At 66.5% G+C, this 56,900-nt stretch carries 57 protein-coding genes (2 of these 57 running past the window's edge); 24 read left to right on the top strand and 33 right to left on the bottom strand.

Features of this window, described 5'->3' with window-relative positions:
* The 3 genes from V5F26_RS11010 to V5F26_RS11020 all read right to left on the bottom strand — a co-directional run.
* Positions 1-229, bottom strand: the 5' end (the start) of a protein-coding gene (locus V5F26_RS11010) for an ABC transporter substrate-binding protein (RefSeq protein ID WP_394945930.1). Its footprint begins 1,127 nt before the window's first position; only the first 229 of its 1,356 coding nucleotides appear in the window; it begins with the start codon at positions 227-229; its stop codon lies beyond the left edge, outside the window.
* 228 nt (positions 230-457) lie between these two features.
* Positions 458-1,825 (bottom strand): sigma-54-dependent transcriptional regulator, encoded by a 1,368-nt coding sequence (locus V5F26_RS11015; RefSeq protein ID WP_394945932.1) that lies wholly within the window; start codon positions 1,823-1,825, stop codon positions 458-460.
* 16 nt (positions 1,826-1,841) lie between these two features.
* On the bottom strand, positions 1,842-3,617 hold the full coding sequence (locus tag V5F26_RS11020) for a sensor histidine kinase (protein WP_394945933.1): 1,776 nt from the start codon (positions 3,615-3,617) through the stop codon (positions 1,842-1,844).
* Between the two features lie 286 nt (positions 3,618-3,903).
* Here V5F26_RS11020 and V5F26_RS11025 point away from each other — a divergent pair, with 286 nt between their 5' ends.
* The 3 genes from V5F26_RS11025 (at position 3,904) to V5F26_RS11035 (ending at position 7,487) form a co-directional block, all read left to right on the top strand.
* Positions 3,904-4,602, top strand: coding sequence for an SIMPL domain-containing protein (locus tag V5F26_RS11025; RefSeq protein ID WP_394945934.1), 699 nt, complete (start codon positions 3,904-3,906; stop codon positions 4,600-4,602).
* A gap of 130 nt (positions 4,603-4,732) precedes the next feature.
* Positions 4,733-6,463, top strand: coding sequence for an NUDIX domain-containing protein (locus V5F26_RS11030; protein ID WP_394945935.1), 1,731 nt, complete (start codon positions 4,733-4,735; stop codon positions 6,461-6,463).
* Positions 6,464-6,812: 349 nt separating this feature from the next.
* The gene (locus V5F26_RS11035; RefSeq protein WP_394945936.1) at positions 6,813-7,487 is read left to right on the top strand and encodes a FecR domain-containing protein; all 675 of its coding nucleotides are present in this window, start codon (positions 6,813-6,815) and stop codon (positions 7,485-7,487) included.
* 3 nt (positions 7,488-7,490) lie between these two features.
* Here V5F26_RS11035 and glsA read toward each other — a convergent pair whose 3' ends face one another.
* From glsA to motA, 30 genes are all read right to left on the bottom strand, one after another.
* Positions 7,491-9,302, bottom strand: coding sequence for a glutaminase A (glsA, locus tag V5F26_RS11040; RefSeq protein WP_394945937.1), 1,812 nt, complete (start codon positions 9,300-9,302; stop codon positions 7,491-7,493).
* 193 nt (positions 9,303-9,495) lie between these two features.
* A complete protein-coding gene (locus V5F26_RS11045; protein ID WP_234051943.1) occupies positions 9,496-10,080 on the bottom strand; it encodes a response regulator transcription factor in 585 nt (194 codons plus the stop codon).
* Positions 10,070-11,398 (bottom strand): ATP-binding protein, encoded by a 1,329-nt coding sequence (locus tag V5F26_RS11050; RefSeq protein ID WP_394945938.1) that lies wholly within the window; start codon positions 11,396-11,398, stop codon positions 10,070-10,072. Before V5F26_RS11050 ends, V5F26_RS11045 begins: the two co-directional genes overlap by 11 nt.
* 238 nt (positions 11,399-11,636) lie before the next feature.
* Complete coding sequence (gene cydX / locus V5F26_RS11055; protein ID WP_234051941.1) at positions 11,637-11,759, bottom strand: cytochrome bd-I oxidase subunit CydX; 123 nt, start codon at positions 11,757-11,759, stop codon at positions 11,637-11,639.
* 15 nt (positions 11,760-11,774) lie between these two features.
* On the bottom strand, positions 11,775-12,932 hold the full coding sequence (cydB, locus tag V5F26_RS11060) for a cytochrome d ubiquinol oxidase subunit II (protein ID WP_394057599.1): 1,158 nt from the start codon (positions 12,930-12,932) through the stop codon (positions 11,775-11,777).
* A 4-nt stretch (positions 12,933-12,936) separates the two neighbouring features.
* The gene (locus V5F26_RS11065; protein ID WP_394057601.1) at positions 12,937-14,514 is read right to left on the bottom strand and encodes a cytochrome ubiquinol oxidase subunit I; all 1,578 of its coding nucleotides are present in this window, start codon (positions 14,512-14,514) and stop codon (positions 12,937-12,939) included.
* Between the two features lie 859 nt (positions 14,515-15,373).
* Positions 15,374-16,258 carry a lytic transglycosylase domain-containing protein gene (locus tag V5F26_RS11070; RefSeq protein WP_394945939.1) on the bottom strand — a complete coding sequence of 295 codons (885 nt, stop codon included), beginning with the start codon at positions 16,256-16,258 and terminating at the stop codon, positions 15,374-15,376.
* Positions 16,212-17,771: a flagellar hook-length control protein FliK gene (locus V5F26_RS11075; protein ID WP_394945941.1), complete on the bottom strand. Its 1,560-nt coding sequence runs from the start codon at positions 17,769-17,771 to the stop codon at positions 16,212-16,214. Before V5F26_RS11075 ends, V5F26_RS11070 begins: the two co-directional genes overlap by 47 nt.
* Positions 17,772-18,001: 230 nt before the next feature.
* Positions 18,002-20,035, bottom strand: coding sequence for a MotC family chemotaxis protein (locus V5F26_RS11080; protein ID WP_509210501.1), 2,034 nt, complete (start codon positions 20,033-20,035; stop codon positions 18,002-18,004).
* The gene (locus V5F26_RS11085; RefSeq protein WP_234053948.1) at positions 20,032-21,186 is read right to left on the bottom strand and encodes a flagellar motor protein MotB; all 1,155 of its coding nucleotides are present in this window, start codon (positions 21,184-21,186) and stop codon (positions 20,032-20,034) included. Before V5F26_RS11085 ends, V5F26_RS11080 begins: the two co-directional genes overlap by 4 nt.
* A complete protein-coding gene (locus V5F26_RS11090) occupies positions 21,179-21,901 on the bottom strand; it encodes a hypothetical protein (protein WP_394945942.1) in 723 nt (240 codons plus the stop codon). Before V5F26_RS11090 ends, V5F26_RS11085 begins: the two co-directional genes overlap by 8 nt.
* A gap of 2 nt (positions 21,902-21,903) precedes the next feature.
* Entirely contained in the window at positions 21,904-23,601 is a 1,698-nt protein-coding gene (fliF, locus tag V5F26_RS11095) for a flagellar basal-body MS-ring/collar protein FliF (protein ID WP_234053950.1), read from the bottom strand.
* A gap of 289 nt (positions 23,602-23,890) precedes the next feature.
* A complete protein-coding gene (locus tag V5F26_RS11100) occupies positions 23,891-24,952 on the bottom strand; it encodes a flagellin N-terminal helical domain-containing protein (RefSeq protein WP_234053952.1) in 1,062 nt (353 codons plus the stop codon).
* 262 nt (positions 24,953-25,214) lie between these two features.
* Positions 25,215-26,048: a flagellar type III secretion system pore protein FliP gene (fliP, locus tag V5F26_RS11105; RefSeq protein ID WP_394057650.1), complete on the bottom strand. Its 834-nt coding sequence runs from the start codon at positions 26,046-26,048 to the stop codon at positions 25,215-25,217.
* A gap of 14 nt (positions 26,049-26,062) precedes the next feature.
* Positions 26,063-26,557 (bottom strand): flagellar basal body-associated FliL family protein, encoded by a 495-nt coding sequence (locus tag V5F26_RS11110; protein WP_394057612.1) that lies wholly within the window; start codon positions 26,555-26,557, stop codon positions 26,063-26,065.
* Between the two features lie 12 nt (positions 26,558-26,569).
* Positions 26,570-27,289, bottom strand: a complete 720-nt coding sequence (locus tag V5F26_RS11115) for a flagellar basal body L-ring protein FlgH (protein ID WP_234053956.1) — start codon at positions 27,287-27,289, stop codon at positions 26,570-26,572.
* On the bottom strand, positions 27,286-27,858 hold the full coding sequence (locus tag V5F26_RS11120) for a MotE family protein (protein WP_394945943.1): 573 nt from the start codon (positions 27,856-27,858) through the stop codon (positions 27,286-27,288). The genes V5F26_RS11115 and V5F26_RS11120 overlap by 4 nt, the downstream gene beginning before the upstream one ends.
* Before the next feature lie 229 nt (positions 27,859-28,087).
* The gene (gene flgI, locus V5F26_RS11125; protein ID WP_394057616.1) at positions 28,088-29,200 is read right to left on the bottom strand and encodes a flagellar basal body P-ring protein FlgI; all 1,113 of its coding nucleotides are present in this window, start codon (positions 29,198-29,200) and stop codon (positions 28,088-28,090) included.
* Positions 29,197-29,781, bottom strand: coding sequence for a flagellar basal body P-ring formation chaperone FlgA (gene flgA / locus V5F26_RS11130; RefSeq protein WP_394945945.1), 585 nt, complete (start codon positions 29,779-29,781; stop codon positions 29,197-29,199). Before flgA ends, flgI begins: the two co-directional genes overlap by 4 nt.
* A complete protein-coding gene (gene flgG / locus V5F26_RS11135) occupies positions 29,781-30,569 on the bottom strand; it encodes a flagellar basal-body rod protein FlgG (protein ID WP_234053962.1) in 789 nt (262 codons plus the stop codon). The genes flgA and flgG overlap by 1 nt, the downstream gene beginning before the upstream one ends.
* Before the next feature lie 18 nt (positions 30,570-30,587).
* Entirely contained in the window at positions 30,588-30,926 is a 339-nt protein-coding gene (fliE, locus tag V5F26_RS11140; RefSeq protein ID WP_234053965.1) for a flagellar hook-basal body complex protein FliE, read from the bottom strand.
* Positions 30,923-31,342, bottom strand: a complete 420-nt coding sequence (flgC, locus tag V5F26_RS11145) for a flagellar basal body rod protein FlgC (RefSeq protein ID WP_394057652.1) — start codon at positions 31,340-31,342, stop codon at positions 30,923-30,925. The genes fliE and flgC overlap by 4 nt, the downstream gene beginning before the upstream one ends.
* Before the next feature lie 5 nt (positions 31,343-31,347).
* Positions 31,348-31,725: a flagellar basal body rod protein FlgB gene (gene flgB, locus V5F26_RS11150; protein WP_234053967.1), complete on the bottom strand. Its 378-nt coding sequence runs from the start codon at positions 31,723-31,725 to the stop codon at positions 31,348-31,350.
* A 138-nt stretch (positions 31,726-31,863) separates the two neighbouring features.
* Positions 31,864-32,286: a BspJ family T4SS effector nucleomodulin gene (locus V5F26_RS11155; RefSeq protein ID WP_394057621.1), complete on the bottom strand. Its 423-nt coding sequence runs from the start codon at positions 32,284-32,286 to the stop codon at positions 31,864-31,866.
* 19 nt (positions 32,287-32,305) lie between these two features.
* Entirely contained in the window at positions 32,306-33,382 is a 1,077-nt protein-coding gene (flhB, locus tag V5F26_RS11160; RefSeq protein ID WP_234053969.1) for a flagellar biosynthesis protein FlhB, read from the bottom strand.
* Positions 33,383-33,688: 306 nt separating this feature from the next.
* On the bottom strand, positions 33,689-34,711 hold the full coding sequence (locus tag V5F26_RS11165) for a flagellar motor switch protein FliG (RefSeq protein WP_234053970.1): 1,023 nt from the start codon (positions 34,709-34,711) through the stop codon (positions 33,689-33,691).
* 13 nt (positions 34,712-34,724) lie between these two features.
* On the bottom strand, positions 34,725-35,078 hold the full coding sequence (fliN, locus tag V5F26_RS11170; RefSeq protein ID WP_234053971.1) for a flagellar motor switch protein FliN: 354 nt from the start codon (positions 35,076-35,078) through the stop codon (positions 34,725-34,727).
* Between the two features lie 31 nt (positions 35,079-35,109).
* Positions 35,110-35,406 (bottom strand): hypothetical protein, encoded by a 297-nt coding sequence (locus V5F26_RS11175; RefSeq protein ID WP_394945946.1) that lies wholly within the window; start codon positions 35,404-35,406, stop codon positions 35,110-35,112.
* Positions 35,387-36,313, bottom strand: coding sequence for a flagellar motor switch protein FliM (locus tag V5F26_RS11180; protein ID WP_234053973.1), 927 nt, complete (start codon positions 36,311-36,313; stop codon positions 35,387-35,389). Before V5F26_RS11180 ends, V5F26_RS11175 begins: the two co-directional genes overlap by 20 nt.
* A 3-nt stretch (positions 36,314-36,316) precedes the next feature.
* Positions 36,317-37,207, bottom strand: coding sequence for a flagellar motor stator protein MotA (gene motA / locus V5F26_RS11185; protein ID WP_394057625.1), 891 nt, complete (start codon positions 37,205-37,207; stop codon positions 36,317-36,319).
* Positions 37,208-37,432: 225 nt separating this feature from the next.
* Here motA and flgF point away from each other — a divergent pair, with 225 nt between their 5' ends.
* The 21 genes from flgF to V5F26_RS11290 form a co-directional block, all read left to right on the top strand.
* Positions 37,433-38,158 carry a flagellar basal-body rod protein FlgF gene (gene flgF / locus V5F26_RS11190; RefSeq protein ID WP_234053978.1) on the top strand — a complete coding sequence of 242 codons (726 nt, stop codon included), beginning with the start codon at positions 37,433-37,435 and terminating at the stop codon, positions 38,156-38,158.
* A 62-nt stretch (positions 38,159-38,220) separates the two neighbouring features.
* Positions 38,221-39,543, top strand: a complete 1,323-nt coding sequence (fliI, locus tag V5F26_RS11195; protein ID WP_394945948.1) for a flagellar protein export ATPase FliI — start codon at positions 38,221-38,223, stop codon at positions 39,541-39,543.
* Positions 39,544-39,631: 88 nt separating this feature from the next.
* Complete coding sequence (locus tag V5F26_RS11200) at positions 39,632-40,843, top strand: flagellar hook protein FlgE (RefSeq protein WP_234053980.1); 1,212 nt, start codon at positions 39,632-39,634, stop codon at positions 40,841-40,843.
* Between the two features lie 25 nt (positions 40,844-40,868).
* Positions 40,869-42,338, top strand: coding sequence for a flagellar hook-associated protein FlgK (gene flgK / locus V5F26_RS11205; RefSeq protein WP_394057630.1), 1,470 nt, complete (start codon positions 40,869-40,871; stop codon positions 42,336-42,338).
* Between the two features lie 5 nt (positions 42,339-42,343).
* Positions 42,344-43,381 carry a flagellar hook-associated family protein gene (locus V5F26_RS11210; RefSeq protein WP_234053982.1) on the top strand — a complete coding sequence of 346 codons (1,038 nt, stop codon included), beginning with the start codon at positions 42,344-42,346 and terminating at the stop codon, positions 43,379-43,381.
* 20 nt (positions 43,382-43,401) lie between these two features.
* On the top strand, positions 43,402-43,749 hold the full coding sequence (flaF, locus tag V5F26_RS11215; protein ID WP_394057632.1) for a flagellar biosynthesis regulator FlaF: 348 nt from the start codon (positions 43,402-43,404) through the stop codon (positions 43,747-43,749).
* Positions 43,746-44,165: a flagellar biosynthesis repressor FlbT gene (gene flbT, locus V5F26_RS11220; protein ID WP_234053984.1), complete on the top strand. Its 420-nt coding sequence runs from the start codon at positions 43,746-43,748 to the stop codon at positions 44,163-44,165. Before flaF ends, flbT begins: the two co-directional genes overlap by 4 nt.
* 55 nt (positions 44,166-44,220) lie before the next feature.
* Positions 44,221-44,637: a flagellar hook assembly protein FlgD gene (gene flgD / locus V5F26_RS11225; protein WP_234053985.1), complete on the top strand. Its 417-nt coding sequence runs from the start codon at positions 44,221-44,223 to the stop codon at positions 44,635-44,637.
* Positions 44,634-44,900, top strand: a complete 267-nt coding sequence (fliQ, locus tag V5F26_RS11230) for a flagellar biosynthesis protein FliQ (RefSeq protein WP_234053986.1) — start codon at positions 44,634-44,636, stop codon at positions 44,898-44,900. The genes flgD and fliQ overlap by 4 nt, the downstream gene beginning before the upstream one ends.
* A gap of 190 nt (positions 44,901-45,090) precedes the next feature.
* Positions 45,091-47,175, top strand: coding sequence for a flagellar biosynthesis protein FlhA (gene flhA / locus V5F26_RS11235; RefSeq protein WP_234053987.1), 2,085 nt, complete (start codon positions 45,091-45,093; stop codon positions 47,173-47,175).
* The gene (locus V5F26_RS11240; RefSeq protein ID WP_234053988.1) at positions 47,172-47,927 is read left to right on the top strand and encodes a flagellar biosynthetic protein FliR; all 756 of its coding nucleotides are present in this window, start codon (positions 47,172-47,174) and stop codon (positions 47,925-47,927) included. The genes flhA and V5F26_RS11240 overlap by 4 nt, the downstream gene beginning before the upstream one ends.
* 7 nt (positions 47,928-47,934) lie before the next feature.
* The gene (locus V5F26_RS11245) at positions 47,935-48,336 is read left to right on the top strand and encodes a hypothetical protein (protein WP_234053989.1); all 402 of its coding nucleotides are present in this window, start codon (positions 47,935-47,937) and stop codon (positions 48,334-48,336) included.
* A 49-nt stretch (positions 48,337-48,385) separates the two neighbouring features.
* Positions 48,386-48,955, top strand: coding sequence for a rod-binding protein (locus V5F26_RS11250; protein ID WP_394057636.1), 570 nt, complete (start codon positions 48,386-48,388; stop codon positions 48,953-48,955).
* Positions 48,956-48,975: 20 nt separating this feature from the next.
* Complete coding sequence (locus V5F26_RS11255) at positions 48,976-49,335, top strand: hypothetical protein (RefSeq protein WP_509210502.1); 360 nt, start codon at positions 48,976-48,978, stop codon at positions 49,333-49,335.
* Entirely contained in the window at positions 49,332-49,817 is a 486-nt protein-coding gene (locus tag V5F26_RS11260; RefSeq protein ID WP_394057640.1) for a hypothetical protein, read from the top strand. Before V5F26_RS11255 ends, V5F26_RS11260 begins: the two co-directional genes overlap by 4 nt.
* Positions 49,818-49,851: 34 nt before the next feature.
* On the top strand, positions 49,852-51,528 hold the full coding sequence (locus tag V5F26_RS11265; RefSeq protein ID WP_394057642.1) for a methyl-accepting chemotaxis protein: 1,677 nt from the start codon (positions 49,852-49,854) through the stop codon (positions 51,526-51,528).
* A gap of 98 nt (positions 51,529-51,626) precedes the next feature.
* On the top strand, positions 51,627-54,524 hold the full coding sequence (locus tag V5F26_RS11270; protein ID WP_394057644.1) for a hybrid sensor histidine kinase/response regulator: 2,898 nt from the start codon (positions 51,627-51,629) through the stop codon (positions 54,522-54,524).
* A complete protein-coding gene (locus tag V5F26_RS11275) occupies positions 54,521-55,012 on the top strand; it encodes a chemotaxis protein CheW (RefSeq protein WP_234053995.1) in 492 nt (163 codons plus the stop codon). The genes V5F26_RS11270 and V5F26_RS11275 overlap by 4 nt, the downstream gene beginning before the upstream one ends.
* A 181-nt stretch (positions 55,013-55,193) precedes the next feature.
* Positions 55,194-55,574 (top strand): response regulator, encoded by a 381-nt coding sequence (locus tag V5F26_RS11280; protein WP_234053996.1) that lies wholly within the window; start codon positions 55,194-55,196, stop codon positions 55,572-55,574.
* A 53-nt stretch (positions 55,575-55,627) separates the two neighbouring features.
* On the top strand, positions 55,628-56,776 hold the full coding sequence (locus V5F26_RS11285; protein WP_394057646.1) for a protein-glutamate methylesterase/protein-glutamine glutaminase: 1,149 nt from the start codon (positions 55,628-55,630) through the stop codon (positions 56,774-56,776).
* Positions 56,776-56,900, top strand: the 5' end (the start) of a protein-coding gene (locus tag V5F26_RS11290; RefSeq protein WP_394057654.1) for a CheR family methyltransferase. The gene runs 727 nt beyond the window's last position; only the first 125 of its 852 coding nucleotides appear in the window; its start codon is at positions 56,776-56,778; the stop codon falls past the right edge of the window. Before V5F26_RS11285 ends, V5F26_RS11290 begins: the two co-directional genes overlap by 1 nt.

Raw genomic sequence — 56,900 nt, forward strand, 5'->3', positions numbered from 1 at the left:
GGCGGATGCCCTGCACGCTGTCTTCGCCATAAATGGCCGCGCGGCCGGTCATGGGATAGATGCAGCCCACCACCGCGTCCGCTTCCTCGGGAGAGGCGCCGAGCTCGATGCGCTCCGCGTGGGCGGCAAGGCTGGCGCCCATCAGCAGGCAGCCGGCGAGCGCGAGGCGCCTCAGCGCGCTTCGCATCCCTCGGTACACCGGATGATGACCCAGCTTCCGCGTCTCCACGGCTCCATCCTCCCTTTCGAGCGCTCGCTCGTTTCATTTTTGTTAGGGAGGGAACAGCAAAGGCCGTGCCAGAAGGAGGCGGGCGCGTAGCGGCTTGCAGAGCCTTGCGATTTTCGCAGGGGCGATGATCGGCGCGCGCAGGGCTGAGCGGAAAGCGCTCCCCTGAGCGGCGCTCGTGAGCGCTTTCCGCTCAGGGCCGCTCAAGATGAGCGGGCGGAGCGGGCCCGCTCAGAGGCCTAGGCGCTGGAGCCGGCGCTTCAAGGCGTGGCGGGAGATGCCCAGGGTCTCCGCCGCCCGCCCCTTATGGCCGCTGGAGCGGCTGAGCGCTTCCAGCAGCAGCTGGCGTTCGGCGTGGTCCATCTGGTCGTCGATGGTCACGGTGGGGAGGGCTTCCGGCTCGCTCTGGGGCGCCGCCGGATGGGGCAGGGCGCCGCGCAGCTCCTGGGGCAGCACGCCGGGGGTGATGGTCTCGCCGGGATAGAGAATGGTGAGCCGCTCGATCAGGTTTTTCAGCTCGCGCACATTGCCGGGCCAGGGGTGGGCCTGGAGCAGGGCGGCCGCCTCGGGCGCGAAGGAAATGCGCGCGCATCCCTCCTGGTGGGCATAGCGGGCGGCGAAATGGTCGGCCAGCACCAGCGCATCGCCCACCCGCTCGCGTAGGGCGGGCACCGCCACGTTGATGACGTTGAGCCGGTAATAGAGATCCTCGCGGAACTGGCCCTCGCGGACCAGCGCCGCAAGATCGCGATTGGTGGCGGCCACCACGCGCACATTGCCGGTGTGGACGCTGCCCGCGCCCACTGGGCGATAGGTGCCATCCTCGAGGAAATGCAGCAGCTTGGCCTGCAGGGCCAACGGCACCTCGCCGATTTCGTCGAGGAAGAGCGTGCCGCCCTCCGCCACCGCCACAAGGCCGGTGCGCTTCTGGTGGGCGCCCGTATAGGCGCCCTTCTCGGCGCCGAACAGCTCGGCTTCGATGAGCTGCTCCGGCAGGGCGGCGCAGTTCACCTCCACGAAGGGCTGGTCGGCGCGGCGGCTGCCGGAATGGATGGCGCGGGCCACCAGCGCCTTGCCGGTTCCCGACTCGCCATGGATGAGGATGCGCGAGGTGCCGCTGCCCGCCACCCGCTCCACGGCCTCCCGCAGCGCCACCATGGCCGGGCTGGCGCCGATGAGGCTCGCGGTGGAGAGCTGGCGGCTGCGGTGGTACTCGATCTCCTCATGCATGCGCCGCCGGTCGAGGGCCTGGCGGATGCAGTGGATCAGCTCGTCGAGCTCGAACGGCTTGGTGAGATAGTCCACCGCCCCGGCCTTCACCGCCTGCACCGCGGCGCGGGTGTCGCCGTGGGCGGAAATCATGATGACGGGCAGATCGGGGGAGAGGGCCTTCAGCCGGGCCAGGGTCTCCATGCCGTCCACCTCGGGCATGCGCAGGTCCACCAGGGCAAGGTGGATCTCGCTGGCGCGCAGCGCGTCGAGGGCGGCGGCGCAGCTGTTCACGCCCGTGGGCTTCAGCCCTTCCTTCTTCAGCGCATAGACCAGGGAGCGCACGAAGGGCGCTTCGTCGTCCACCACCAGAATGGATGCGGCCTGCATGGCTTGGCGTTCCTCCTCAGGCCCCTTCGCGGGTCGGGTCCGCCGCCGGAAAACTCAGCGAAATCAGCGTTCCAACCCCGAGGGTGCTCTCGATATTCATTGTGCCTTCATTGGCTTGCACCATCTGTTCGCTGATGGTGAGGCCGAGCCCCGATCCCGTCGGCTTCGTGGTGAAGAAGGGGTCGGTGACGCGGGCGATGTCCGCCCTGGCGATGCCGTGACCGTCATCGGCGATCTCGATGACGGTGCGCTCCCCCTCCCGGCGCGAGCGGAAGGTGACGGTGCCACCGCGGGCGCAGGCCTGGATGGCGTTCAGGCCCAGATTCACGAGGATCTGTTGCATGTGATCCTCGTCCGCCAGCAGGCCGACGCTGGAATCCCCGGTGGAGGCCAGGTGCACGCCCTGCTCGGCGGCCACCGGCTTCAGCAGAGTGGCGGTGCGGCGCAGCAGCTCGCGCACCGCCTGCGGGCCGCGGGCGGCGGGGTGGGGACGGCCATAGGTGAGCAGGTCGTTCACCACCCGGTTGAGGCGGTCCACCTCCGCTTCCAGGTCGATGAGCAGCTCGCGGCGGTCCTCGTCCGGCTCGTCGCGGCTCAGGCTCTGCACGGTGGTCTTCATGGTGGCGAGGGGGTTTCTCACCTCGTGGGCGACCCCGGTGGCGAACTGGCCCAGCACCGCCATCTTCTCCGTGTGCACGGTGCGGTCGATCATCTCCTTCACCCGCTCCGCCATGGTGTTGAAGGCGGAGGAAAGGGCGTTGATCTCATCGGCCTGGCGGGTCATGGGCAGGCGATAGGTGAGGTTGCCGCTCGCCACCGCGTTCGCGCCCTCCACCAGCAGGTCCACGCGCCGGCGCATGCGCAGCCCCAGATGAACGAACAGCGCCACCACCCCGATCATCACCAGCGCGCCGCCCACATAGAGCCAGCTCCGCGCCGAGCGCAGCGACGAGATCAGGTCGGGCGAGCGGCGGTCGCGCATCAGTCGCCAGCCCGGCAGCACCTCCGGCCCCGGCGCCAGCTCGCGCGCGTCGGTGATGGGGCGGCCGGTGGCGTCGAGGATGGCGCCGGAGGGGGTGGACAGGAGCAGCCGCACAATGGCGCTGGTGTTGGATTTGTCGAGCTGCTCCGTCATCGAGGCGAGGCGTACGTGAAGGGCGACGCTGCCGCCGGTGCCGTTGGCGCTCTCACGCATGGGCCGGCGCAGCAGGATCCACCCCGCGCGGCCCGGCTCCGGCAGCGTGGGGCCGATGATCTCCACCCCGTCCTTCACCACCAGCGGCAGCCCGGCGATGGACCAGCCCTTGGTGGTCCAATAAGGCGGGCCGGAGGCCGCCTGGCCGGCAATGGCATATCTGAGCTTGTCGTGGGCGTCGAAGAACAGGATGCCGTAAAGGTCCGGAACGTCGGCTTCCAGCCGCAGCAGCGCGGCAATGTCGGCGGTGGCGGCGCCGTCAGGATCGGCCAGGAAGGCATTGAGGCCCGGATAGTTGGAAATCTTCGCCAGCTGGTACTGCATGGTTTCCAGGAAGGCGGCCATGCGATTGGCGGTGGCGGCCTCCTGCGCCGACTGGCGCTCGCCCACCAGTGTGGTTTCCAGTTCCTTGGTGAAGCGGTCATAGAGCGCGCCCACGCTGACCAGGGCCACCGCGAAGATGGTCACCGTCACCACCACATAGCGGCCCACCACGCTGGACAGGCGCGGATATTGGCCGCGAAACAGGCGGCGCAGGCGTCGGGAGCCGCCAAAAGCGGGGCCGGCTGGCATGGGGTGCGGATCTTCGATGGACAAGATGGCGAGCACCTAACCACAGGTTCCGCCAAATCCAAAAGCGATGAAAGGTGCGCGGGTGTCGAGATGGTGGTGCAACCCTGTGTGGCCACCTTTGCGAGCCTCCGGGCCCGGGGCCACGCGGGGCTGCGGGAGTGTCGGTTCGGGCTCAAGGCGGAGATGGTTATTTTCAGCCTGGGCATGCGAGGGTCGTGGGCAACGGCGCGGCTGCCCCATTGGCGCCGTGTTCGCGGGGTGGTGTCGCAGCGTCCGCAACCGGTGCGGACGGCTGCCTTCGAGGTTCAGGATGCTTTCGCCCCTCCGTGTCGCCGCTGCTCTCGCCTTTGTCAGCCTTGCTGCTCCGGCGGCCCTCGCGGCCTCCATCACCGTCACGGGACAGGCGAAGGTTTCAGCCGAGCCCGATTCGGCGATCTTTTCCACCGGCGTGGTGACATCGGGCAAGACCGCGGCGGATGCCGTCAGCGCCAACTCCAAGGCCGTGACCGCCTTGATCGAGGCCATCAAGGCCGCCGGCGTAGAGGCGCGCGACATCGCCACCTCCAATTTCTCGCTGCAGCCGCAATATGCCAGTTCGAACTCGGCCAAGGAGGCGCCGCGGGTCGTGGGCTTCGAGGTGCGCAACAGCGTGCGCATCACCGTGCGCGATCTGGCGACGCTGGGGCCGCTGCTGGACAAGATGGTGGAGGCTGGCGCCAACCAGGCTTCGGGCCTCGCCTTCACTTTGTCCAACCGGGCCAAGGTGGAGCAGGACGCGCGCGTGGCGGCCGTGAAGGATGCCATGGAGCAGGCCAAGGTGGTGGCGGATGCCGCCGGGCTGCGGCTGGTGCGCATCGTCTCCATCCAGCCGGAGGCCGACGGCTCGGGCCCCATCATGCCCACGCCCATGCTGATGAAGGCGGAAGCGCGCATGGCGGTGCCGGTGGAGGCTGGCGAGGTTGAGGTGCGCGGCCGCGCCACCATCGTCTACGACGCCGAGCCCCAATGATGCCCAGCGGCCGACTTCCCCTGAAGCGCGGCTGTGATAGATCAGGGACTCTGACTGATCTTTGATCATGCTCGCGGGGTGCGCCACGGCGCTGCACCCCGCGGCTTTCGGGACCCGAGGCGGATCGCTGATGTCTGTGGTTGGCAATGGACACCCGGGGCGGCGGGTGCAATATGCCGCTCTGCCCTACCGCGTGCGCACGGATGGGGAAGTGCAGATCCGCCTCATCACCTCGCGTGAGACGCGGCGCTGGGTTATTCCCAAGGGGTGGCCCATCAAGGGCCTGTCGCCGGCCAAGACGGCGGCGCGAGAGGCCTATGAGGAAGCCGGGCTGATGGGCTCCATCGCCCGCGAGGCCATCGGCATCTATACCTATGAGAAGAATCTCGGCCTGCGCTCGGTCGTGTGCGATGTCATGGTGTTTCCGCTCAAGGTGAAGCGGCATCTGCACAAATGGCCCGAGCGCTCGCAGCGCTACGGCTTCTGGTTCTCCATCGATACAGCCGCCGCCGCCGTGCAGGAGGAGGATCTGAAATGGCTGATCCTCGCCTTTGGCGACCAGATGGCCGCGCGGCGGGCGGCCAAGCTGAAGGCTGCGGCATCCGCCGATGGCGCAGGCAAGCAGAAGGCTGTCAAGGGCGAGGGCAAGGCCAAGACGAAGCACGTCGGTGAAGCCGCGCTGCTGGCCCCCGCGCTGCCCGTGGTGGCCCCGGACGCAAACGCTCTCAGTGAGGAGCCGCCCAAGCGCGGCGCAAAGGGCCAGACCAAGACGCGGGCGAAGTCTCGCGCGAAGGAAGCCTCCAAGCGCTCGGACGAGCTGGAGCCGGCTCTTGCGCCGCAGGCCGAGGCGCCCGCCAAGGCTTTAGCCACGCCCAAAACTCAGCCCGCCAGCGCGGCCAAGCCCAAGAGCGCGGCCAAGGCCAAGGGTGAGGCCAAGGCCAAGGGTGAGGCCAAGCCCAAGGGTGAGGCCAAGGCCAAGGGTGAGGCCAAGCCCAAGAGTGAGGCCAAGCCCAAGAGTGAGGCCAAGCCCAAGAGCGCGGCCAAGGCCAAGAGTGCGGGTAAGGCGGAGGCCAAGCCCCAAGCTTCGGCAAAGAGTGCGGGGGGCGCCAAGACCAAGGACGCGGTGGCTGAGGACCGTGTCGTGCCGCCGCAAGCCCCTGTGGCCGAGACGGCGGCCAAGCGCGCGAGCGCCCCGGCGGGCGGTGCCAAGGGCGTCGCCACGACGCCGCTGGCCCGGGCGAAGCCAGCTCTCAAGCCCCAGGCTTCATCCCGGCCGAAGTCCCCGGCGAAGGTTCAGGCCAAGCCCAAGGCTCTGCCCCCAATCGCATCCAAAGCTGCGGTGACGGCCAAGGCCCCGGCGGCGTCGCCGATCGCGGTCAAGCCGGAAGCCAAGCCCGTCGCCAAGCTCAGGCCCGTTGCCAAAAGCAAGCCCATCGCCAAGCCGAAACCTGCGCCCAGGGCTGAGATCAAGGCAAGTCCTGTGATCAAGGCAGCTCCCGCGAGCCGGGCGAAGCCGGCGGACGCGGGGGGTGCGGTTCCGTCCAGGGCGAGCAGGCTAGCCAAATCCGGGCCATCGCTGGGGGCGACCGGCGGTCTGGCTCAAGACCCGATGGCGCCGACGCCCAAGGCGGGAAAGCCCGCATCCTCGTCCAACAGGATGTCGCCCGACGGCACGGGGGCGCAGGAGGCCCTTGCGACCAGCAAGGTCGCGAAGCGCAAGGGTGGCACCGGTGACGCGAAGAAGGCCGCCTCGACGAAAGCGGCAGTGCTGGCGGCCGGGGCCAAGGCTGAGGGCCTCGAAGGCGGAGCCCCACCCGCAAGCGCCAAGCCTTCGAGAAAGGCTGGCAAGAAATCGAAATAGGTGGCGGCCGCGCTGTCTGGTGGCGTGCGGCCGCGAGCATGTTCCCATGTCGCGGTCTTGAGGAAATGCTACCGTCGATTGAGTTGACGGGTTTTACATGCGGGTGGGAGCGGCTTTGCTCGACACCGGCCGGGCCCTCCCGCCTCAGGCGCCCACTGGTGCCGAGAGCCGGCGGGAGCGGGCCAGATCTCGATGATGTCACTGGCTCCGTAGGGGGATTTCATGCTGTGTGCGGTGTTTGGCAAGCGGGCGCGAAGAGGGTAAGAGGCGCGCAGGGCGATCACAGCCGTCGGCCGCCCCGTCGCGAGGGAACGCCGTCCGGGATGAATGATGACGAGGGACGTTATCGGTGACCGTGAAGACAGATCTCGATAACGGGTGGAGCAGGCGCGGGCTGATACGCTGTGCCGTGCTGCTGGCGGGCACCGCCGCCGCTTTCGCCGTGCCACGGCCCGCCTGCGCCAAGGACCCCATCGCTGTTCTGGCCGCGACTGGCCGCCCCGGCATCGGCACGCTGGAAGCCATCGCCGGCGGCGTGAAGGTCGAGCGCGACGGCGTACCCCTGCCGGTGGCGCAGGGAGATGCGCTGATCGTCGGCGATACGGTGTTGACCGAAGGCACGGGCCGCGCGCTGCTGCAGCTCGGCAATGCCACCCAGCTTCGCCTGGGGGGCGACACGCAATTGCGCATCGATCATTTCACCCCCGGCGGCGAGGCGGCCCTGACCCTGCGCGACGGCGCCATGCTCTACACCCGCTCCGCACGCGGCCAGCAGCCTCCGCTGAGCGTCACCGCCCCGTTTGGAGAGGTGGCGGGCCGGGCCGGGCGCCTGTTCGTGGGCCGGGTGGAAGGGCAATATGGCGTGGCGCTGATGCGCGGCAGCGTGAAGGTGGAGGCCGGCGGCGACACGCTGAACCTGGAGCCGGGCGACGCTGTCGACATTCCGCGCAATGGCGTGATGCCCGCCGTGCGCCAGCCCTGGAGCGAGGCGCGCATCCGCCTGGCCCTGTCGCTGGTGGAATAGCCGTCAGCCGGTGAGCATCTCGATGCGGGCGGTGGCGCGACGGATGCGCCCGGCGAGCAGCAAAGCAAGGTTGCGGACGATCCGTTCCCCCGCTCGCGGGTGCGTCTCCTGGAAGGCGCGGAAGTCGTCCATGGAAAGTTCCATGCACACCACTTCCCCGTCGCTGCGCACGCTGACCGTGCGCGGCTGCTCGATAAGCGCGAGTTCGCCGAAGGCCATGCCGGGGATGAGGGTGTCGATGCGCGTGCCCCGGCTGTCGCGAGCGCTCACCACGCCCCGCAGCAGGAAGTAGACCCGCGTCGGCGGCTCATCGAGCGGCATGATCTCGGTGCCCGCGGCATAGACGGACCGGCGGCACAGGCGGGTGAGCTCCGCCAGTTCCTGCGGCGCAAGGCCGATGAGCAGGGCCTGGCGCGCCAGATCGAAGTCCGCGGCGCGCTCATGGAAGCCGCCGTGGCGATAGATGATCTGGTCTTCCGCCCATTCCACCGCCGCCTCATAGGTGGGGAAGATGCGCACCTGGGCGCCTTCGTTCTTCAACGCCCACACCCGCGGTTCCACCGGCGCGCCGGGGCTGACGCCAGCCACCACCGTGGTGGTCGTGGCGGGAAGCTGGGTTTTCAGCATGCCCAGCAGAAGCGCCATGGCCGCATCGGTGATGGTGGTGACGCGATGCAGGTTGAGAATGAGGAATTCCGGCACCATCCCCGGATCGGCGAGGCGCCGGCTCACATAATCCATGCTGGCGAAGGAGAGCTTGCCGGCCAGCTCCAGCACGCGAATGGCGCCGGGGCAGGCGGCCAGGATCTCATCCTCCCGCTGCTGGCGCCCGGGCTTGGCCGGCACGGTGTGGAAATCATAGTCCGCGAGCACGCAGGCGCGCACATCGTCCCGCCGCGAGAGCATGTGCAGGTCGAAGGCCTCGGCGATCATCTCGCAGGTGCGGATGCCGCGCACGCTGTTGCCGTGCTGATCGAGGCGGGGCGAGAAGGTGCCGAGCCCGAGCTGCGCCGGCAGGGCCGCCAGGATGCCGCCGCCCACCCCGCTCTTGGCCGGCACGCCCACCCGGTAGATCCACTCGCCGGCATAGTCGTACATGCCCGAGGAGCTCATCACGGCGAGGGTGCGGGCGATGGCATAGGAGGAGGCCACCGCCTCCCCCGTTACCGGATTGACCCCGTGATTGGCGAAGGTCGCGCCCATGATGGCGAGGTCGCGCGCCGTGACCAGCAGCGAGCACTGGCGGAAGTAAACGTCGAGCACATCATCGACCGTGCCGCGGATGCCGCCATAGTTGCGCAGCAGATAGGCGATGGCGCGGTTGCGGTCGCCGGTGGCGCGCTCGGACAGGAAAACCGCCTGGTCCATCTCCAGCGTGCGCCCGGCGAAGCGGCCGAGGGTGGCGGCGATCAGGCCGAAGGCATCCTCGCCCATGGCGTCGGCGATCAGGCCGCTGCAGGCGATGGCGCCGGCATTCACCATGGCATTGAAGGGGCGGTTGTCGGTGGTGAGGCGGATGGAGTTGAAGGCGTCGCCCGAGGGCTCGACGCCGATGGCTGCCTCCACCTGATCGGCCCCCAGGGTGTCCAGAGCGAGAGCGTACACCATCGCCTTCGAGATCGACTGGATGGTGAAGGGCACCATGGTGTCGCCGGTCTCGTAGACATGCCCGTCAATGGTGGCGAGGGCGATGCCGAACTGGTCCGGATCCGCCTTGGCCAGCTCGGGGATGTAGCTGGGCACCGCGCCGTCCTTTAGGGCGGCGAGGCTGTCATGGGTGTCGATCAGAAATCGAAGCAGGGGGGTCTGGAGCACGGCAATCCGAAGGGCGGCACGGGTGGACACGGTCCGCTGCCAGCGGGCCACTGGAAGCATCAGCTGAATTCAACCGGAATGCCTGCCGCTCCGCACCATGAAAATGCTTCAGATCGACAATTTATACCGTCGCTTGCCCCCGTGGCCGACGCGCGACGGATTTTTGGGAGGGGATGCCTGCTCTTCGCCCGCGTCACGTCACCTGTCGTTTGGCGAGCTTTCGGGCCAGGGTCCGGCGGTGCATGCCCAGGCGGCGGGCCGTCTCTGAGACGTTGAATCCGGTTTCCGCCAGCGTTTCGTGGATGCGCTCCCATTCCAGGGTCTTCAGGGAGCTCTGGCGGGCGCTGAGCGGCACATCCGGGTCGCCCTCCACGCGGCCGAAGGCGGCCTCGATGTCATCGGCATTGGAGGGCTTGGCCAGATAGTGGCAGGCGCCGAGCTTGATGGCCTCCACGGCGGTGGCGATGCTGGCGAAGCCGGTGAGCACGACGATCCGCATGCGCGCATCCAGCTCGTGCAGCCGGCGCACGCAGTCGAGTCCCGAGGCGCCGGAGGTGCCGGACAGCTTCAGGTCTACCACCGCAAAGCCGGGGTGGAAGGTCTCCAGCAGCGGGTCGAGATCCTCGGGGCGCAGGCAGACGCGCACCTTGTAGCCGCGCCGCTCCAGGGAGCGCTGGAGGGCGCGGGCGAAGGCGCCGTCATCCTCCACCACCAGAAGGTTCTTCACCGGCGCGGTGGTGGCGGGAGTTTCAGGGGCGTTTTCGGCCTCAGGCGGCATCGGTCACCTCCGGTGCCGGTCCGCGCGGCGGCGTTTGGGCAGCGATGACGGCGAGCGCGCGCACCGGCAGCTTCAGCTCCACCCGCGCGCCCCCCTCCGTCTGGTTGCTGGCATGGATGGCGCCGCCCAGCTTGCGCAGCACATTCACCGCCAGGAACAGGCCGAGCCCGCGACCGGGCCCCGCCTTGCTGGACTGATAGGGCGTGCCGAAGCGGGCGAGCGCTGCCTCGGAAAAGCCCGGCCCGTCATCGGTGACACGCACCACCAGATCGTCCCCTTCGAGCAGAGCTTCGATGCCCACCTTCGCGCGCGAGGCTTCCAGCGCATTGTCGAACACATTGAAGAGGGCTTGCTCGATGACGCTGTCGCTGGCGATCTCCACCTGGGAGACGAGGGTGTTGCGATAGTCGAGCGCGGGCGGGCGGCGGCTGTCGGTCCAACGGTCCACCATGTCGTCGACGAATGTGGAAAGGGTGCAGCGGCGGGCATCCTCGCCCCGCGTCTCGCCGGCGGCGATGAGGATGTGAGAGACGATGGTCTTGCAGCGCGCCAGGGCCGCCTGCATCTCGTCCAGCTCTTCGGTCAGCTCCGCGTCGTCGCGGAATTTGGGCATGTGGCGCCAGTCATTGAGGATCACAGCCAGGGTGGAGAGCGGCGTGCCCAGCTCATGGGCCGCGCCGGAGGCGAGCAGGCCCATGCGCACCACGTGCTCTTCCTCCGCCGCGCGCTGGCGCAGCTCCGCCAGGCGCGCATCGCGCCGGCGCAGGTTCTGGTTGATGCGGGTGACGAACAGCACCACCAGCGCCGAGGCCAGCAGGAAGCACAGGAACATGCCCTGGGTGTGGAGGTCCGTGACCAGCTCGCCGGAATGGAAGCCGGGCATGGGCAGCGGCCGATAGAACCACATGAGCGCGACAAAGCACGCGCTCGCCACCCCCACGATGACCCAGGTGGCCCGCGGCGAAAGCAGGACCGCGCCCAGGATCACCTGGAGCAGGTACAGCGAAATGAAGGGGTTGGTGGCCCCGCCGCTGAGATAGAGCTGGATGGTGAGGGCCGCCACGTCCGCCAGCAGCTCCGCGCACAGCTCGACATCGCTCACCTGCCGCGGGCAGGTGCAGCGGCGGATGGAGATGAGGTTCAGCCCCATCAGCAGCAGAATGACGAGGCCCATCTCCATGACCGGCAGCGCGATGCCCAGCCACAGCTGCACAACGGCGATGGCGAGCACCTGGCCCGCCACCGCCACCCAGCGCAGGGTGATCAGCAGCCGCAGGTTCCGGCAACTGGCATCGGCATCGGTGGCGGGATCGCTCATCGCCGGCCACCTCGCGGACTGGAAGGGCGGGCAGGGGGCGCGGCACGGCCCGGCCAAAGACGGGATAAAGGCAAGCCTGACATCATGTCCAATGATCGTGACGGAAGGGCATGGTCGGGGTCAAGGCGCGCGATGGCCCGATAACCCGGCGCCCCCAACGGGCAACGGCGCCGGTGGAAGCCGGCGCCGTCTGGTGTTGCATGTGCCGCGGGCCGCGGGGGGCCCAGCCGGCGCGGGGTCAGGCCTTGCGGCGCTCGGCCTCGGCGCGGGCGCGGTCATCCATCAGCTCATACCACATGGCGTTGAGCACGGCGAAGGCGGCGGCCAGAGGCAGGCCGAGCAACCAGGCGAAATACCACATAGCGTCTCTCCTTCCTCAGTAAGCGTGGCCGGAGCCGTCGGCGATGGACCCCTGGTCCACCTTCCCCCACAGCACCTTGTAGACGAAGCTCGTATAGGCCACGACGATGGGCACGAATACCAGGGCCACGATCAGCATGATGAACAGCGTCATGTGGCTGGAGGACGAGTCCCACACGGTCAGGCTCGAGCGCGGGTCCACGGTGGAGGGCAGGATGATGGGGAACATGGAGAGCCCCACCGTCGAGATGATGCCGAAGATGGACAGCGAGCTCATGAGCAGCGCGCCGATCTCCGAGCGGGCCCGGAACAGCACGAAGGCCAGCGCCGCCCCGGCGAGGCCGAGCACGGGGCCCGCGATCATCCAGGGATGGGCCGCATAATTGGCGAACCAGACATGCGGCGCCACTTCCACCGTCTTGGCCAGCGGGTTGGAGGGCCCATCGACCACGAACGCGCTGGTGATGCGGTAACCGTTGATGCCGGCATAGAGCCAGACGCCGCCCAGCACGAACAGCACGATGGTGACGAGCGCCGCCATGGAGCCCACGGCGCGGGAGCGCTCGGCCACCGGCCCCTCGGTCTTCAGCACCAGCCAGGCGGCGCCGTGCATCACCAGCATGGCCACGGAGACGAGGCCGGCCAGGATGCCATAGGGGTTCAGAAGTTCGAACAGCGTGGTGCCATCATAGAAGATGCGCAGCTCGTCGTTGAAGTGGAAGGGCACGCCCTGGAGCACATTGCCCACGGCCACGCCCATCACCAGAGCCGGCACGAAGCCGCCGATGAACAGCGCCCAGTCCCAGGCCGACCGCCAAGCGGCGCTCTCCCGCTTCGAGCGATACTTGAAGCCCACGGGCCGCAAGATCAGCGCGAACAGGATCGCGAACATGGCGAGGTAGAAGCCGGAGAAGGACACGGCATAAAGCGCCGGCCAGGCGGCGAAGATGGCGCCGCCGCCGAGGATCAGCCACACCTGGTTGCCTTCCCAGACCGGGCCGACCGCGTTGATGACCACCCGGCGCTCAATGTCCGTCCTGGCCACGAAGGGTAGCAGCATGCCGGTGCCGAGGTCGAACCCGTCCATCAGCGCGAAGCCGATGAGCAGCACGCCGAGCAGCAGCCACCAGATGACGCGGAGCGTGTCGTAATCGATGAGTGTGTGAAGGATCATGACCTTACTCCGCACCAGCGAAGGCGTGGGGAATGAGCTCGGCTTCCGGCCCTTCGTCCGGCTCCGGGCCCTTGCGGATGGCGCGGACCATCAGCGTCATCTCGATGATGAACAGCACCGAATAGATGGTCACGAAGCCCACCAGGGTCGCGAGCACCGTGGTGGCGCCGAGGCTGGAGACGCCGGCCACGGTGGGCAGCACGCCTTCGATGTTCCAGGGCTGGCGTCCCACTTCCGCCACCACCCAGCCGAGCTCGGCCGCCAGCCACGGCAGCGGGATCACCAGCACCGCGAGCCGCAGCAGCAGCGGGTAGCGGTCCAGCTTCCGGCGGGCGGAGAGCACGAAGAAGGTGGCGAGGAACAGGATGAAGAAGAAGCCCAGCCCCACCATGAGGCGGAACGACCAGAACAGGGTCGGCACGCTCGGCACCGTATCCCAGGCGGCCTGCTTGATCTGCTCAGGCGTCGCCTGGCGCGGATCGTTCACATAGCGCTTCAGCAGCAGGGCATAGCCCAGATCGTGGCCGTTCTCCTCGAAGGTCTGCTGGGCAGCCGGGGGAATGGCGGCGCTGTTGCCGGCGGCGCGGATCTGCTGCAGGGCGTCGAACGCCTTGATGCCGTTGTGGATGCGCCCTTCCGCCTTGCCCACCAGCTCCTCGATGCCGGGGATCTGGGTGTCGAGCGAGCGGGTGGCGATGAGGCCCAGCGCCCACGGGATCCGCACGGCGAAGTGGGTCTCGCGTTCGCTCTGGCTCGGCAGGCCGATCAGGGTGAAGGCGGCGGGGGCGGGCTCGGTCTCCCACATGCCCTCGATGGCGGCGAGCTTCATCTTCTGGTGCTCGGTGGCCAGATAGCCGCTCTCATCGCCCAGCACCACCACCGACAGGGAGGCGGCAAGGCCGAAGGAAGCGGCGACCGTCATGGAGCGCTTGGCCAGATCCGTGTTGCGGCCCTTCAGCAGGTACCAGGCCGAGACGCCGAGCACGAAGATGGAGGCGGTCACATAGCCCGCCGACACCGTGTGCACGAACTTGGCCTGCGCCACGGGGTTCATCACCACATCGAAGAAGTTCGACACTTCCATGCGCATGGTCTGCGGATTGAAGACCGCGCCGACGGGATTTTGCATCCAGCCATTGGCGACCAGGATCCACAGCGCCGATAGGTTCGAGCCGATGGCCACGCACCAGGTGGCGATGAGGTGGCCCACCTTCGACAGCTTGTCCCAGCCGAAGAAGAACAGGCCGACAAAGGTCGCCTCCAGGAAGAAGGCCATCAGGCCCTCAATGGCCAGCGGGGCGCCAAAGATGTCACCCACATAGAGGCTGTAATAGCTCCAGTTCATGCCGAACTGGAACTCCATGACAAGACCGGTGGCGACGCCGACGACAAAGTTGATGCCGAACAGCGTGCCCCAGAACTTCGTCATCTGGCGCCAGATGGTCCGGCCGGTCATCACATAGACCGTCTCCATGATGGCGAGCAGCACGGAGAGGCCCAGCGTGAGGGGCACGAACAGGAAGTGATAAAGGGCGGTCATCGCGAACTGCAGTCGCGAGAGGTCGAGTGTGTCGAGGGCCATGAGGTCTATCGGGCGGATCCCGCCTCCTTTCGATGGGTGGCACGCCGGTCGAAATCGCCGGGGCCGGCGATGGACAGACGCCGGGGGCGCTCCATCGCGATGAGGGTCGCAGGCGCGCCCGCCCGCCGGCCGGCGCCTGGGGCGCGGTGCGGCATGGGGTGGGGCGCCGAAAGCTGGTGTTGTCCTGAAAGCGGGACGAACGCGGCGGGTGTCGAACCGGTTCGTGTCATGGATGGTGCCTTGGAATGTCCCTGCGCTGGCCGAATTCAAGCCATGGGGCGTTCTCGCGCCGCCCCATGCGAGGGCGCGAGTGGACAAACTGTCCAAGGCCGTGCGCCCCACCCGCGCCCGGTGGTGCGCGGCGCGCCACGAAATCGCCGTGACAGCAACATGTTCCGGTGGGGCGATGCGCGGCGCCCGGGTCCGGTGTTGGACCAAACGCCGCGGCGCCGCGGATGGAGGAAAAGCTCTCCGGTGGACCCGGGAAGGCGGCCGAAGGCATGCCGGGCGCATCCCCCGACGCGCGCGCTCCAAAGCGGGCAATGACCGGCCTTGGGGGCCCGCCAGTGCGGTTGCGCCGCGTCCTCCAGAGCCTTCCTGGGCGCAGGGGAGCCGGCGCGCGTAAAGGGGGAATCGCGCCAAGGCAAAGGGAAGCCCCCGTTCGCCGTTGCGGCGGGAACCCGGGCGAATCTAGGGACTGCGGCTGGGCGAGGGACCTTAGCCGGCCTCGGCCGACACCGCCGCTGCCCCTCCGCTCAACGGCAGCCGTGAACGCACAGAGGGGCGAGACCGGGAAACCCGGCGCGGACGGACGACGAATCCGGCGCCGCCGCCGAGGATGGGCCCGGCGGCGATGCGCTCAGTGGAGCGAGGTGGGGCTGATTTCGACCGGGGCGGCTGCCGCCTCGGCCGGCTGGACCTGCGCCGTCGCGCCCTGGGCGGCGGCCTCCGGTGTGGCGGCGGCCTGTGCGGGTTCCGGCTTCGGGGGCGGATTATCGCAGAAGGTCTTTGAGGTCTCGGTCCACTGCCCCACGCCGGCCTGCACCAGATTCTTCATCACCCGGCAGACATAGCGGTGCTGGGCGACAGTGTTCTTTGGGCCTGCATTGTAGCGGGCGAGGGCCATGGTCCAGCTGCCATGGCGCTTGCGCAGCTCCTGAAGAAAGCGCGCCGCCTGCTCCACATTGAGCCGGGGATTGAACATTTCCTCCAGATTGTTGAACTCTTCCTTGTGCCAGTAATAATTGACCTGCATGCAGCCGATGTCGATGAGCTGCACGCCACGGCCATTGGCTTCACGGAAAAGCTTCAGGGCATCCTGGAGATTGTTGGAGATATAGTCCTTGCCCTCGATGTAGAGCGTATAGGGCTGAAGAAAGCCGCCATATCCGCTCTCCGTCAGGCCGACGGCATAGAGGATCTGAAGCGGCACGTTGTACTTCTTGGAGGCGCGCGCCAGCTCGCGCTCGCAGATATTGGGCGGGCCACCCTTCCGCGCGCCCTTTGCCGGAGGGCTTGCCGCGCTGGACGTGCGCACGGGCGCGCCCGCGGTGGTCGGCGCGGGTTTCGCCGGCCTCTGGGCCGGCAACGTGGATGTGCTCCTGGTGACGTCCTTCGACGGATCCTTGGGCGCGTCCTTGGGCACCGGCGGAGTTTCCCGCATGGGAATGGTGCCGAAGGACGTCGCGGATGCCGCGTTAGCCGTCAGCAAAGTCAGAAGAATGCCGAGAGCGAGATTGCGCATCTTCGCCTGCCTGGTCCCTGCGGGAATTCCCCTCATTTCTCCCCTGTTCACGTTGCCCGGGGCTGTCCTGATCGGCGCTGGAGCCCGAGGAAGGCTGATTGGTGTTCCATGCCGGCCGGACCGAGGCTTCCACCGGGCTGGAGATGTTCCGCACGATATCGAGGTTGTCGACCTTGGTGCCGCTGGCTTCGATGATCCGCACCAGCGCGTTCTGGTCCTGGGCCAGCATCTGGGCGGTGGCCGCCTCGCTGGCGCGCACCCGCACTTCCAGGCCGTTCGCGGTCAGGCGCATGTGGATCACCACCCTGCCGAGGCTCTCCGGCGTCACCGCCATTTCAAGGATGCGCACCGGGCCCTGCGTGGTGGTGTTCGGCCCGGCCGGTTGCCCGCTCTGCATCCGCGCGGCTTCCTCGGTGATGGCGCGGCTCACTTGGGCCGCGGTGGCCATGGGCAGGCTGGTGATGCTGCCGAAACCGGAAGTCGTGCCGTTCAGGCCGGTCATGCCGGTCGTTCCGGTCGTGGTCGCCGACGTGGCGGCCTCGCCCGTGGTCCCTCGAACGTTCGTCTCCGCCTCGGCCTTCACCGCCGCCTCGGTCGCTGCGAACTCGCGCGCCGCAGCCTTCTGCGTGGTGCCCGTCGCCTGGGTGCCGGCAGCGGCTTCTCGGCTCGCTTCGCCCTTCGCCGCGCGTTGCTGGTCGAAGTTCAACACCGGCGCGAAGTGGGTTTCGCGGCGCGTGACGCTCACCTGGATGCGATTGGTGGGCGCATCGCCATCGGCGGAACCCGTGCCTGACGCGGCTCCATCCGCCGCCTGACCGTTGGACGATGACTGCTTCGCGTCTTCGCCCTGGGTCTTCGTGCCGTCGGCCGCCCGCTGCTGGACGGCGGGCGCCGCTGCCGCGGCGAGATCGGCCAGGGTGTTTGCCGCCAATGTGGAGGCGGTCGCCTCCTTGGCGGGGGTGGTCAGGTTGTCCGCAACGGCTTTCTGCTTCGCGTCGCCGGCCTTTTTCGTGTCCTTGGTGGCGGGGCCGTCGTCCTGGGAAGCCTTGGCGGTCTCGTCGGTGGCCTGGTCGTCTTCCGCCACCTGGTCGCTCTCTAGGCGGACCTCATCGCGACGAATGCCACTCGCGCGCGGAGCCTCCGGAAGAGCGGCGCGCACGGGCTCGGGCTCAGCCGCGTCGGCGTCCACGGCAGTCGTGTCGGCACTGGGCTGGGCGTCGGTCTGCGCGCGCGTATCCGTGTCATCGAACGCCGCGGCTTTTTCGGGCCGCCCATGGCGCGTGGCCTTGGGCTTGGCCTGCCCGTCATTCGCGGCCTCCGCGGGCTGGAACGACGCAGAGCCGGCTTTTTGCCCGGCCGCGTCATCCTGCGACGCGGGCTGCGGGTCGACAGCAACTTCCGCGCCATCGTCAGAAGCGTCGGCGGGGGGGGCCTCCCCATTATCCCACCGCTGCAGCAGCTGGCCGAAGCTGGCGGCGTCGCGGGCGGAAAGGGTCTTGGCCTTGCTTTTCACCTGGACGTCGGAGACCTCCGCGTCTTCGGCGCCGGCCGTCTTGTCCGCGCTGGCGGCGTCCGCGTCCGCCTCTCCTCCCGCTTCCTTGCCGGCCTCTTGGGTCAGGTTCGAGAAGAGGTCACCGAACTGGTTGTCCGCGCTCTTGGCCTTGCCGTGGGTGCCATGTCCGACATGGGCCGCGGTGGAGCCCGTGGCCGCGGAGGTGGCGAAGGAGATGTCGTTGGGAGAGGTCATCGTGGCGCGGCCTTGAGTAGCGCGTCGATCTTCGTGAGAGCTTCGCGGGCACGGGACATGGCGGGCGAGGATTTCGCGTCTTCGGGAGCTGGAGCCGCGTGTGGCTGTACCCGCTTGTCCTGAAGCGAAACCTGATCCGCCTGGCGCAGATTGTTGGCGGCCGCGAGGGCCGCATCGGCAAGGGCCGCATCGGCCGGGTCGAGGCGGTTGCGATCGACCTTTTTCAAAGCTTCCGCCGCCGCCTGGAAGCGATCCGGCATCACCGCCTGTGCGGCGCCCAGGTAAACCTGCGCGCGCTCCGCATCAAGGCTTGCCTTGCCTGCCAGCTCGCTCGCACGCTTGGCGGCGCCGGCCGCCAGCGCGGTCTTGCCTTCCATCAGCGCCGCGCGGGCCACCAGCAGATACATCTCGCGCCGCCCCTGGTCGTCCAGCACGGCGAGCAAGGCCTGAAGCCGCTCCAGCCCGTCGGCGGAATCGCTGGTCTGCATGTGCGCGAGCGCGCTGGCGAAGCGCTGCCGGAAATTGTCGGCATAGGCGGACTGGTTGAAGCGATACAGATATTGCCGGGAGAGCCGCTCAAAGGCGGGCATGTCGTTCGCCTGGGCGGCCACCAGGATCTCGCGACGCAGGGCCGCTTCCTCCACCAGCGTGCCCGGGGCCAGGAGACGCGAAAGGTCCAGCAGGGCGGCGGCCTTGCGTGAGTCCTGGCGCACCGTCAAGGTGGCCTGCGCGAGCGCGATCTGCGCTCCGAGCATGTTTGGCAGCTTGCGGGCATCCACCTCGCCCAGCTCCCGCAGCGCGGCCTCCGCGCGACCTTCGACATAGAGCAAGGTGCCCAGCAGGAGCTTTTCGTCGATGGCGGGTCGCGGGTCGCGGGTGATGATCGCGCGCAGCACGTTCGGTGAGCCGCCGCTGAGGAAATAGCTGATGAGCGCTCGGGCGTTGGCCGGGTCCTGCCACACGGCGGAATCGGCGGCGCCAAACGCTTCATCCATGTCGGCAATCATCGCGCGCTGCGTCGTCACGCCTTCCATGGAGCCGGCGGCGATGCGGTCCTGCAGTCGCTGCAGCCGCCGCACCATCTCTACGGGCGCGATCGCCGAGGCGCTCCTGGGCGCGGGCGCTTGGACGGGGGGCGATGCAGGGCCAGGCGCTCCAGGAACCTCGGGCGCCACCGTTGCCTGCGGGGCGCGCTCAACGGCCGGCGGCGTTGAAGTCGCCGCGTTCATGCTGGCGGTCGCGGGGGGCGCCCCTGTGGCAGGCGCGGGGGCGGCCGGTGGCGTGCTTCCTCCATCCGCGGCAGGCGGCGTGGCCGGGCGCTCGGTGCTGGCAGGGGGCGGCGACGGGGGGGCCTCACCAGCCGCGGCCGCAGGTGTCGACGTGTCGGCGGGAGGGGGAGCCGAGCCGGTGGCGGGCGCAAGGTCCGGCCGCAATTCGGTACGTGTCGGCGCAAATGCCGTGATCGGCGCCGCTGCGGGGGCCGGGCTGGGAGCCGGAGCGGGCGCTGCGGCGGGCGCCGGCGCATGATCGACCGCGACCGTTGCCGGCGCCACCGGAGTGGGGATGCGCGGCTCTGCGAGGGCCGGAGCGACCGGACGGGTCGGGGGAGCAAGGGGGCGCGTGGCGGGCGGCGGCGCGCTGGGAGCTGCAGGCGGGGCCGCTGCCGTTTCGGCCGCCGGCGGCGCGATCGCCGGCCGACGCGGCGGCAGCGGCGCATTGGCGATGGTGGGGGCCGGCGCGCTGGTCGCCGCGCGATTGGCGGCTGGCGGCGCGGCGGGGGGACGCACGGGCTGCGCGGCGCGCGGGGGCGGTGGTGCCGGCTGCGCGGCGCGGGCGGGCGGTGGTGCTGCCGGACGCGGAGGAGGAGCGGGGCGGGCCGCTGCCGGTGGAGGCGGCGCATCGGTGGGAACGTCACCTTGCACGCGCATGCCGCCCCAAGGATCGGCAGATTGCGCATGGGCCAGGGTGGCGGCCAGCAAACCCGCGGAAAATAACGTCCAGCTCGCGAAACGAGAGCGCCCTCGCCTCATGGTGTGGGCGTCCGCAGCAGGATTTCGATGCGCCGGTTCTGCGGTGCATTCGGATCGTCGGCGTTCTTCAGGTCGCGGTCCGCGACGCCTTCAATCTTCACGACCCGCTTCTCGTCCAGCCCGCCGCGCACCAGCATGTAGAGCGCCATGTGCGCGCGCGCCGAGGAAAGGCGCCAATTGTCATACGTCTCGGAGCGGAACGGACGGCCGTCGGTGTGGCCACGAAGACTGACGGCACCGGGCCGCTTCTGGAGTGCGCGCGCGATCTGCTCCATGGCCCGCACCAGCCGGCCATCGGGAATGGCGGAGCCCACCGGGAACATGGTGTAGTCGATGTCGTCGGTGAGGTCGATGACCAGCCCCTCGGGCGTGGCCTTCACGCTGAGATTGGGGGCATGGGGGCCGTTGACAGCACCGGCGAGAACGCTCTTGAGCTCGCCCTCGAGCGCGTTGGCGGCATTGTCCTGGGCGGCCGCCTGCTGAGCGGCCTTGTCGCCGCCGCGCGCCACGCCTTCGCCCTTCGCCTTGGAGCCGGTGCCATCACGGCCGGCAGCTCCGGACGCGTCGCGCGCGGCCCGCTCCTGGGCAGCCTTCTGCTGTGCGTCACGCGCCTGCTGGGCTGCGGTAGCTTTCCAATAGGTGGGGTCGAACGGATCGCGCGTCACGTCACCGGCGCCGGTGCCCGGCGAGCCTTCACTGCCGGACGAGGGCGGGGGCTGGCCGCCGGGGCTGGGGTCGGAATCGTGGGCGAGCTGCTTGAGCACCGCATAGGGATCCTGGAACGCGGCGCGCTCCTTGTCGCCCTGCTGCCGGTCGTCGCCGGCCCCGGTGCCGTGACCGACACTGTTCTTCAGCGCGGACTGCTCTTTCCCGTCGGCGGATGTTCCCTTGTCGGAGTCATCCTTGGGGTCGTGAAGACCCTTCACGTCGCTGACATTCTCGGCAAGGTCGACGGGATTGAAGTAATTGGCGATGGCCTTGCGAGTTTCGCTGTCGGTGACGTTGATGAGCCACATGATCAGGAAGAAGGCCATCATCGCCGTCATGAAATCGGCGTGCGCAACCTTCCAGGCGCTCGAATGATGCTCGGATTCTTCCTCTTCATACCGCTTGATGATGATGAGGTCGCCGTGGTCCTTCTTATCAGCCATGGGCGGCTCCTTCATCCACGGCCGCGTCGGGCTCTGCTGTCAGCAGGCGGGCCCAGGCACCCAGGCGCGTCTCGATCAGGGTATCGCCGCAGGTCGCCTCGATCTCCACCCCGGCGCCGGGGTGGAACGTGATTCCCTCGGGCGCGCCAAGGCGCTCCTTCAGCTCCGCGAGCAGATCTTCCGGGCCGCGCACGGTGATAACCGGCTGGTTCGCTTCAGGCGGCAACGGCCGGTTCAGCAGACCGCCAATGGCTTGCCGCGCCTCCTCGAGAGCACGGTTGCGCATGGCCTCGCCCACGAAGGGCAGCAGGATGCGCCCGAGCACGTCGCTGACCCGCTTTTCCAGGGCGCCGAAAGCATCGGTCATGGTCGCTGCGAGGCGGTCGGCTTCGGCCGCCGTCCATTCGGCGCGGGCGGTCGCCATGTGCTCGCTCATGGTGATCTCGAAGCGCTCGCCATCTTCCCGCCGCGCGGCCTCACTCGCGGCGAGCTCGGCCTTCAACTTCGCGGTTGCATCGCGCACCGCCTGCGACACGGCAAGGCTCACCTCCTCCTGGCTGAAGGTCGGGGCTGCCGGCTTGGGCTGTACGGCGGAAAGGGACGGTGCCTCGCCCCCGGGCCGCTGCCGCGGGCCGCTGCCCTGTCCATCAAGGAGTGCTGGCCCGGTGGTGCCGTCAACGCTGAAATGCGGGAGGTAGCGCGACAAGGTCGGCATGGTCAGGACCGGGCCTCTTGATGAAGCCACTGCCGCAGGATCGCAACGGCCTGTTCCTCGTCATATTCGACGATCTGCTCAAGCCGCTTCTGGGGCGAGCGATTCTTGCGGTTCGTCAGGTCGCCGATGAGGTTGACGGCCTCTTCGTCGCCGGGGGCCTCCAGAGCCGGCGCCGTGGGCGGCGCAGCAATGGCGGGCGCGCCCGCGGGACCGCCGAGCTCGGCCATCGGCTCTGCCGTCAGCATCGCGGTCTCAATGTCCGCAACCGCCTGCTCCACCTCGTCGTGCGGACGAGACAGGATCGCGCGTACCGCAGGGCGCAGGCCGAACCAGATGAGAAGGGCCGCCACCGCAAGGATGGTCAGAGCGTTGATCATGGTTCCGGCCTGACGCAGCAAGAGTTCCGTCCAAGGCAGCGGCGGCACGGGCTCCAGGGCGTGGCCGCCATCGGCGAAGGCGACGGCCGCTACTTTGAGCTTGTCTCCGCGATCCTTGTCATAACCGGCGGCCGAGGCCACAAGCTGCTCAACCTCATAAATCTGCTGTTCCACCGGGATCGCATCCGCACCGGGGGTCCCGGTCGTGGCGGGGGCGGTAAGCCGGTCCCGGTTCACCAGCACGGCGATGGACAGCCCCTTCACCACATAGGCGTCGCGCACCGTCTGCACCGTGCGGCTCGACACCTCGAAGTTGGTCAGCTCCTCGCGGCGGGAAGTGCTCTCATTGGCGTCGGTTGTGGGCTGGCTGGTGGTCTGATTGTTGGGAACGTTCTGCTGGACCGTCGTGGTGGGCTGCTTGGTGCGATTCTGGCTCTCGCCGAGCTCCTTCACCACACGCAACGAACGCTCGACCCGGGACTGGGGATCGTAGGTGGTTTCCTGGGTCGTGACCCGATCCGTATCGAGCCGCGAGGACACGCTGACCTCGAAATTGCCAAGGCCGAGATAGGGGGTCAGCGTGCGGCGGATCTTTTCCTCGACCTCACGGTTCACCTGCTGCTGCAGAGCAACTTTCCGGCCGGTCGAAGCATTGGCGCCATCATCGGAAGAGGAGAGCACCGCGCCCTCGGTGTTGAGCACCGTGACATCGTCGAGCTTCAGGCCCGGCACGGCGGACGCCACGAGGCGGCGAATGGCCTGGGCGGTGGAGGCATCCTCCGCATTCTCGGTCCGGATGACTACGGATGCGGAAGCCTGCTGCTGGTCGCGGCGGAAGGCGGCGCGATCGGGCAGCACGATATGCACGCGAGCGGCCTTGACGCCCTTCATGGTCTGAATGGTGCGGGCGAGTTCTCCCTCCAGCGCACGCACGCGCGTCACCTCCTGCATGAAGGAGGTGAGGCCGAACGAACGCACGTCGTTGAAAAGCTCGTAGCCGGTATTGCCGGCCTGCGGCAGCCCCTTCACGGCGAGCAGCATGCGCGCCTTCGCCGTGTCTGAATGGGCGACCATCACCGTGGTGCCGTCGGTATTCACGTCGAACGGAATGCCCGCATCCTTGAGCGCGCCGCCAATGCGGTTCACGTCTTCGCGGGTGAGATTTGCGTAGAGCGGTTCCCGCTCCGGCTGGCCGAGATAATAGACCCCCACGCCGATGGTGCCGACCACGGTCAGGCCGATCAGGCCCAGAGCGACCAGCCGGCGCACACCCAGGTCGCGCAGATTTTGCCACAGGAGTTCGAGCTGCTTCTGGCCGATCATCCGCTGATCTCGTCCACTCCCGCTCCCGCCATGCGCGACGCGCGGCGGTTGCGATGTCCAGGTTCCGGTTGCCGGGGCGGAGTGACTCCAACCCTGGCCTAGCCTCAATGTCGGAGGTCAAACTTGCCTGGGCGTTGCAGAAGCGGAAAACGAAAAAGGCCGCGCTCCAAAGGAGGCGCGGCCGAAATTTCCATTCTGGGGAAGAATGTAAGTATCCGGATTGCCTGAAAGGGCTCCGGTGTTTGTGTAGCCGCCGCACCCAGGAGGGTTGGGCGCGGCGGCCGTTCGATCACTGGAAGAGACGCAGCACGTTGGAAGACGAGCTGTTGGCGATCGACAGCGACTGGATGGCCAGAGACTGCTGGGTCTGCAGGGCCTTCAGGCGGGTGGATTCTTCTTCCATGTCCGCGTCCACCAGGGTGCCGATCGAAGACTTGTTGAGGTCGATCAGGCTGGTGGCGAAGGTCTGCTGGGACTCCAGACGGTCAGCCGTGGCGCCGAGCGTGGCGCCGCCAGAGGTCAGCGACGTGATGGTCTTGTCGACCAGCTTCATGTACGCGGAGATCAGGTTGGTCTGATCGTCCGTGAGGCTCGACACGTCGATGGTCTGCAGGGAGATCGTCGCGGTCTGGGCAGTGCTGCTCGCATCGACATAGTCGAGCGAGTAGGTGGTGTCCATGAAGCCCTTGACGGTCTCGCCAGAGGTGATGCTGACCGTGAAGGCGTTGCCAAGATCATCGGTGAACGACGAGTCGGTCGCGATGTCGGTGACAGTGTCGTACACGGTGCCGCTGGTGGTCGCAGAGCCGCTCTTGTCATACAGGCGGAACTCGCCGGTATCGAGAGAGGTCGTGGTCACGTTCACGGTAGAACCGGTGCGCGAGAACGAAGCCAGAAGGCTCTTGCTCTCGGTGAACTCGGAGTCGTTCTGGGAGTCAACCGACAGCCAGTTGTCGCCGGCGCTGCCGGAGATGGAGCTGGTCGCTGCGGTCTTGATGTTCTCGATGGCGGCAGTGATGTTCTTCTGCGCGGCACCGCGGTCGGCGTTCGACGAGATCGAGGCAGCGAGCGCGTCCTTGATGGTCTTCAGGTCTTCGATGACCTGAGTCACACCCTTGGAAGCGGTGGTCACGGCGTTGCTGTCGAGAGCCATGGCGTCCGTCACAGAGCTCAGGGCGCTGTTGTCAGACGTCAGGGTCGTCGCGATCGTCCAGTAGCTGGCGCTGTCAGACGCGTCGTTGATCTTCTTACCGGTCGAGACGCGATTGTTCGTCATCTCGAGGTCGTTGTTGATCGAACGCAGGGTCTGGAGGGCGACCGTGGCGGAGTTGTTGGTGATAATGCTGGTCATGACAAGATGTCCCTCTTCAAAGGTACAACTGAAGATTTTCAGGGGGACATGCCGGATTTGCACCGGAATGGCAGGGCGGCATCATGCCTTTGAAGTTGGATCCGTAGGATCAGCGGCCCACCAGGGTGAACCAATCAACCTGCCATGAATAAAGAATTAGCATGCGAAGCTTGCGCGAAGCAAGCTTCCTAAAAGGCGCGGGCGAAAAAAAAGCCGCGCTCCGGAGGGCGCGGCGTGGGGTGTGGGCGGTGACCGCAAGGCATTAGAAGAAGGAGCGCACAAGGCCGCTCACCAGCAGATTCCAGCCGTCGATCAGAATGAAGAAGAGAATCTTGAAGGGCAGGGAGATCACGGAGGGCGGCATCATCATCATGCCCATGGACATGACGAGTGTGGCCACGATCAGGTCGATCACCAGGAACGGAAGGACGATGAGAAAGCCGATTTCGAAGCCGCGCCGCAGCTCGGAAATCATGAAGGCCGGAATCAGCACGCGCATGGAAACCTTCTGCGGCTCCGCCCCGACACCCGGCGCGGGCGCGCCGTTCGCCGGCGGCGCGGCGGGCGTGAGGATGTTCTGGCGCACGGCGATGTCGGTGAACAACTGCAGGTCCTTGCCGCGAACGTGGTCCAGCATGAAATCGCGGAACGGATCCGAGATTCTCTCCAGGGCTTCCTGCTCGGTGATGCGGTTTTCCGTGAGCGGCACCACGCCGTCCTGCCAGGCGCGGTCGAACGTCGGCGCCATGACATAAAATGTCATGAACAGCGACAGTGAGATCAGGACCAGATTTGCCGGCGTGGAGGGAAGGCTCAGGCCGGAGCGCAGGAAAGAAAAGGCGATGATGAAACGCGTGAAGCTGGTCAGCATGATCAGCAGGCCCGGTGCGACGGAAAGCACCGTGAGCACGGCCATCATCTGAATAATGCGCGCGGCAGTGCCGCCCGAGAATTCGGGCAGCACCTGATCAAGGCTGGGAAGTGTCGCCGCCGAATTCTGCGCGAGGACGGGGGAACTTAGCAGGGCGAGAAGCAGCGCAGATGCGGGAGCCAGCCATGCCGAAGCGCGCAGCGTGTGCCGCACGACATTGCGCACCGTCCGCCACTCGTTCACTGCACCACCAGCGTTTCGAGAACGAGCTCGGTGATCTTGCCTTCCGTGCGGGTGCTGGCGCGATCATTCAGGTCTTCGCGCAGCTGCTGCAGGGCGCTCGGGCCCTCAAGCTGGCTGAGCGATAAGGAGCGCATATAGGCCATTATGTCCTCACGCACCTCTGCGGCCGTCACGTCAGGATTGGCGAGGGCGCCATTCTTGAAAACCAGCGCCGCCTCAACGCGGACGAAGGTGGAGGAGGGCGCGGCCAGATTCACCACCAGGGGCTTGAGCTCCTTGATGGTGAGGTCGCCGGAGTAGCGCAGCGGCGGGCCTTCCTTATCACTCGTGGAGGACGCGATGCGCGCGCTGACGGAGGCCTCCACCGTGTTGCCGAGGAGATAGCCGATGCCCGCACCGGTGATCGCCGCGATGAGGGTCAGTACGGCCAGCGCGATCAGGAGACCGCGACGGCCGCCACCGGCATTGCCCTCTTTATTCTCGTCGGCCATGGCGAATCTTCCTTACCAGGGCGCGGCGACGTCGTAGATGCGCTGGCCCCAGGCCGGCTGCTGCATGTCCATCTGCCGGCCACGTCCGCCATAGGAGATGCGCGCCTCGGCAATCTTGTCATAGGGGATGACGTTGCCAGAGGAGATGTCGAGCGGATTGACGATGCCCGCGATGTTCAGCACGCGAACCTCGTAATTCACCTTGATTTCCTGCGACCCGCTGATGATCAGGTTGCCGTCCGGCAGCACTTCCGTGACCACGGCGGCGATGCTCAGGCGCAGCTTTTCAGAGCGGTCGATCGTGCCCTTGCCGTTGGTCTCGGTATCCGAGTTGACGGTGAAGTTGCCCGACGCCGCGCCCGCATTGGCGCCGCGGCCGAAGCCGGACAGGTTGAGCCCGGTGTCGAAGTCGAGGTCGCTCTTCGACTTGCGCGAGCGGTCCGTCGCATTGTCGAACTGCGCCTTGTCGTCGAGGGCGATGGACACGCGGATGACGTCGCCCACCTTGGAGGCGCGCAGGTCGCGATAGAGGCTGCCCGAGCGGTTCTGGTCCCAGGTGGAGCGGAAGCTGCGCACCGGCTGCTGCTGGAAGGTCACCGGAACCGGCTCACGATTGGTCTCGAGGCCCGAGCCGAGAGGGCTCAGGGTCGGGCCGGTGAGAAGGTTGTCATGGTCGGTTTGGCAGCCGGCCAAGAGCAGTGCGGCACCGAAGGTCAAGGCAACGCGTATCATCCAGGCCGCCCTTCCTGAGCGCGGCGCGAAAGGCCGACCAGGGTGGAGGTGAGGCGCGCAGCGCGCGCGGGCTCGAACTCATTCAAGATGGCGCTCGCAACCCGGGGGTTCAGCTTGGACAGCAGGGCGGCGGCCATATCTTCGTTCATCGCCGCCATCTGGGCGGCGGCAGCGTCGGGGCGCATCTGGGAGATGACGGCCACCAGAGCTTCATCGGCCTTCTTGAGGAAAGCCTCACGGCGTTGCAGCCAGTCCTGATATTCGGCGCGCTTGGCTTCGAGCTGCGCAATGCGCGCTTCGATTTCCTTTTCCATCGCCGCCAGCGCTTCCTTCTGGCGCGCGAAGCGGGCGTCGGCTGCGGCGTCGGCGATGCCACGGCAATACTGGGCCGCCTCGGCATCTCGCGCACCGGATTGCGCGGCCGGGGGCTGGGCGGGCTGGGCCGCCGCAGACCCCTGGGCCGGGGCGCTCTGGGCGTATGCGCGGTCAGCCCCGATGGCGCCGAAGAGGACGACCAGGGCGAGCAGCGGCGCGCCCCGTTTGGCGACCCGCGCCGCGCGCCGGTCCACGGCGTCGCCGGTGCGGCGAGGCATCACGCCCGTGAACAGGGTGGGCAGCGTGAGGTTCATCATGCACTCCCTCCGTGCTGAGAGCGCCGCTTCTTCCGCAAAGGGTGAGCGACGGATGACTCGTTTTAGGAAGACTGTCTTGCGTGACGCTGACCTTTGGGCGCGTCGCCCCGCTGCAAGGCAGATAAGATGACGTGACCGCGCGCAGCGCCCGGCACGTCATCCTCATCTATTGGAACACAAGCTCCGCCTGCAGCGCGCCGGACGTCTTCACGGCCTGCAGAATCGAGATGATGTCCGTGGGCTTGAGCCCGAACCGATTCAGCCCGTTGACCAGGGACTGGAGAGAGGTGCCGCGCACGATGCCGATGGGCCCGCCGCTCTCCTCCGCCGCGATGTCGGTCCGCGGCACCACCACCGTCTCGCCGAAGCTGTACGGCATGGGCTGTGACACCTCGGGCGTTTCCGTCACCTGCACGGTGAGGTTGCCCTGGGTGACAGCGAAGGTGGAAATCTGCACATTGCGCCCGATCACCACCGTGCCGGTGCGCTGGTCCACCACCACGCGCGCCGGCGTGTCCGGCTCCACCTGCAGATCGCCGATCTCGGCCAGGAAGCGCGCCGGATTGACCTTGGAGGGGCGGTCCACCACCACGGTGCGCAGGTCCACCTCGCGGGCGAGGCGCTTGCCGTAGCGGGCCTGGGTATAGGCATTGATCACGTCGGCGATGGCGGTCGCGGTGCGGAAGTCGGGATTGGTCAGGTCGAGATAGAATTCCGGCAGCTCGCTGAGGCGCCCGGGCACCTGCTTTTCCACCAGCGCGCCGTTGGCGATGCGACCCGCGGTGGGCACGCCCTGGCTCAGCGTTTCGGCCTGCCCGGTGATCTGGATGCCGGACACCAGCTGGCCCTGTGCCACCGCATAGACGATACCGTCGGCGCCGTTCAGCGGGGTCACCAGCAGGGTGCCGCCGCGCAGGGAGGTGGCATCGCCGAGGGACGCGATCGTGACGTCGATGCGGGTGCCGATGGCGGCGAAAGCCGGCAGATTCGCGGTGACGGCAACCGCCGCCACATTCTTGGCGCGCAGCGCGATGCCCTGCACATTGATGCCCATGCGGTCGAGCATGGATTGCATGGCCTGCTCGGTGAAGGGCGAGTTGCGCAGCGTGTCGCCCGTGCCCTGCAGGCCAATCACCAGGCCGTAGCCAACCAGCAGGTTGTCGCGCACGCCCTGGACCGAGGAAATGTCCTTGATGCGCGTCATCGCCGCGGCGGGCAGGCTGCCGAGCCCGCACAGGCCGGCGAGGATGAGAAACGCGAGGCGGAAAAGTCCGGTCATCTCATCTTGATCCTGACGGAACCGTCGGCCTGAACTTCGCCCACGATGATCTGGCCGCTATCCAAATTCTTGAGACGAACGATCGATCCGGCGGAGCCGGATTCGAGCGGGACGGCGTAGCCCGAGATCTGCAGCCCACCTTCCCTCAGCACCACGCGGGCGGTCACCCCCTTGGTGACCATGATCGCGTCGGTGACGGCGCTCATGGGGATCGGCACGCCAGCCGGCAGCACGCGGCGCGCCACCTTGCCGGCCAGGGCCTCGGCGCGTGGAGCGTACATGCCGCTCTCGATCACGTTGCGTGGGGCGGCGCGGTCCGTCAGCACCGCGGAGGTGAGGGCGTCGCCGGGATAAAGGGTGACGTTGGGAACCGGGAGCTTGAGATCCAGGGTCGCAGCTGCGTCAACATTGCCATTGGGGGCGGCGGCAGGTGCCGCCGCCGGCGCAGCTTCCTTGCTTGCGCGCTCCGCTTCGGCCTGCGCGGCGAGCGCGGAGATGCTCTGCGCCCGGACGGCCGCGCCGCCCAGGACGAGCACCAGTGCGAGCCCGAGACAGGCCGGGAGAAGAGCGCGCGTCTGCATCAGCGGATGCCCTTGGAGACGACGCCGGACATGTCGTCGGCGGCCTGGATCACCTTGGAGTTCATCTCGTAGGCGCGCTGGGCCTGGATGAGGTTGGTGATCTCCTTCACCGGATCCACGTTCGAGCTTTCCAGGTAGCCCTGGATGACGGCGCCAAAGCCGACATCGCCAGCCACGCCTTCCACCGGCTGGCCGGAGGCGGGCGTCTCGCGATAGAGGTTGTCGCCCAGCGGCTCGAGGCCGGAATCATTGGCGAAGGTGGCGAGCTGGAGCTGGCCGAGCAGCTGCGGCGCGGTCTGGTTCGAGAGCTGGGCATAGACTTGGCCCGACTCGTTGATGACGATGGCGCTTGCATCGGTGGGCAGCGTGATGGCCGGGTTGACGGTGTAGCCGTCTGCCGTCACGAGCTGGCCCGTGGAACTGCGGTTGAAGCTGCCGGCGCGGGTGTAGAGCGTGTCGCCATTGGGGCTCGTGACCTCGAACCAGCCGTGGCCGTTGATGGCGACGTCCAGCGGATTGGAGGTCTGGCTCAGCTCACCCTGCATGTGCAGGTTGCGAATGCCGATAGTGCGGACGCCGAGGCCGATCAGCGCGCCTTCCGGCACCGGCTCGGCACCGTCCTGGTTCGGCACGCCACGGGCACGTTCGGCCTGGTAGAGCAGGTCGGTGAATTCGGCGCGAGCCCGCTTGAAGCCGGTGGTGCTGATATTCGCGATGTTGTTCGCGATCACCTCGACGTTCGTCTGCTGGGCCGACATGCCGGTAGCGGCGATTGCAAGCGCTCTCATGATGGCTCCCTCGAGACGTCAGATGGTCATCCGGCTGATTTCTTGGTACGCGGCGACAACCTTGTCGCGCACCGAAATGGCGGTCTGCAGCGTCTGCTCCGCATTCATCACGGCTTCCACGACCTGCTGCACGGAGGCGCGGCCGTTGATGCCGGAGATGGAGGCGGACTCGGCCGTCTTCAGCGTGTCGACTGCGTCGGACGACATGCGCGCCAGCATGCTCGAGAAGTCGGTGGAATCGACGCTCTGCGCACCCTGGGTGGGGGTGGTCGACGAGGTCTCGGTCCGCGTGCTGCGGGTGAGCGAGAGGCCGGACGCCGAAGTGCTCGATGAGGTGAGGCCGATGGAATTGATCATGACGACGTCCTCAGCAGGTCGATGGTCATGGCGACCATGGACCGCGCTTGCTTGATCATCTGCAGATTGGCTTCATAGCTGCGGCTGGCCTCGCGCATGTCGGCCATTTCCACCAGCGGATTGACGTTCGGCACCAGCACCCGGCCCTTGTCGTCCGCGGCCGGATTGCCGGGGTCGTATTCGGTGCGGTAGGGCGCATCATCGATGCCGATATTCTTGACCTTCACCTGCGAGATGCCCATCGCCCGGTCGAGCTCCGAGGAGAACTGGACCGTTTTGCGCGCATAGGGCTCCGCCCCCGGTGTCGAGCCGGTGGAGTTCGCGTTGGCGAGGTTTTCCGCAACGATCCGCATGCGGGTCGACTGGGCTTCGAGCCCGGTGCTGGCGATGCGGGTCGCGGCCTTGAGGGGATCGATCGGGTTCATTTCAGGCCCGCCAGAATCATGCGGTTGAAGGAACGGACGATGGTGGTGTCGAGGGTGAAGGAGGTGTTGACCTCGTTCGCCTTCAGCATTTCCTGCTCAATGCTCACGCTGTTGCCGGAATTGTTGATGCCCCAGGCGTCCTTGGCGTCACGGGTGCGCGTCTGCGCTTCCGCGGCCGGGGTGCTGATGTGCGTTTCTGAGGTGCGGGCCATCGTCAGCTGCGTCTGGCCGAGCACAGCTTCGAAGGACGCCGTGTCCACGGCTTTGTAGCCGGGGGTGTTGGCATTGGCGATGTTGCCGGTGATGGCGGCTTGGCGCACGGTCGCCCATTGCGAATGGCGGGATGCAAGGCCGAACAAATACAGTGGCTGCATGGCGATCTCCGCGGAACGACTCCCGGTCCGATCTACGTTGATAAGCTCCGCGAACCTTTTGTCTTTCAGACAGGGACCGCGAGTTCATCTTGATCTTCTACCGGTCGAGGCTTGCCCGAGGCTGATGGCCGAAGCCACCTATGCGGGCATGCGGGAGTCCGCAAGCGCAGCGCGCAGCAACTCGATACCCTCGTCGTGACCGCTGCAGGGCACACGAAAATCAATGCTGTCGATGGCCACGCCTACGGACGTCGCGTCGAACACCAGCTTGAAATAGATCGCGAGACTGTGATGGTGAAACTCAAGGTCCATGCTCACCGTGGGCGGCTGGCCCCAGTCCGAATGGGTCATGGCGTGGCGGCCATAGCGCAGCGAGCCCGGCTTCAGGGAGCGCTCCGCCGACGAGGCGACGATGTCCTCGATGTTGTTGGCCTGGCCGGCATTGATATAGCCGATCAGTAGCCCCGCATCGGTGAAAAAAAGCTCAGCCACGAACTCACGAAGAGCCATGGCGAGCATGGTTTCGAACGCCTGCGTCTCCAGCTGAGATCGCGTTTTCATGGCGAGAAGTTGTTGCCAGCTATTTGGAACCATGGGAGCGCTTCGAATAAATGAAGTGAAGAACCTGAGCTACCGGTCGGTAGAACTCACGTGGAATCCATTGATCGACTTCAACGACGTCGTACAAGGCGCGGGCCAGTGCCCGGTCTTCTACGACGGGAATGGCGTTCTGCTCGGCGATCTCGCGAATCTTGAGGGCCACGAGATCAAGCCCCTTCGCCACCACCAGCGGCGCGCCCCCCAGGTCGCGGTCGTATTTCAAGGCGATGGCGTAATGGGTGGGATTGGCGATGACGACGGTGGCCTTGGGCACGGCATTCATCATGCGCTGCCGGGCGCGCTGCCGGGCCAGTGACCGCATGCGCGCCTTGACGAAGGGGTCGCCTTCGGCCTGCTTGAACTCGTCCTTCACCTCCTGGCGCGTCATCCGCAGCTCGGTCTTCCAGTGCAGGCGCGACCACACGAGGTCCGCCCCCACCAGGACGATGGTCGCCACACACACCGCCGACACCAGGCGCATCGCCAGCTCCAGCACCGCCGCGGGCAGCAGCAGCGGGTCGGTGAGCATGGCGTCGACCACCTTGTGCTCTTCCCAATAGAGCACCAGCCCCGCCACCAGCCCCACCGCGAACAGCTTGAACAACGACTTGCCGAATTCGATCTGCCCCTGAACGCCCATGAGGCGCTTGAAGCCGGAGCTCGGCGAGACCCGCTCCCATTTCGGCGTGATCCGTTCGAGCACCAGGGAGGGCACGTTCTGGAACACCGAGGCGACGATGCCTGCGATGGCCAGGATGATGATCATTGGCGTCAGGAAACGCCCGGCCACCAGCATGGTGCTCCACAGCAGCTCGATGGCGTCGCTGCCGCGCTCGAGGCTGAAGCCGGACGGATCGTCGATCAGCCGCGCCAGATCATCGGTGAGCAAGCGCGCGGGGGCGGCCACAAAAAAAGCGAGGCAGGCGAGAATCCCGAGGAGCGAGGCAAACAGCGTCGCCTCCCGCGAGAACGGCACATTGCCCTTCTCGAGGGCGTCGGAGATCTTCTTCTCCGATGCTTCCTCGGTTTTACTCTCTTTGTCCTGATCCTCAGCCATAACCCCCCAACCCCGTCAGCGCGTCGTCGCGTCTCGTCTCCCCAAGCCCGTCGGGCGATGCCCCGTGCGGGTTCGCGCGGAGCGGCGGTGGTTCATGCCAGCCGTTCGGGATAACTCCGCGGCGCGCGGGAGGATCCTTTAGCGGCTCATGATGCCGAACCATTTTTCCAGCGGTCGAATACGCCCACCGCCCGAACACGTTTGAAAGCAGTTGGCGCAGCTCCCGGGGGTGTGCGCCAGCGGCTGAATGGTCACAGATCGCGCGGTCTAGATGCGCGATGGGGCGGCCTGCGGCCCCCAGGAGCCCTAGCGCACATAGGAATCCTCATCACTGTCGCTGTTGAGCTCGATCTCACCGCGTCCGGCCATATCGAGGGCAAGATCGGTGATCGAGCGCCGGGCCTCGGCGACCTCGCGGGCGGGCACCGGCTCGCCGGTGGCCATTTCCTGCTCCACCATGCGGCGGATACGGGCGCCGAGGGATTGCAGGATCATCTCGCGGAAGTCGTGGTCGGTGCCCTTCAGGGCCAGCACCAGCTTGTCGGTCGGCACCTGGTCGAACAGCGAGGTGCGGGCGCGGGGCGTGAGCTTCACGATGTCGTCGAAGGTGAAGAGCAGGCCACGCAGGATTTCGGCGGACTTCGGCCGCGTGGAGGCCAGGCTGGAGAGCACCGTCTCCATGTCGTCGCGGTCCATCTTGTTGATGATGTCGGCCATGCGGGCATGGGGATCGGCGCCGGCATTCCGCGAGAAATTCATCATGAAGTCCTCGTAGACCGTCTTTTCGATCACCTGCATGGTGGCATCGACGATGGGCTTGAACGTGAGCATCCGCCGCAGGATGCCGTTGCGGCGCTCCTCCGGAATGAAGCTCATCACCTTGGCGGCGCAGGCCGGGCGCACCTTCGAGAGCATCAGCGCCGCGGTTTGCGGGTGCTCCTTGGCGATGTAGGAGGCGAGCACGCTTTCCGACACCGTGGAGATGCGCTCCCAGATGGAGTGGTTCGCCGTGCCGAGCAGCTCGGCCATGATGTCGGCGATCTGCTCCGGCGGCAGCACGCCGGTGAGCAGCCGCTCCACGTCCGATGCGGTGCCCATGAGGCTGGCGCCGGACGCGAACTGACTGGCGAAGTCCTCGACGATGGATTCGATCTGCGTCGGGGTGATGGACTTCAGCTGGGACATCGACCGCGTGATGAGCTTGATCTCATCCGGATCGAAATGCTTCAGCAGACGGTTCGCCGTGGGCGGGCCCATGGTCATGAGCACCGCCGCAACCTTGTCGGTTCCGTGCAGGGGACGGGACTTGCCCTGGGTCGGCGTCGCCATCGGCTAATCTCCGTCAGGCTTCGTCGTTGCCGCCCGGGCCGACGATCTCCGTCAGCGACACGCCAAAGCGAGAGCTGTCGTCCTCGACCACCATCACCTCGCCGCGGGCGATGACGCGCCCGTTCACGACCACGTCCACCGGCTCGCCCACCCGGTGGTCGAGCGGCACAACGGCGCCGCGGCCGAGCTTCAGCAGGCTCGAAACCGGCATGGTGGCGGAACCCAGAACCACCTGGAGCTGCACGGGAATGCGCTTGACCGCGTCAAGGCCGGGCCCGTTGCCCAGGGTTTCTTCCGGTTCGGCGCTCTTGCTGCCGGAGAGCAGAGCTTCGTCGAGGGCGGTGCTGTCGTCGTCGGTGTCGGCCATGACATCCTCTGGAGCAGAAGAAGGAAAGATATCAGTGCTGCTTCATCTTGGAACTGGGCGTTCCGGTGCGCGCGTCGAGCTCGGCGATCACGCCGTGGGCATCGTCGATGCGGCTCGAGAGCTGGGTGAGCACCTCGCGCCCGTCGGCGCTGAAGGTCTGCAGGGAATCGCGCGCCGCCGTCAGGGCGTTCGCGGCATCCTCCAACGCCCGGCCATAGTCCGCGTTCAGCCGGTCGAGGCGGGCCAGGCGCCGGTAGAGCACCACCACGCTGACGGTGGTGGCCAGCAGGGCGACGAGCAGGAGAATATCAACGGGGGAGGATATCATCGATGAAGTCCTGGTTCTGGCTGATCTGTTCCTCGACGCGCACGACATAGGCGCCGTCCGATTGGCCGAGGCGGCACCAGAAGAGGGGTTGCGCGGCGCTTTCGAGCTTGACCCGGCTCGTCGGCGTCGCATTCAGCTTGATGACCTGTCCCACCTTGAATTCGGAAACCTCCCCAAGGGTGACCTCGCGCTCTTCCAGGATGGCGCGCAGCTTGACCTCGGTGCGGTTGATCTCCTGACGGATCTTCTGCGCCCATTGGGGGTCGCGGTTGTTGGTTTCGGTGATGGTGGTGTGGGCGAGGGCGCGCCGCAGGGGGGTGAGCGCCGTCTGCGGGATGAGCACGAACATCTCGCCGCCGCGGTTGAGGGCCTGGAGCAGGAACTTGGCCACAACGGCCATGTTGTTGCGCCGGCCAATCACCGCGAAGTCCATGCGCGTTTCCTGGCGCTCGAACTGGAAGGTGGTGTCGCTCACCAGGGCGAACGAGGCGCGAAGGGCCTTTGCCATCTGCTCGAACAGAAGCTGGGCGACCCGGCCCTCGATGTTGGTGAAGCTGCGCTCGTCTTCCACCGGCGGCTCGGAGCCGTCGGAGCCGAACAGCACCTCGATCATGGTGAAGATGAAGTCGCGGTCGAAGCCGACGATGAGCTGGCTGTCCCAGGAGGGGGCGCGGAAGATGCCGGCGATGGCCATGCCTTCATAGGCTTCCAGCACCTCGCCGATGCGCCCGTTCTCGATGCTCAGGAACGAGTAATAGGCCTGGGAGGCCGCGAACTGGCGCAGCCCGTCGGCGCAGGCCGTGGCCATGCGGTCGAACATCACGTGCAGCATGGGCAGGCGGTCGAGCGAGAGCCCGGCCGCATCCAGAAGCATGTCGCGGATGTCGTGGTGCTTATGGGAGGACATGGATCAGGCCGCCTGCTGCGCGGGCGCGCCACCGGCCACGGGCGCGCTGTTGATGGCCTCGCTCTCCACCTCGTCGATGGTGGGGCGCTCGGCGGCGGAAATGGTCTTGCGGCCGTGTTCCAGCGCGATAGGCGGAAGCGCGCCGTTCATGAAGGCGATCAGCGTCTGCTTGACGATGATGAAGGGCTGGCACTGTTTCTCGCGGGTGATCTTAATCTTGTGGGCCAGCGGCGAGATGATCGCGTAGGAAGAGTAGATGCCGAGGAAGGTGCCGATGAGGGCGGAGCCGATATAGTGGCCCAGCACCTCGGGCGACTGGTCGATGGCGCCCATCGCCTTCACGATGCCGAGTACCGCCGCGCAGATGCCGAGCGCCGGCAGCGCCTCGGCCACCGTGCTCATGGCGCTGGCTGGCTTGGTCTTGTGCTTGCGGATGGTGGAGATCTCCTGCTCCATCAAGCCTTCGATCTCGTGGGACTTGGCGTTGCCGATGAGGATGAGGCGCGCATAGTCGCAGATATACTGGGTCAGTTCCTTGTCCTTGAGGATGGTGGGGAACTGGCCGAACAGCGGCGAATTCTGCGGATCGTCTATATGGACCTCGACCTCGTTGCGCGGCTTCTGCCGCATGTCGCGCATCAACGCGTAGAGCAGGCTCAGGAGGGCGATGAAGTCCTTGCGCTTGGGGGCCATTCCCGTGGCGGCCTGAATGATCGCCGTGCCCGTGTCCTTGATGACCGGAACGGGGTTGGCGATGATGAAGGTGGAAAAGGCAATGCCGCCGATGATGACGTATTCAAACGGCTGCCACACCACGCTCAGGTGCCCGCCCATGGCGACAAAGCCGCCGAACGTGGCGCCAAGGCCGAGAATGATTCCAATAATAACCGCCAAGGCGCCTTCCTCCCGGGTAGAGGTGTCCCCAACCCTCAATTAGGTGAGCAGGATTGCGCGAGGCTGATCTCGCAGCCGGCTCGCCAGGCCGGCCTCACCGGTCCGTGAGCGGGCAGGGGCACCGGCGGCAGGCTCGCGCAAGCCTCGATCCGGCATAGTGGCACCACGAACGGCCTTGCCCGTCATTTTGCCCGTCTCCACGTCCGGAACAGCTCGGGAGCAGACGTGTCTTCGAATCTCTACGTGGCCTTGTCGGCTCAAATGGCAACGGACAAGCGGCTCGCGACCGTCGCCAACAACGTCGCCAACATGAACACGCCGGGGTACCGGGCGGAGCAGGTACGTTTTTCCGAGCTGCTGTCGGACACGATCGGGGACAAGACGTCCTATGTGTCCGAAGGCGAAACCTTCACGTCGCTGCGCCCCGGCGCCATCACCCAGACCAGCAATCCCCTGGATCTGGCCATTGAGGGTGATGGCTGGTTCGCGGTGCGCACCGACCAGGGCGTGGGCTACACGCGGGACGGGCGCCTGCGGATGACTTCCGAGGGGGCGCTGCAGACCATGAACGGCGCTCCGATGCTGGATGCCGGCGGCGCTCCGCTGATGGTGGATCCCAACGGTGGCGCGGTGCGCGTGGGTGTCGACGGCTCCGTCTATCAGCGCGGGCAGACCGTTGGCCGGGTCGGCATCTATGTGATGGCCGACGGCACGCAGATGACGCGCCAGAGCGGTGCGGTGATGACGCCGGACCGGGCCCCGGCCCTGATCCAGACCTTCAACCGCAACAAGGTGCTCCAGGGATATGTGGAGGGGTCCAACGTGGATCCGGTGATGGAGATGACGCGTCTCATCACCCTCCAGAGGGCTTTTGAGCAGGCGGCCAACGCCGTCTCGCAGAATGAGGATCTGACGACCAGCGCCATCAAGCAGCTGGGGCCGTCGAGCTGAATCGAAGGCGCCCGGGCGTAGGGCGGTACGCCGGGGTGCGTGAGAGACCGCGGAGTTGAGGGATGAACGGTCTTGAGCGCCTGGCCGCCGCCGTGGAGGCGGGGCTGGAGGAGAATCCGCCACTGCGAGTGGGCGGCGTGGTGCGCGAGGTGGCGCCGACGCATTTCGATGTGTCCGGCCTGTCCCACGTGCTGCGTCTGGGTGAGCGCGTCGGCGTCGAGGGCGATGCAGGCGTGCGGCTCGGCGAGGTGGTGCGCATCGATGGCGCCTGCGCCGTGGTGAAGCCTTACGACAGTCAGATGCAGGTGGGGCTCGGCGAGAGGGCGTTTCGCGTCGGGCCGCTGGTCCTTCATCCGAGCGAGCAGTGGAAGGGGCGTGTCGTCAACGCCCTGGGCCAGCCGCTGGACGGGGAGGGGCCGCTGCCGCGGGGCCTGAAGGCCATGCCCCTCGATCGCGACCCGCCCGCCGCCATGGCCCGCGCGCGGGTGGAAAAGCCTCTGCGCACGGGCGTGCGCGCCGTGGATATCTTCACTCCCCTGTGCCAGGGGCAGCGCATGGGCATCTTCGCGGGCTCCGGCGTGGGCAAGTCCACGCTGCTGTCCATGCTGGCGGGGTGCACGGGCTTCGATACCGTGGTCGTGGCCCTGGTGGGCGAGCGTGGGCGCGAGGTTCGCGAGTTCCTGGAAGGGCCCCTTGCGCCCAACCGCGCACGGGCGGTCGTCGTGGTCTCGACCTCCGACGAGAGCCCCATGATGCGCCGCATGGCGCCGCAGGCCGCCCTCGCGGTGGCGGAGCATTTCCGCGATGCAGGCGAGAGTGTGCTGCTGATCGTCGATTCGGTCACGCGCTATGCCCATGCCGCGCGCGACGTGGCGCTGGCCGCCGGCGAGCCCGCGGTCGCCCGGGGCTACGCGCCGAGCGTGTTCTCCACCTTGCCGAAGTTGCTGGAGCGGGCCGGCCCAGGCGAGGAGGGCAAGGGATCCATCACCGGCATCTTCTCGGTGCTGGTGGACGGCGACGACCATAACGACCCGGTGGCGGACGCCATCCGCGGCACACTGGATGGGCACATCGTGCTCGATCGCGCCATCGCCGACCAGGGCCGGTTTCCAGCCATCAACGTGCTGCGCTCGGTGTCGCGACTGTCGGGTCTGGTGTGGAACGAGGGCGAGCGCGAGCTGGTGCGGCGCCTGAAGGCCATGATCGCGCGGTTCGAGGACACGCGGGACCTGCGCCTCATGGGCGGCTACCAGGCCGGGAGCGATCTCGATCTGGATCAGGCCATCGCCGCGGTGCCGCGCATCTATGACGCGCTGAGACAGAATCCGGGATCGCCGCCGAGCCGCGATCCCTTCGCTGACCTTGCGGCGGCGCTGCGGGCTTGATGGCCGGCAGCTTCGCACAAGCCTTTTAGGTTCAATTGATCAACCACGGGCCGTATGGAGCGGCCATTGCCCTCGGGAGCCAAGCCAGATGAGCCTTTACGGAATGATGCGCACGAGCGTGTCGGGCATGAACGCGCAGGCGAACCTCCTCAGCACGGTGGGCGACAACATCGCCAATTCGGGCACCATCGGCTACAAGGCGGCCAGCGCCGACTTCTCCTCGGTGATGCTGCAGTCTGAAACCGGGAGCGGCGGCGACTATCAGTCGGGCTCGGTGAAGACCACCATCAGCTATGACATCTCGGCCCGTGGCGAGCTCGACTATACCGGCAAGGGCACGACCGATCTAGCGATTCAGGGCAACGGCTTCTTCCTGGTGACGGACACCTCCGGCCAGACTGTTCTGACCCGCGCCGGCAATTTCACGCAGGATGCCTCCACTAACAATCTGGTGAATGGCGCCGGCTACACGCTCATGGGTTACGCCGTGGCCGCAGACGGCACGGTCGACTCGACCCAGCTCGTGCCCGTGAATATCGACAAGGCGACGGTGACCGCTGCGGCCTCGACGGATGCCACCTTCGCGGCGAACCTGCCGACCAGCGCGGCCATCGGCGACACGATGACCACCTCGCTCACCGCCTATGACGCCCTTGGCTCTCAGCGCAATGTCAGCCTGACCATGGAGAAGACCGCGGTGGACGCCACCACCGGCGCCGTGACCTGGACGGTGACCGCGAGCGGGGACGTGGACCCGGCGACCTACACGCTCACCTTCGACAGCTCGGGTGTTCTGACCACCAGCCCGGCCACCTTCTCCCTGGCGGTTCAGAATTCGCTGAACGCGACCACCACCACGCCGGTCACCCTCGACCTGTCCGGCATGGTGCAGAAGGACATGGACTACACCCCGCTGACCACGGACATCAACGGCAGCTCGGCCTCGGTCCTGTCGGATATTTCCATTGATGGCGACGGCACTGTCTATGCGGTGAACGGCGATGGTGACCAGTTCGCCATCTTCAAGATCCCGCTCGGCTACGTCACCAGCCCGGACAACCTGACCCCCCTGTCGGGCAACGCTTATCAGATCAACAATTCCTCCGGTCCGCTGCAGATCGGCTACGCGGAATCGGCCGGCCTCGGCACCATGGTGTCCGGCGCGACCGAGGGTTCCACCGTCGACACGGCGAGCGAGCTGACCACCATGATCGTGGCGCAGCGTGACTACACCGCGAACTCGAAGGTCTTCCAGACCGGCACCGAGCTTCTCGACGTGCTGATGAACCTCAAGCGTTGAGCGGCCGAGCTGCTGGGGGATCGCTATGAGCTTGACCGCTGCCTTCAACACTGCCCGCTCGTCGTTGCAGGCCACGTCCACGCGGCTGTCGGTGTCGGCAAGCAACGTTGGCTCGGCCGACAGCGCTTCGGCTTCCAGAAAGATCGCCGTGGTCACCACGTCGGCCGATGGTGGCGCCAAGGTCGTCACCATCACGCGGGCGTCGGATTCTGCGCTGTTCGACAAGATGCTGTCGTCCACCTCGTCGAGCGCGCAGCTGAAGGCATTGGATGACGGGCTGACCGTCCTCCAGAAGACCGTCGGCGACACGGAGAGCGAAACCTCTCCGGCCGCGCTGCTGGGCACCTTCTCGAATGCTCTCACGGCTGCCGCCAATGCGCCCGATGACACCGCGCTCGCGGCGGCGGCGGTGTCGGCTGCGCAGGATCTGGCTGTGTCGCTCAATGATGCCAGCGACGCGGTTCAGCAGGTGCGCACCGATGCCGACTCGGCCATCGCTGCCTCGGTCGGCAATGTGAATGACTTGCTGTCGCAGTTCCAGGATGCGAACGACGCCGTGGTGCGCGGCACCGCGCTCGGGACCGATGTGACGAACGCCCTGGACCAGCGGGACAGTATCCTCGCGCAGCTGGCGGAGGAGATGGGGATCTCCACTCTCACGCGCGACAACAATGACATCGCCATCTATACGGACAGCGGCGTTACCCTGTTCGACAAGACCGCCCGCTCCGTTACTTTTGCGGAATCGGGCATGCTCGACGCTTCCAGCTCGGGCAATGCCGTCTATGTGGACGGTGTGGCCGTCGCGGGGCCCGGCGCCAGCACCTCGATGGCTCTGAAATCGGGCACGATCGTGGGTCTCACGACGTTGCGGGACGATGTCGCCGTCACATATCAGGCGCAGCTCGACGAGGTTGCCCGCGGTCTCATCGACACCTTTGCCGAGACCGATCAGAGCGGCCTTGGCGGGCCGACGATGGCGGGCCTGTTCACCGCCAGCGCCGGCGACACCTCTGTGCCGGGTTCCATGGTGGCCGGTCTCGCTGGGTCGATCACCGTGAACGCGGCCGTCGATACGGAGCAGGGGGGCACGCCCTTCGCGCTGCGCGACGGTGGCATGAACGGCACCTCCTATCTCTACAACACCGGGGCCGAGGCGAGCTACGGCACGCGCCTGACCAGCCTGGTGGACACCCTGGCCCAGTCGCGGACCTATGACGCAACGGCCCAGCTGCACGACGGCACCAACCTGATGGGGTTTGCGACCAGCTCCGTGAGCTGGCTTGAGGGCCAGCGCTCAACGGTGTCCTCGCAGTTGGACACCCAGGCCGCGGTCCTGTCGCAGGCCTCCACCGCCCTGTCCTCGGCGACGGGCGTCAATCTCGATGAGGAATATGCCCTTCAGCTTGAGCTGGAGCGCAGCTACCAGGCGTCCTCCAAGCTGATCGGGGTGGTGAGCAACCTCTACGACCAGCTGTTCAGCGTGATCGGGTGACGGCAATGAAGAGCTCCTTTGTTTCCACCTTGACCTGGACCAGCAGCGCGCTGAAGTCCGTTGCTCGCCTGCAGAACGAGATGGCGAAGGCCACCACGGAGATTGCTACCGGGCGCTATGCGGATGTGGGGCTCAGCCTTGGACTCCGGACCGGGCAGAGCGTTTCGCTCTACTCGACCAAGGCGGCCATTTCCTCGCAGACGCTCAGCAATAATTTCGCCTCGAACATCGTCGGCACCTCGCAGACGGTCATGGCGAAGCTGATTGCCGATGGCGATGAGTTTCTTCAGGATCTCATCACGGCTCAGTCTTCCAGTGCCGACCCGAAGACGTTGGTGACGCAGGCGGAAACGGCATTGGCGACGCTGACGGACAACCTGAATACCTCGGATGGCCAGCGCTACCTCTTCGCGGGCACGAACAGCTCCGTGCAGCCGATGGCCGCCTACGAGGACGGGCCCGAGGCGGCGGTCACAGCGGCTTTCACGGCGGCTTTTGGCGTCAGCCCCACCGATCCGGCGGTGAGCAATATCTCGGCGAGCGACATGGAAACGTTCCTGAACGGAACATTCGCGGACCTGTTTGCTGACCCCTCATGGGGCAATACCTGGTCGAGCGCTTCCGATCAGCCGCTCACCAGCCAGATCAGCAGCAACGCACGCGCGAACATCACCACCACGGCGAATATCGACGGGGTGCGCAACCTGACCATGGCCTTGACGATGGTGGCGAAGCTCGGGACCGCCAATCTCTCGGCTGAGACCAGGGCGGTGCTGGTGGACAAGGCGACCACCGTGGCGGGCGCCGCCATCTCGCAGATTACGACCGTCAGCGCGAGCCTTGGTGTCACGCAGAGCCGGATCAATAAGGCCAATGATGTCCTGAGTAGTGCCAGCACACTGGTTGAGACGCAGATTTCAAACCTTGAAGGGGTTGATACTGCCGAAGCCAAGACACGCCTGGATAATATGACGACACAGCTTGAGATGTCCTACTCGACGACGGCGACGTTGATGCAGTTGTCGCTTCTCAACTACGCTTGATCCCACGTAAGAGGGGTGCCATGTACAAATTCGCATATGCGGAAATTCTCGACGAGGCTGGGACCTCCGGGCGCGAGCGCGAACGCCAGGCGTTCGACATGGCCATGGATCTTCTGGTTCAGGCACAGGCGGCGGGCCCTGGAACCCCGGAAATGCGCACGGCGCTGCTGACGGTGCAGAAGATGTGGCGGTTCTTCATCGCCGACATCGCGGACGCGCAGAACGAGCTGCCGGAAACCCTGCGCGTGAACCTGGCGTCGCTCGGCCTTTGGATCATCCAGGAAGCGGATCGCATCCTGAGTGATCCGACCCGGGATGTGGCGCTGCTGATCGATGTGAACCGCACTATTCGGGACGGCCTGAAATGACGAAGGCGATGCGTATCTCGCTGAAGGCCGGAGAGAAGATCTATCTCAACGGTGCGGTGTTCTGCGCCGACCGCAAGGTGACGCTCGAGCTGCTGAATGACGCTGTCTTTCTGCTCGAGGGTCACGTGATGCAGGTGGAGAACACCACCACGCCTTTGCGTCAGCTCTACTTCATCGTGCAGTCGGTGCTCATGTATCCGAGCAGTGCCGATGAGGCCCGGCGCCTGGCGTCGGGGCACCTGACCGCGGTGATGCGTGCCTACTCCAACCAGGAGATGCTGGTGCAGCTGGAGCAGGTGAAGTCGGCTCTCGCCGAGGATCGGTGCTTTGATGCGCTGCGGCAGCTGCGGCAGCTCTTCCCCCTTGAAGATTCGATCATCGAGGGCAACGCCCTGCAGCAGTGCGAAGTGGCCTGAGGGCGGCCTCGCGCAATCCTGATATGGCACGGTCCACGGTGGGAAGGATGCCGCAATGACTTCTGTTTCAAGCACCACGAGCGCCGCCGCTGCGACCAGCACGAAGAGCACGAGTTCGTCGGCCGCGTCGGCGACTTCCATCGACTATGACACCTTTCTGCAGCTCCTGGTGGCGCAGCTTCAGAACCAGGACCCGACGAATCCGATGGATTCCACGGCCTATCTGTCGCAGCTCGCGTCCTTTTCCCAGGTCGAACAGCAGATCACCACGAACAGCAAGCTCGATGCCATGCTGACGTCGTCCGCGCTGCAGTCGGCGGAGTCGGCCATCGGCAAGACGCTGACTTCGGCGGATGGCTCGGTTTCCGGAACGGTGGCGTCGGTTCAGATCACCAGCGACGGTGTCGTCGCGACGCTGACCAGTGGCAAGACCGTCGCCATCGAGGATGGCGTGACCCTGAGCGGCTCGTGAACGAGGCGGACGCGCTCGATCTGGTCAACTCCGCCATTTGGACGGTGTTGGTCGCGGCCGGGCCGGCCGTTGCGGCGGCCATGATTGTGGGCATTCTCGTGGCCCTCTTTCAGGCGCTGACCCAGATCCAGGAAATGACGCTGACCTTCATTCCCAAGATCCTTGCGGTCTTGGCGGTTGCGGCGTTGACGGCCTCCTTCATGGGTTCGCACATCATGGCGTTCACGGAAGAGGTCTATGGTCGGATTTCGAGCGGCTATTAGCGTGCGGCGGGCTTGGCCTCAGGCGGGGCGAGCAGGGCGGGGGCCTTCCGGTCATCTTGTCCGGGCAGAGTGGGGGAGGGGCTGAGGCACGGCCCCGGGATGTTAAACGGTAGACCCGCGTTTTGGCGGCTCTGGGAATGGTGATTGAGGATGTGGCGAGGGGCCTTGGTGTTGGGCGGAGCTTGAGAGCATGGCCGACATCCCAGCTACTGACAGCGTAGCGGCGCGCTCGCGTCGTGACATCGGGTTCGCCATGGGTATCGTGGCGATCCTTGGCGTCATGTTCCTGCCCATCCCGCCCATGTTCATCGACATGGGGCTGGCGCTGTCCATCGCGTTGTCCGTTCTCATCCTGATGGTGTCGCTGTGGATCAATAAGCCACTTGAATTTTCCTCCTTCCCGACGGTGTTGCTGATCGCGACCCTGCTGCGGCTGGGCCTCGGCATCGCCACCACGCGCCTCATCCTCTCGCACGGCAGCGACGGCGTGCACGCGGCGGGCTACATCATCGCCGGCTTCTCGCAGCTGGTGATGAGTGGTGACTTCGTTATCGGTATCGTCGTGTTCGTCATTCTGGTGACGGTGAACTTCCTCGTCATCACAAAGGGCGCCACGCGTATCGCCGAGGTGGGCGCCCGCTTTACCCTCGACGCCATCCCCGGCAAGCAGATGGCCATCGACGCCGACCTCAATGCCGGCCTCATCGATGACCGCGAGGCGCAGCGGCGCCGCTCGGAGCTTGAGGAAGAAAGCTCCTTCTTCGGCTCTATGGACGGCGCGTCCAAGTTCGTGCGCGGCGAGGCGGTTGCGAGCCTCATCATCATCGCGGTGAATATTTTCGGCGGCATCATCATTGGCGTAACGCGCCACGGCATGCCCATCGGGGATGCGGCCAACGTCTTCACGCGCCTTTCGGTGGGCGACGGACTGGTGGCGCAGATCCCGGCGCTCATCGTGTCACTGGCCGCCGGCCTGCTGGTGTCGAAGGGTGGTACCAAGGGCCGGGCGGAAATGGCGGTGCTGGGGCAGCTCGGCGCCTATCCGCGGGCTCTGTTCGTCGCCTCGGGTCTCATGTTCGCCATGGCCGTGGTGCCGGGCCTTCCGCTGCTGCCGTTCGCGATTCTCGGCGGCGTGCTGGCGTTCGTCGGCTATTCGATTCCCAAGCAGCTTGCCAAGAAGCAGGCGCTGGAGGCCGAGAAGGCCGAGGCGGAACGCCAGAAGAAGGAGCGGGAGCAGCGCGAATCGGTGAAGGAAAGCCTGCGCACGCCGGAAATCGAGGTGTGTGTGGGCAAGCAGCTGGCGGGCCAGGTGCTGCGCACGCCCACCGAGCTCACCAACCGCATCGGCAAGATGCGGCGCAAGTTCGCGGTCCGCTACGGGTTCGTGGTGCCCGAAATCCGCATGAGCGAAAGCCTTTCGGTTCCCAACAAGAGCTACCAGATCAAGATTCACGGTACGGTGGTCGCCACCCAGGAGATGCGCATCGGCGAGTTCCTGGTGGTGGTGGGCGACGGGCCGAAGCCGGATGTGCCCGGCGAGGAAGTGCGTGAGCCGGCCTTCGGCATGAAGGCGGTGTGGGTCGCGGAGGCCTATGGCAGCGAGGTGAAGCGCGAGGGCTACGCGCCGGTCGACAACCTCACGGTCATCCTCACCCATCTCAGCGAGGTCATCGCCAACAACTTGCCGCAGCTCCTGTCCTACAAGGACATGCGGGGTCTGCTGGATCGGCTTGATCCGGAGTATAAGAAGCTCATCGACGATATCTGCCCCTCGCAGATTTCGTCCTCGGGCCTGCAGGCGGTGCTGAAGCTGCTGCTGTCGGAGCGCGTCTCCATCCGCAATCTCAACCTGATCCTGGAGGCGATCGCCGAGATCGTGCCCCACGCGCGGCGCTCCGAGCAGGTGGCCGAGCATGTGCGCATGCGCATGGCGCAGCAGATCTGCGGCGACCTTTCCGACGGGGGCGTGCTGAACGTGCTGCGCCTCGGCAGCAAGTGGGATCTCGCCTTCCACCAGAGCCTGAAGCGCGATGCCAAGGGCGAGGTGGTGGAGTTCGATATTGACCCGCGGCTGGTGGAGCAGTTCGGGGCCGAGGCGGGGGCGGCGATCCGCGACCGCATGAAAAATGGAGCGAGCTTCGTTCTGGTGACCGCGCCGGACGCGCGGCCCTATGTGCGAATGATCGTGGAGCGCATGTTCCCCTCCCTGCCGGTGCTGTCCCATGTGGAGATCGCACGTGGCGTCGAGATCAAGTCGCTCGGAACCATCTCGTGAACGAGGCGGCCAGCCTCGCGGTCATCGTGGCCATGCTGGTCTTCTGCCGCATCGGCTCGTGCCTGATGCTGCTGCCAGGGGTGGGCGGGCGGAACATTCCCACCCAGGTGCGCCTGTTCCTTGCGCTTGCGCTCAGCTTCGCATTCGTGCCGGTGGTCTATGGCGTGGTGGCGCCGCGGGTGGAGCATGCGTCGGTGAGCCTGCTGGTGTCCGCCATCGTCGCCGAGATGCTGACGGGGGCGCTGCTGGGCTTCCTGGTGCGCATCTACATTGCCGCCCTTGAAACCATGATGAACTTCGCCTCCCAGGCGGTGGGCCTTGCCGGCATCGCGGGAATGTCGCTGGAAGACAACGTTTCGCTGCCGACGCTCGCCAGCCTGTTCACCATCACCGTCGTGGCGCTCATCTTCATGAGTGACCTGCACCTGGAACTGGTGCGCGGCATTTTGGAGAGCTATCGCCGGATGCCGCCCGGCGAGCTGATCAATTTCGGCGCGGCGCTGGCCAATGTGGTGGACCAGTTCTCCGAGACCTTCGTGATCTCCCTGCGCATCGCCAGCCCGTTTGTGCTCTATTCCATCGGCGTGAATCTGGCCCTGGGCCTGGTGAACAAATTCACTCCGCAAATCGCCGTTTATTTCATTGCGGGACCATTCATCACTGCGGGGGGGCTGTTTTTGCTCTATATGAGTATCTCTCAGCTTCTGTCGCTGTTCATGCTCGCCCTGAGCGGGTGGGTGCGAACGCATTGAGGGCGCGATGAAGGAACGTCTCAAGAAAGCCGAGCGGATCCGAGCGGTGCGCGAGCAATTGCAGCGGGCCGCGGAGTGGCGCCTCGTGGCGATCGCACGCGAGAAGGAGGCGATCGAGGAGCAGCGTCGCGCGCTGCTGGAGACGCTGGCGGATGACCTGTTCGGGCCGCTGCTGCTCGAGCACGCGGGCCGCCGTCTGGGGCGCCTGGCCGTTGAGGCGGAACAGGCCAATGCCCGGCAGCAGGCGCAGGAGCAGCGCGTAAAGGAAGAGGCATTGGCGGTGAAGCGGGCCGAGCACATGGAAGAAGACGCCCGCCGCGATGCTCATGCGGCCGAGGAGCGGGCCCTGGTGGGCGAAATCGCGGAGGCGAGCGCGCTGCGTCCGCCACGGGATGCAAGCTTCACATAAGCATAGCGCTTCAGCATTATCCGGTAGTTGAGCATAGGGGGCGGCTGTCATGGGCATCAGCCCGATTTCCGATTTCGTCGTGGATGTGATGCAGAATGCCGAGACCTCGCGGGTGCGCCAGGTCGTGGGCAAGCTGAAGGCCCTGTCGACCGGCGGCGGCGCGGATTTCAGCGCGACGATGACGAAGACCGGCGCCTCGGACAGCGCCAAGGGCGCGGACACCGCCAAGGGTGCCACGGGGCTCGACGAAGATGCCCAGGCCAAGTCGCTCGCGATGATTCCCGCCGGGGTCGCCTTTTCCGGCACCAGCCTGACCACGCTGCGCAACGCCCATGCGCTCAGCGGCCGGTCGGTGGACCAGTTTGCGGCGCGCCCGTCGCCACCGCCGGCAGCGCTGAAGAAGTTTGAAGGCATGGTGCTCGCCAACTTCCTCGACACCATGATGCCGCAGACGGACAGCGTGTTCGGAAGCGGCACCGCCGGCTCGGCCTGGAAGACCATGCTGACGGAGAAGATCGGTGATGCCATCGCCAATGCTGGCGGCATCGGTATCGCTCAGAGCATCGCGCGGGCCGCTGGCAGCCGTTATGCCGACGGCAAGACGGGAGAGAGCTCGTGAGTGCGGAAATTCGGTCAGCCGTGAATCCGTCCGTCGCCACCTTGCTGAGCGCCATCGATCACCTCGAGGAGGCGCTCGACGCGGAAACGACCGCTTTCGAGACCCGCACGCCGCTCGATATCGTGGAAAGCAACCGCCGGAAGAGCCGGTGCCTGCTGGAATTGAGCCGGGCCGCGCGGGCTCTGCCGCCGGTTGCCGATCCTGAGCTGCTGGCCCGGGTTGCCGGCCTTAAGAAAAAACTGGAGCGCAACAGCTACGTGCTTTCGGTTCAGCTCGCCGCCGCCCAGGAAGTGGCCTCCATCCTCGACCGCGCGATGCGCGAGGCGGAATCGGACGGCACCTATTCGGCAACGATTGGACACGGTGAGCGTCGGAGATGATTCGCTTCATCATCATCGGCGTGTGGGTGTGTGTGGTGGCGCTGGCTTCAACCTACGCCGCCGCCTATTGGGTCGCCGGAACGGACCACGGTAAGTCCGAAGAGCCCTACATTTCGGGGCTCGAGTATCGCCGCCTGCCGGTCATCACCGTGCCTATGATCATCGACGGTTCGGTGAAGGGCTATGTGCTTGTGAAGCTGGTGTTCACGGCCGACGCCGCACAGTTGCGCAAGATGTCCATCGACCCGGGCATCTTTGCGGTGAATGCCGCTTTTCAGGAAATTTACGTTAACGGCCGCGTCGAGAGCGGCAAGATGTCGAAATACAATCTTCCGGAAATGCTCGAACGCGTGCGCCAGGCCACCAACGCGCAACTGAATGGGGATGTTGTGCGTGAGGTTCTGGTGGATTCCCTGAATTATGTCGATAAGACGGATCTGCGCAGTGGGCCGCCGCCTGGGGTGGGGGGCGGAGGCAAGTGAGTGGTTGCGTAAGCAATAATAGGGGCGGGGGCAGATGAAGATCGCGGGGAAAATCTATTCCATCGTCGCCGTGCTGGGGGTGGCCGCGCTGGCCATCTGCGTGGTGGCGGTGCTGGGCGTGTTGGCGGTGTCCGACGCCGCGGAGCGGCTCGACAATGTCTGGCAGCGCGCCTTTCTTACCGAGCGCGTGAACAAGGACGTGGCGATGGTCACCGTGTACACGCGCGGTGTCTACGTCTCCAAGAACGACACCGAGGTCCGGGTCGCCGCGAACGACACCGAGCGCTGGCTCGTCAACCTCAACAACGATCTCAACACCCTGAAGGGGTTGGCGCCCGCAGACGCCGCGGCCGACACGCAGCGTCTGAGCGACGATGTGCAGGCCTTCGCCGAGCTGGTTCGGGCCATCCTCAAGGCTTCGCTGGCGGAAGGGCCGCAGGCGGCGCTCACCGCGGGTGGTGGTCTGGCCGCCAACGTGGCCATTCGCACCGCTTTGCAGAAAAGCCTGGACCGCGCCACGTCGGAGATCCGCACCAAGCTCGATCCGCTGCGTGACGAGCAGGCGTCCACGCGTCAGCGCACCCTTTGGATGCTGATCATCTTCACGGCGGTGGGCCTGGTGGCTGGCGTGGGCATCGCGCTCTATATCGGCACGCGCAAGCTGAGCCGTCCGCTGCAGCAGGTGTCCTCTTCGATCCAGAAGCTGGCGGACGGCGATCTCGACGTCGCCTTGGCCACCCAGCGCCCGAAGGACGAAATCGGCGACCTGTGGAACTCCACCGAGCGTCTGCGTGACGAACTGCGCGCCGCCGACGATATGCGGCGCGAGCAGCAGGTGGCCGCGACCCGCGCGAGCGAGGAAAAGCGCGTCAGCATGCACCGCCTCGCGGAGGAGTTCGATCGCGCGGTCGCCGGCGTCGTTCAGACGGTGTCCGATGCCGTGGGCGTGCTGGAGCGCAATGCCGGCTCCATGCGGTCTTCGGCGGAGGAAACCTCCCGTCAGTCCACTGTTGTGGCGGCGGCTGCCGAGCAGGCCACCAGCAACGTGCAGACCGCAGCTTCCGCGGCTGAGGAGCTGGCCGCGTCGGTGCGCGAGATTTCCAGCCAGGTGACGGTTTCGGCCAAGGTGGCCCGGGAAGCGACGACCCAGGCGAACGGCACGGCCGAAGTGGTGCGCGGCCTTGCCGTCAGCGCCGGGCGTATCGGCCAGGTGGTGAACCTCATCACCGACATCGCCTCGCAGACCAATCTGCTTGCGCTCAATGCGACCATCGAGGCGGCGCGCGCGGGCGATGCAGGCCGCGGTTTCGCCGTGGTGGCGCAGGAGGTGAAGAGCCTCGCGGAGCAGACTTCGAAGGCGACGGAGGAGATCTCCGGCCAGATCAGCGAAGTCCAGCGCGCGACCGACGAGGTGGTGCACGCCATCGAGGCCATCGGCGGAACCATCCGTCGGATCGACGAGATCTCGAGCGCGATCGCCGCGGCTATTGAGGAGCAGGGCACAGCCACGGGCGAGATTGCCCAGAATGTGCATCAGGCCGCGCAGGGGACGCAGGAGGTTTCGTCCTCCATCTCCAGCGTGAGCACCGCGGCTGCGGATACGGGGCGCGCCTCTGGCGATATCGTCAGCGCGGCCAGTGATCTGTCGTCCCAGGCAACTCACCTGCGCAGCCAGGTGACGGCTTTCATCGAGCGCGTCCGCGCCGCCTGATGGCGCGACGTCGGCGGAAACGGCCCGCGCCGAAACGGCGGCGCGGGACATTCGGCGAAGCTCAGACGGGCCAAGCCCGTCCTCCCGGAGTTGAGACCATGGACGACCTGTTGCAGGAGTTCCTGACGGAGACTAACGAAAGTCTCGACGTCGCCGACGTGGAACTGGTTAAGTTCGAGCAGGACCCGAACAACGCGGAAATCCTGAACAACATTTTCCGTCTGGTGCACACCATCAAGGGCACTTGCGGCTTTATCGGCCTGTCGCGCCTCGCGGCGGTCGCGCATGCTGCTGAAACCTTGATGGGCAAGTTCCGGGACGGCCGGCCGGTGACCGCCGACGCGGTGACGCTGGTGTTGAGCACCATCGACCGCATCAAGTGGATGCTCTCCGCCATCGAGGAGAACAACGGCCAGGAACCGGAAGGCAACGACCAGGATCTCATCAGCCTCCTGGAGGAAATGGCGGCCACCGAGTTGCCGCCGCCCGAGCCCGAGCCGGTTCCGGAGCCCCCGAAGGTTGAGGCTGCCCCGCAGACCCTCGAGCGCGACCTGCTTCCGGGTGAAATTCCCCTCGACGAGCTGGAGCGGCTGTTCCGGGAGACCGAGGTCGAGCTGCCGGCACGAGGCAAGGATAAAGCGAAGGAAGCTGCTCCGGCAGCTTCGGCCGCGGCGTCTTCCGAGACGAAAGCGTCGGCGTCCTCCTCCAAGGGCGATTCTGCCAAGGGCGATTCCTCTAAGAGCGACGCTCCGAAGGCCGAGCCCCCCGCGGAGCCCAAGGCTGCCGCGGCCTCGGTTCCCGCTCCAGTCACCACCTCCGGCGCGATCGCGAAGGCCGACGGGCGCACGCCGGCGACCCAGGGGGGGGCGCAGCGTCCCAGCGGCACGCCCTCTGGCGTGCCCGCCAATGCGGAGGAGGGGACGCACGCTTCCGCCCTTTCCGCGCAGACGATTCGCGTCAGCGTTGGCGTGCTCGAGCAGCTCATGACCATGGTTTCGGAGCTGGTCCTCACGCGTAATCAGCTGATGGAGATTGCACGTCGGCAGGGTGACTCTGAGTACAAGGTCTCCCTGCAGCGCCTGTCCAACGTCACCGGCGAGCTGCAGGATGCGGTCATGCGTGCGCGCATGCAGCCCATCGGCAATGCCTGGCAGAAGCTTCCGCGCATTGTGCGCGACCTGGGCCAGGAACTGGGCAAGCAGATCGAGCTCGAGCAGATCGGCGCCGACACCGAGCTGGATCGGCAGGTGCTGGACCAGATCAAGGACCCGCTCACCCACATGGTGCGCAACTCCGCCGACCACGGGCTGGAGACGCCCGAGGAGCGGCGCGCGGCGGGCAAGCCCGAGCGCGGCACCATCCGCCTGTCCGCTTACCACGAGGGCGGCCATGTGATCGTCGAGATCGCGGACGATGGCCGCGGTCTCAACGTGGGGCGGATCAAGCAGAAGATCGTCGAACGCGGCCTCGCCACCGAGGCGGAAGTCTCGAAGATGCCGGACGTTCAGGCGTTCCGCTACATCTTCCAGGCAGGCTTCTCCACTGCGGAGAAGGTCACCAGCGTGTCCGGCCGCGGCGTCGGCATGGACGTGGTGCGCACGAACATCGAAGCCATTGGCGGCACCATCGAGGTTCACTCGAAGCTTGGCCAGGGCTCGGCGTTCGTCATCAAGATCCCGCTGACGCTGGCGATCGTGCCGGCGCTGATCGTGCGGGCGGCGGACGAGCGGTTCGCGCTGCCGCAGAGCGCGGTGGTCGAGCTGGTGCGGGTGCAGCCGGGCACGGACCATGCGGTGAACTGGTTCAACAACGTGCCGGTCCTGTGCCTGCGAGACAAGTTGTTGCCCATCGTCGCGCTTGGTACCCTGCTAGGCCTTGCGCCCGAGCAGGATGCCCACCAGGCGGACCAGTGGACGGATGCGCTGATCGTGGTGTTGCGCGTGGGCGCGGAAACCTTCGGCGTCGTGGTGGATGCGGTTTCCCACACTGAAGAGATCGTGGTGAAGCCCATGTCGTCCACTTTGCGGCAGGTGCCCATGGTGTCCGGCTGCACCATCCTCGGCGATGGCCGGGTGATCATGATCGTGGACCCGGCCGGTCTGGCCCAGGGGGCTGCCGCGCGCGGCGCGGAGGCGGCCGAGATGGATCTCAACACGGCAGAGGCAACCCATCGGGCTGCGGCGGCGGAAGAGCGCACGTCGCTGCTGCTGTTCCGCGCCGGCTCGCGCGAGCCGAAGGCGGTGCCGCTGGGCCTCGTCACCCGGATCGAGGAGCTGGAGGTTTCCAGCATCGAGCGGGTCAAGGGCTATCCAGTCATCCAGTATCGTGGCGCCCTCATTCCGGTGCTTTACGCCAACGAGGAGGTGGGGCGCGCGAAGAGCGGCACCCAGCCCATGCTGGTGTTCTCCGCCGAAGGTCGCGTCATGGGCCTGCTGGTCGACGAGATCGTGGATATCGTGGAAACCCCGCTCGACATGCAGCTGTCGCCTTCGGGTATGCCGGAAGTACTCGGCGCGGCCGTTATCTCCGGCCAGGCGACCGAGATCCTCGATGTGGGCTTCTACATCAACGTCGCGTTCGGCGAGCGCTTTGAGCAGCTGACGCGCGTGAGCACGCGCCCCAAGCTGCTGCTGGTGGATGACAGCGCGTTCCATCGTGACCTGCTGGCGCCAGTGCTGAAGGGCAACGGCTATGACGTCACCACCTGCTCTTCGGCTCAGGAGGCGCTGGAGCGTCTGGGCGATGACGAGGAGTTTGACGCCATCATCAGCGATCTGGAGCTGCCGGACATGGACGGCTTCGCCCTGGCGGCAGCGGTGCGCGACGACCCGCGCAATCGCGACCTGCCCATCATCGCGGTCAGCGCGTCGCGGGATCGGGACACCATCGAGCGCGGGCGCGCGGCGGGGTTCACCGACTATGTCGCGCGCTATGATCGCGCGGGCCTCATCGAGGCGTTGAAGGAATTTGCCGGACGACAGGGAGCAGCGGCATGAGCGAGCATGTTCCAGCTCTGACGGGGGCCCCGGTCGGCACCTATCAGCAATATGTCACGGTGCGCATCGCATCCCAGCTGTTCGGGCTTCCGATCCAGATGGTGCATGAGGTGTTCGCCCCCGATGCCATCACCCGCGTTCCGCTTGCGCCGCCGGCCATCGCCGGGGTGCTCAACCTGCGCGGCCGGATCGTCACCATGCTCAACATGCGCTGCCTGCTGGGCCTTCCGGCAGCGGAAGGCAAGGGCATGGCGGTCGGCATCGAGCATGATGGTGAGGCGTTCGGCCTCATGATCGACGACGTGGGTGAGGTGCTGGGCCTGGACACCGCGAAGCGGGAGGCCAATCCCGCCAATCTCGATGCCCGCTGGTCCGCAGTCGCCGCCGGTGTTCACCGCTTGTCCGGTGAGCTGATGCTTATCTTGAACGTCGAGCTGGTTCTGCGCGGCGCGGGCACCGTCAAGGCCATCACCGCATCGAGCTATTGAGCGCCGGCGCCGGTGGCGGCGGGGCGCGGAGCCCTGCGCGCCTCCGGTGACGACTGCCCGATGTGCACATCTTAATCAGTCTTCGGTTTCAGCGGCGAGCGCCATCCATGTTTCAAATCCTGGTGGATCTGTTGGCGAGCCGGTGCCAATTTCAATCGAAGACACTCGAGGAGCTTCACGCATGAAGACCTGTCTCGTGGTGGATGATTCAGGCCTCGTGCGAAAGATCGCGCGACGTATCCTGGAGCGTCTCGGCTTCCTGGTCGAAGAGGCTGCCGATGGGCAGATTGCCCTCGACTGCTGCGCGAAGGCGATGCCGGATGTCATCCTGCTTGACTGGGAAATGCCGAACGTCAGCGGCATTGAGTGCCTGCGTCGTCTGCGCGCCACTGAGGCGGGCAAGGCGCCGAAGGTGATCTTCTGCACCAGCCTGAACGACATGGAACACATCGCCGCTGCCCTGGAGGCGGGGGCGGACGAATACATCATGAAGCCGTTCGACGACGACATCCTGCATGAGAAGCTGGAGGCGGTGGGTCTGGCGGAAAAGGATCTTCTGTGAGCCCAACGTCTGTTAATCCCGACTCCTCGGCCCCAGGCCACACCATCCGCGTCATGGTGGTGGACGATTCGGTGTTCGTGCGCGGGATCGTGTCGCGATGGTTGGGCGAGGATCGCGCGCTCGAGGTGGTCGCCACCCATGCGAACGGGCGGCGCGCGGTCGATGACCTCGATCGCTCGCAGCCTGACGTCATCATCCTTGACCTCGAAATGCCGGAGATGGATGGGCTGACCGCATTGCCCCTCATCTTGAAGCAGCGTCCTGGGACGATGGTGGTGGTGGCTTCGACGCTGACGCGACGCGGCGCCGAAGTCAGCCTGAAGGCGCTGACCCTTGGCGCCGCCGATTATCTGCCCAAGCCCGAAGCCGGCCCCGGCATGTTCAATGCCGATGAGTTCAAGCGCGAGCTGCTTGCCAAGGTGCGCAGTCTTGGCGCCAAGGCGCAGCGGCGCAGGGCTGTGGCAGAGGCGGCGCGGTCCGGTACGGTGGCACCGCGCGCACCTGCAACGCCTGCACCTGCGGCGCGCCCGGTAGTCGGGCATCCGCCAGCGACGGCTCCCGCCAGCGCATCATCCGCCGCATCGGCTGCGGCTCGCCTACGGCCTTATTCGATGGCGCCGGTGTCCATTCTTGCGGTTGGCAGCTCCACCGGAGGGCCGCAGGCGCTCACGCGCCTGTTCACCGAGATTGGACCGCATTTGAAGAACATCCCGGTCCTGATCACGCAGCATATGCCGCCCACTTTCACCGCCATTTTGGCTGAGCATGTGGGCCGTGCCTCTGGCCTGCCAGCGGCCGAGGGCACAGATGGCGCTCCAGTGTTGCCGGGGCACATCTATGTGGCTCCGGGTGGCTTGCACATGCTGCTGGAAAAGTCTGGCGGAAATGTCGTGATCCGGCTTTCGGATGCGCCGCCAGTGAATTTCTGTAAGCCGGCGGTGGACCCCATGTTCGCGGCCATTTCCGCTGTGTACCGCCAGGGCATGCTCGCTGTGGTACTCACCGGGATGGGGAGTGATGGGGCCAAGGGCGCGGGGGTTGTGACCGACGCCGGCGGCAGCGTGATCGTTCAAGATGAAGAAACCAGTGTGGTGTGGGGCATGCCCGGCGCCACCGCCGCAGCCGGAAACGCCTGCGAAATCTTGCCCTTGGATGGCATCGGCCGCAAAGTGATCCGGTTGGTCGAGGGGGGACGGCGGTGATCAGTGCTTCGGATTATGAGTTTTTCTCCCGTTTCCTGAAACAGAGATCGGGCCTGCTGCTCACCGACGACAAGCATTATTTGCTCGAAAGTCGCTTGATGCCGCTGCTGCGGAAGTTCGACCT

The sequence above is a fragment of the Xanthobacter variabilis genome (genome assembly GCF_043831965.2).
GTDB lineage: Bacteria > Pseudomonadota > Alphaproteobacteria > Rhizobiales > Xanthobacteraceae > Xanthobacter.

Coding starts and splice junctions, on each gene's coding strand:
- flgB (WP_234053967.1), bottom strand. CDS start 31,725: ATGCAGCCACTGTATTTGTTCGGCCTTGCATCCCGCCATTCGCAATGG.
- flgK (WP_394057630.1), top strand. CDS start 40,869: ATGAGCTTGACCGCTGCCTTCAACACTGCCCGCTCGTCGTTGCAGGCC.
- V5F26_RS11050 (WP_394945938.1), bottom strand. CDS start 11,398: ATGAGCGATCCCGCCACCGATGCCGATGCCAGTTGCCGGAACCTGCGG.
- fliN (WP_234053971.1), bottom strand. CDS start 35,078: ATGGCCGACACCGACGACGACAGCACCGCCCTCGACGAAGCTCTGCTC.
- fliE (WP_234053965.1), bottom strand. CDS start 30,926: ATGATCAATTCCATCGGCCTCACCTCATCGAGCACTTCGGCGTCCGGC.
- flgG (WP_234053962.1), bottom strand. CDS start 30,569: ATGAGAGCGCTTGCAATCGCCGCTACCGGCATGTCGGCCCAGCAGACG.
- V5F26_RS11275 (WP_234053995.1), top strand. CDS start 54,521: ATGAGCGAGCATGTTCCAGCTCTGACGGGGGCCCCGGTCGGCACCTAT.
- V5F26_RS11090 (WP_394945942.1), bottom strand. CDS start 21,901: ATGCCGACCTTGTCGCGCTACCTCCCGCATTTCAGCGTTGACGGCACC.
- cydB (WP_394057599.1), bottom strand. CDS start 12,932: ATGATCCTTCACACACTCATCGATTACGACACGCTCCGCGTCATCTGG.
- V5F26_RS11025 (WP_394945934.1), top strand. CDS start 3,904: ATGCTTTCGCCCCTCCGTGTCGCCGCTGCTCTCGCCTTTGTCAGCCTT.
- cydX (WP_234051941.1), bottom strand. CDS start 11,759: ATGTGGTATTTCGCCTGGTTGCTCGGCCTGCCTCTGGCCGCCGCCTTC.
- V5F26_RS11245 (WP_234053989.1), top strand. CDS start 47,935: ATGAAGGAACGTCTCAAGAAAGCCGAGCGGATCCGAGCGGTGCGCGAG.
- V5F26_RS11280 (WP_234053996.1), top strand. CDS start 55,194: ATGAAGACCTGTCTCGTGGTGGATGATTCAGGCCTCGTGCGAAAGATC.
- V5F26_RS11030 (WP_394945935.1), top strand. CDS start 4,733: ATGTCTGTGGTTGGCAATGGACACCCGGGGCGGCGGGTGCAATATGCC.
- flbT (WP_234053984.1), top strand. CDS start 43,746: ATGACGAAGGCGATGCGTATCTCGCTGAAGGCCGGAGAGAAGATCTAT.
- V5F26_RS11270 (WP_394057644.1), top strand. CDS start 51,627: ATGGACGACCTGTTGCAGGAGTTCCTGACGGAGACTAACGAAAGTCTC.
- V5F26_RS11085 (WP_234053948.1), bottom strand. CDS start 21,186: ATGGCTGATAAGAAGGACCACGGCGACCTCATCATCATCAAGCGGTAT.
- V5F26_RS11100 (WP_234053952.1), bottom strand. CDS start 24,952: ATGACCAGCATTATCACCAACAACTCCGCCACGGTCGCCCTCCAGACC.
- V5F26_RS11260 (WP_394057640.1), top strand. CDS start 49,332: ATGATTCGCTTCATCATCATCGGCGTGTGGGTGTGTGTGGTGGCGCTG.
- V5F26_RS11285 (WP_394057646.1), top strand. CDS start 55,628: ATGGTGGTGGACGATTCGGTGTTCGTGCGCGGGATCGTGTCGCGATGG.
- flgI (WP_394057616.1), bottom strand. CDS start 29,200: ATGACCGGACTTTTCCGCCTCGCGTTTCTCATCCTCGCCGGCCTGTGC.
- V5F26_RS11175 (WP_394945946.1), bottom strand. CDS start 35,406: ATGATATCCTCCCCCGTTGATATTCTCCTGCTCGTCGCCCTGCTGGCC.
- V5F26_RS11015 (WP_394945932.1), bottom strand. CDS start 1,825: ATGCAGGCCGCATCCATTCTGGTGGTGGACGACGAAGCGCCCTTCGTG.
- V5F26_RS11045 (WP_234051943.1), bottom strand. CDS start 10,080: ATGCCGCCTGAGGCCGAAAACGCCCCTGAAACTCCCGCCACCACCGCG.
- flhA (WP_234053987.1), top strand. CDS start 45,091: ATGGCCGACATCCCAGCTACTGACAGCGTAGCGGCGCGCTCGCGTCGT.
- V5F26_RS11080 (WP_509210501.1), bottom strand. CDS start 20,035: ATGAGGCGAGGGCGCTCTCGTTTCGCGAGCTGGACGTTATTTTCCGCG.
- flgD (WP_234053985.1), top strand. CDS start 44,221: ATGACTTCTGTTTCAAGCACCACGAGCGCCGCCGCTGCGACCAGCACG.
- V5F26_RS11115 (WP_234053956.1), bottom strand. CDS start 27,289: ATGATACGCGTTGCCTTGACCTTCGGTGCCGCACTGCTCTTGGCCGGC.
- V5F26_RS11155 (WP_394057621.1), bottom strand. CDS start 32,286: ATGAAAACGCGATCTCAGCTGGAGACGCAGGCGTTCGAAACCATGCTC.
- V5F26_RS11070 (WP_394945939.1), bottom strand. CDS start 16,258: ATGCGCAATCTCGCTCTCGGCATTCTTCTGACTTTGCTGACGGCTAAC.
- V5F26_RS11110 (WP_394057612.1), bottom strand. CDS start 26,557: ATGGCCGACGAGAATAAAGAGGGCAATGCCGGTGGCGGCCGTCGCGGT.
- fliI (WP_394945948.1), top strand. CDS start 38,221: ATGAACGGTCTTGAGCGCCTGGCCGCCGCCGTGGAGGCGGGGCTGGAG.
- V5F26_RS11180 (WP_234053973.1), bottom strand. CDS start 36,313: ATGTCCTCCCATAAGCACCACGACATCCGCGACATGCTTCTGGATGCG.
- flaF (WP_394057632.1), top strand. CDS start 43,402: ATGTACAAATTCGCATATGCGGAAATTCTCGACGAGGCTGGGACCTCC.
- V5F26_RS11200 (WP_234053980.1), top strand. CDS start 39,632: ATGAGCCTTTACGGAATGATGCGCACGAGCGTGTCGGGCATGAACGCG.
- V5F26_RS11250 (WP_394057636.1), top strand. CDS start 48,386: ATGGGCATCAGCCCGATTTCCGATTTCGTCGTGGATGTGATGCAGAAT.
- flgA (WP_394945945.1), bottom strand. CDS start 29,781: ATGCAGACGCGCGCTCTTCTCCCGGCCTGTCTCGGGCTCGCACTGGTG.
- flhB (WP_234053969.1), bottom strand. CDS start 33,382: ATGGCTGAGGATCAGGACAAAGAGAGTAAAACCGAGGAAGCATCGGAG.
- V5F26_RS11210 (WP_234053982.1), top strand. CDS start 42,344: ATGAAGAGCTCCTTTGTTTCCACCTTGACCTGGACCAGCAGCGCGCTG.
- V5F26_RS11265 (WP_394057642.1), top strand. CDS start 49,852: ATGAAGATCGCGGGGAAAATCTATTCCATCGTCGCCGTGCTGGGGGTG.
- V5F26_RS11165 (WP_234053970.1), bottom strand. CDS start 34,711: ATGGCGACGCCGACCCAGGGCAAGTCCCGTCCCCTGCACGGAACCGAC.
- V5F26_RS11065 (WP_394057601.1), bottom strand. CDS start 14,514: ATGGCCCTCGACACACTCGACCTCTCGCGACTGCAGTTCGCGATGACC.
- fliF (WP_234053950.1), bottom strand. CDS start 23,601: ATGATCGGCCAGAAGCAGCTCGAACTCCTGTGGCAAAATCTGCGCGAC.